Origin of the sequence: Nonomuraea turcica (assembly GCF_030718205.1) — a bacterium.
Taxonomy (GTDB): domain Bacteria; phylum Actinomycetota; class Actinomycetes; order Streptosporangiales; family Streptosporangiaceae; genus Nonomuraea.
Genome location: NZ_JAUZQF010000007.1, coordinates 228293 through 284517, shown reverse-complemented (window position 1 = coordinate 284517; position 56225 = coordinate 228293). Strand labels below are relative to the sequence as shown.

At 70.6% G+C, this 56225-nt stretch carries 51 protein-coding genes and 1 riboswitch (2 of these 52 running past the window's edge); of the genes, 19 read left to right on the top strand and 32 right to left on the bottom strand.

Going from position 1 to position 56225, the window contains the following annotated elements; genetic code table 11:
• The 4 genes in view from cydC to Q9G87_RS20345 are tightly spaced (at most 10 nt apart) and all read right to left on the bottom strand, a layout consistent with a single transcriptional unit that may run on beyond the window.
• On the bottom strand, nucleotides 1-1566 hold the 5' portion of the coding sequence (cydC, locus tag Q9G87_RS20360) for a thiol reductant ABC exporter subunit CydC (RefSeq protein WP_305917981.1). Its footprint begins 186 nt before the window's first position; 1566 of the gene's 1752 nt are visible here — the first part of the coding sequence; it begins with the start codon at nucleotides 1564-1566; its stop codon lies off the left edge, out of view.
• Nucleotides 1563-3374: a thiol reductant ABC exporter subunit CydD gene (gene cydD / locus Q9G87_RS20355; protein WP_305917980.1), complete on the bottom strand. Its 1812-nt coding sequence runs from the start codon at nucleotides 3372-3374 to the stop codon at nucleotides 1563-1565. The genes cydC and cydD overlap by 4 nt, the downstream gene beginning before the upstream one ends.
• 7 nt (nucleotides 3375-3381) lie before the next feature.
• Nucleotides 3382-4221 (bottom strand): cytochrome d ubiquinol oxidase subunit II, encoded by an 840-nt coding sequence (locus Q9G87_RS20350; RefSeq protein ID WP_305917979.1) that lies wholly within the window; start codon nucleotides 4219-4221, stop codon nucleotides 3382-3384.
• A gap of 10 nt (nucleotides 4222-4231) precedes the next feature.
• The gene (locus tag Q9G87_RS20345; RefSeq protein WP_305917978.1) at nucleotides 4232-5401 is read right to left on the bottom strand and encodes a cytochrome ubiquinol oxidase subunit I; all 1170 of its coding nucleotides are present in this window, start codon (nucleotides 5399-5401) and stop codon (nucleotides 4232-4234) included.
• An 86-nt stretch (nucleotides 5402-5487) separates the two neighbouring features.
• On the opposite strand from Q9G87_RS20345, the gene Q9G87_RS20340 reads away from it, so the two are divergent.
• The gene (locus Q9G87_RS20340; protein WP_127932579.1) at nucleotides 5488-5823 is read left to right on the top strand and encodes a helix-turn-helix transcriptional regulator; all 336 of its coding nucleotides are present in this window, start codon (nucleotides 5488-5490) and stop codon (nucleotides 5821-5823) included.
• Here Q9G87_RS20340 and Q9G87_RS20335 read toward each other — a convergent pair.
• A complete protein-coding gene (locus Q9G87_RS20335) occupies nucleotides 5815-6483 on the bottom strand; it encodes a permease prefix domain 1-containing protein (protein ID WP_305917977.1) in 669 nt (222 codons plus the stop codon). The genes Q9G87_RS20340 and Q9G87_RS20335 overlap by 9 nt on opposite strands.
• Before the next feature lie 108 nt (nucleotides 6484-6591).
• Here Q9G87_RS20335 and Q9G87_RS20330 point away from each other — a divergent pair, with 108 nt between their 5' ends.
• From Q9G87_RS20330 to Q9G87_RS20320, 3 genes are read left to right on the top strand one after another with little or no spacing between them, the layout of a single operon-like run.
• On the top strand, nucleotides 6592-6945 hold the full coding sequence (locus Q9G87_RS20330; protein WP_305917976.1) for a VOC family protein: 354 nt from the start codon (nucleotides 6592-6594) through the stop codon (nucleotides 6943-6945).
• Entirely contained in the window at nucleotides 6942-7274 is a 333-nt protein-coding gene (locus tag Q9G87_RS20325) for an ArsR/SmtB family transcription factor (protein WP_305917975.1), read from the top strand. Before Q9G87_RS20330 ends, Q9G87_RS20325 begins: the two co-directional genes overlap by 4 nt.
• The gene (locus Q9G87_RS20320; protein ID WP_305917974.1) at nucleotides 7258-7698 is read left to right on the top strand and encodes an SRPBCC family protein; all 441 of its coding nucleotides are present in this window, start codon (nucleotides 7258-7260) and stop codon (nucleotides 7696-7698) included. The genes Q9G87_RS20325 and Q9G87_RS20320 overlap by 17 nt, the downstream gene beginning before the upstream one ends.
• Here the strand turns inward: Q9G87_RS20320 and Q9G87_RS20315 are convergent.
• Nucleotides 7695-9008, bottom strand: coding sequence for a pentapeptide repeat-containing protein (locus tag Q9G87_RS20315; RefSeq protein WP_305917973.1), 1314 nt, complete (start codon nucleotides 9006-9008; stop codon nucleotides 7695-7697). The genes Q9G87_RS20320 and Q9G87_RS20315 overlap by 4 nt on opposite strands.
• Nucleotides 9009-9114: 106 nt before the next feature.
• Here Q9G87_RS20315 and Q9G87_RS20310 point away from each other — a divergent pair, with 106 nt between their 5' ends.
• Together Q9G87_RS20310 and Q9G87_RS20305 are read left to right on the top strand one after the other, a co-directional pair.
• Nucleotides 9115-10815: an ExeM/NucH family extracellular endonuclease gene (locus Q9G87_RS20310; RefSeq protein ID WP_305917972.1), complete on the top strand. Its 1701-nt coding sequence runs from the start codon at nucleotides 9115-9117 to the stop codon at nucleotides 10813-10815.
• Between the two features lie 111 nt (nucleotides 10816-10926).
• The gene (locus tag Q9G87_RS20305) at nucleotides 10927-11292 is read left to right on the top strand and encodes a thioredoxin family protein (RefSeq protein ID WP_371825802.1); all 366 of its coding nucleotides are present in this window, start codon (nucleotides 10927-10929) and stop codon (nucleotides 11290-11292) included.
• Nucleotides 11293-11480: 188 nt separating this feature from the next.
• Here Q9G87_RS20305 and Q9G87_RS20300 read toward each other — a convergent pair whose 3' ends face one another.
• The gene (locus Q9G87_RS20300) at nucleotides 11481-12263 is read right to left on the bottom strand and encodes an SAM-dependent methyltransferase (RefSeq protein WP_305917970.1); all 783 of its coding nucleotides are present in this window, start codon (nucleotides 12261-12263) and stop codon (nucleotides 11481-11483) included.
• A gap of 166 nt (nucleotides 12264-12429) precedes the next feature.
• Entirely contained in the window at nucleotides 12430-13767 is a 1338-nt protein-coding gene (locus Q9G87_RS20295) for a class II 3-deoxy-7-phosphoheptulonate synthase (protein WP_305917969.1), read from the bottom strand.
• 174 nt (nucleotides 13768-13941) lie between these two features.
• On the opposite strand from Q9G87_RS20295, the gene Q9G87_RS20290 reads away from it, so the two are divergent.
• Entirely contained in the window at nucleotides 13942-14880 is a 939-nt protein-coding gene (locus tag Q9G87_RS20290) for an anti-sigma factor (protein WP_305917968.1), read from the top strand.
• 54 nt (nucleotides 14881-14934) lie between these two features.
• Nucleotides 14935-17184 carry a M64 family metallopeptidase gene (locus Q9G87_RS20285; protein ID WP_305917967.1) on the top strand — a complete coding sequence of 750 codons (2250 nt, stop codon included), beginning with the start codon at nucleotides 14935-14937 and terminating at the stop codon, nucleotides 17182-17184.
• Here the strand turns inward: Q9G87_RS20285 and Q9G87_RS20280 are convergent.
• The 9 genes from Q9G87_RS20280 to Q9G87_RS20240 all read right to left on the bottom strand — a co-directional run bounded on the left by Q9G87_RS20280 (nucleotide 17128) and on the right by Q9G87_RS20240 (nucleotide 26951).
• A complete protein-coding gene (locus tag Q9G87_RS20280; protein ID WP_305917966.1) occupies nucleotides 17128-18135 on the bottom strand; it encodes a phosphotransferase family protein in 1008 nt (335 codons plus the stop codon). The genes Q9G87_RS20285 and Q9G87_RS20280 overlap by 57 nt on opposite strands.
• A gap of 14 nt (nucleotides 18136-18149) precedes the next feature.
• A complete protein-coding gene (locus Q9G87_RS20275) occupies nucleotides 18150-19148 on the bottom strand; it encodes a LacI family DNA-binding transcriptional regulator (protein WP_305917965.1) in 999 nt (332 codons plus the stop codon).
• Entirely contained in the window at nucleotides 19129-20538 is a 1410-nt protein-coding gene (locus Q9G87_RS20270; RefSeq protein ID WP_305917964.1) for a GH1 family beta-glucosidase, read from the bottom strand. The genes Q9G87_RS20275 and Q9G87_RS20270 overlap by 20 nt, the downstream gene beginning before the upstream one ends.
• Nucleotides 20535-21365, bottom strand: coding sequence for a carbohydrate ABC transporter permease (locus Q9G87_RS20265; RefSeq protein ID WP_305917963.1), 831 nt, complete (start codon nucleotides 21363-21365; stop codon nucleotides 20535-20537). Before Q9G87_RS20265 ends, Q9G87_RS20270 begins: the two co-directional genes overlap by 4 nt.
• Complete coding sequence (locus tag Q9G87_RS20260; RefSeq protein WP_305917962.1) at nucleotides 21362-22318, bottom strand: carbohydrate ABC transporter permease; 957 nt, start codon at nucleotides 22316-22318, stop codon at nucleotides 21362-21364. Before Q9G87_RS20260 ends, Q9G87_RS20265 begins: the two co-directional genes overlap by 4 nt.
• Before the next feature lie 69 nt (nucleotides 22319-22387).
• The gene (locus Q9G87_RS20255; RefSeq protein ID WP_305917961.1) at nucleotides 22388-23725 is read right to left on the bottom strand and encodes an ABC transporter substrate-binding protein; all 1338 of its coding nucleotides are present in this window, start codon (nucleotides 23723-23725) and stop codon (nucleotides 22388-22390) included.
• Between the two features lie 432 nt (nucleotides 23726-24157).
• Nucleotides 24158-25420, bottom strand: a complete 1263-nt coding sequence (locus Q9G87_RS20250) for an RNA polymerase sigma factor (protein ID WP_305917960.1) — start codon at nucleotides 25418-25420, stop codon at nucleotides 24158-24160.
• A gap of 113 nt (nucleotides 25421-25533) precedes the next feature.
• Nucleotides 25534-25974: a YciI family protein gene (locus Q9G87_RS20245; RefSeq protein WP_305917959.1), complete on the bottom strand. Its 441-nt coding sequence runs from the start codon at nucleotides 25972-25974 to the stop codon at nucleotides 25534-25536.
• Nucleotides 25975-26087: 113 nt separating this feature from the next.
• On the bottom strand, nucleotides 26088-26951 hold the full coding sequence (locus Q9G87_RS20240) for a LysR family transcriptional regulator (protein WP_305917958.1): 864 nt from the start codon (nucleotides 26949-26951) through the stop codon (nucleotides 26088-26090).
• A gap of 58 nt (nucleotides 26952-27009) precedes the next feature.
• Here Q9G87_RS20240 and Q9G87_RS20235 point away from each other — a divergent pair, with 58 nt between their 5' ends.
• Nucleotides 27010-27828, top strand: a complete 819-nt coding sequence (locus Q9G87_RS20235; RefSeq protein WP_305917957.1) for an alpha/beta fold hydrolase — start codon at nucleotides 27010-27012, stop codon at nucleotides 27826-27828.
• An 87-nt stretch (nucleotides 27829-27915) separates the two neighbouring features.
• On the opposite strand, the gene Q9G87_RS20230 is transcribed toward Q9G87_RS20235, so the two are convergent.
• The 3 genes from Q9G87_RS20230 to Q9G87_RS20220 form a co-directional block, all read right to left on the bottom strand.
• Nucleotides 27916-28611 (bottom strand): CHAP domain-containing protein, encoded by a 696-nt coding sequence (locus Q9G87_RS20230; RefSeq protein WP_305917956.1) that lies wholly within the window; start codon nucleotides 28609-28611, stop codon nucleotides 27916-27918.
• An 11-nt stretch (nucleotides 28612-28622) separates the two neighbouring features.
• Nucleotides 28623-28758: riboswitch (cyclic di-AMP (ydaO/yuaA leader) on the bottom strand.
• A gap of 117 nt (nucleotides 28759-28875) precedes the next feature.
• Nucleotides 28876-29829, bottom strand: a complete 954-nt coding sequence (locus Q9G87_RS20225; protein ID WP_305917955.1) for a Gfo/Idh/MocA family protein — start codon at nucleotides 29827-29829, stop codon at nucleotides 28876-28878.
• A gap of 20 nt (nucleotides 29830-29849) precedes the next feature.
• Entirely contained in the window at nucleotides 29850-30671 is an 822-nt protein-coding gene (locus Q9G87_RS20220; RefSeq protein WP_305917954.1) for an aldo/keto reductase, read from the bottom strand.
• 63 nt (nucleotides 30672-30734) lie between these two features.
• On the opposite strand from Q9G87_RS20220, the gene Q9G87_RS20215 reads away from it, so the two are divergent.
• Nucleotides 30735-31715, top strand: a complete 981-nt coding sequence (locus Q9G87_RS20215; protein WP_305917953.1) for a hypothetical protein — start codon at nucleotides 30735-30737, stop codon at nucleotides 31713-31715.
• A 2-nt stretch (nucleotides 31716-31717) separates the two neighbouring features.
• The gene (locus tag Q9G87_RS20210; protein ID WP_305918146.1) at nucleotides 31718-32878 is read left to right on the top strand and encodes a DUF6716 putative glycosyltransferase; all 1161 of its coding nucleotides are present in this window, start codon (nucleotides 31718-31720) and stop codon (nucleotides 32876-32878) included.
• Nucleotides 32879-33027: 149 nt separating this feature from the next.
• Here the strand turns inward: Q9G87_RS20210 and Q9G87_RS20205 are convergent, their stop codons facing one another.
• From Q9G87_RS20205 to Q9G87_RS20185, 5 genes are all read right to left on the bottom strand, one after another.
• Nucleotides 33028-34263 (bottom strand): polysialyltransferase family glycosyltransferase, encoded by a 1236-nt coding sequence (locus tag Q9G87_RS20205; protein WP_305917952.1) that lies wholly within the window; start codon nucleotides 34261-34263, stop codon nucleotides 33028-33030.
• Nucleotides 34260-35222, bottom strand: a complete 963-nt coding sequence (locus Q9G87_RS20200) for a glycosyltransferase family 2 protein (RefSeq protein ID WP_371825798.1) — start codon at nucleotides 35220-35222, stop codon at nucleotides 34260-34262. Before Q9G87_RS20200 ends, Q9G87_RS20205 begins: the two co-directional genes overlap by 4 nt.
• 47 nt (nucleotides 35223-35269) lie before the next feature.
• The gene (locus Q9G87_RS20195; protein ID WP_305917950.1) at nucleotides 35270-37306 is read right to left on the bottom strand and encodes an N-acetylneuraminate synthase family protein; all 2037 of its coding nucleotides are present in this window, start codon (nucleotides 37304-37306) and stop codon (nucleotides 35270-35272) included.
• A gap of 73 nt (nucleotides 37307-37379) precedes the next feature.
• Nucleotides 37380-38045 carry a response regulator gene (locus tag Q9G87_RS20190; protein ID WP_305917949.1) on the bottom strand — a complete coding sequence of 222 codons (666 nt, stop codon included), beginning with the start codon at nucleotides 38043-38045 and terminating at the stop codon, nucleotides 37380-37382.
• On the bottom strand, nucleotides 38042-39556 hold the full coding sequence (locus Q9G87_RS20185) for a sensor histidine kinase (protein WP_305917948.1): 1515 nt from the start codon (nucleotides 39554-39556) through the stop codon (nucleotides 38042-38044). The genes Q9G87_RS20190 and Q9G87_RS20185 overlap by 4 nt, the downstream gene beginning before the upstream one ends.
• Before the next feature lie 110 nt (nucleotides 39557-39666).
• Here Q9G87_RS20185 and Q9G87_RS20180 point away from each other — a divergent pair, with 110 nt between their 5' ends.
• Nucleotides 39667-40998 (top strand): cation:dicarboxylate symporter family transporter, encoded by a 1332-nt coding sequence (locus Q9G87_RS20180; protein ID WP_305917947.1) that lies wholly within the window; start codon nucleotides 39667-39669, stop codon nucleotides 40996-40998.
• 94 nt (nucleotides 40999-41092) lie between these two features.
• Here Q9G87_RS20180 and Q9G87_RS20175 read toward each other — a convergent pair whose 3' ends face one another.
• Both Q9G87_RS20175 and Q9G87_RS20170 read right to left on the bottom strand, forming a co-directional pair.
• Nucleotides 41093-42433, bottom strand: a complete 1341-nt coding sequence (locus Q9G87_RS20175) for a sensor histidine kinase (protein WP_305917946.1) — start codon at nucleotides 42431-42433, stop codon at nucleotides 41093-41095.
• 65 nt (nucleotides 42434-42498) lie between these two features.
• Nucleotides 42499-44001 carry a glycoside hydrolase family 13 protein gene (locus Q9G87_RS20170; RefSeq protein ID WP_305917945.1) on the bottom strand — a complete coding sequence of 501 codons (1503 nt, stop codon included), beginning with the start codon at nucleotides 43999-44001 and terminating at the stop codon, nucleotides 42499-42501.
• 246 nt (nucleotides 44002-44247) lie between these two features.
• On the opposite strand from Q9G87_RS20170, the gene Q9G87_RS20165 reads away from it, so the two are divergent.
• The 6 genes from Q9G87_RS20165 (at nucleotide 44248) to Q9G87_RS20140 (ending at nucleotide 51358) form a co-directional block, all read left to right on the top strand.
• Nucleotides 44248-45525, top strand: a complete 1278-nt coding sequence (locus tag Q9G87_RS20165) for a sugar ABC transporter substrate-binding protein (RefSeq protein WP_305917944.1) — start codon at nucleotides 44248-44250, stop codon at nucleotides 45523-45525.
• Between the two features lie 5 nt (nucleotides 45526-45530).
• Nucleotides 45531-47105, top strand: a complete 1575-nt coding sequence (locus tag Q9G87_RS20160) for an ABC transporter permease subunit (protein WP_305917943.1) — start codon at nucleotides 45531-45533, stop codon at nucleotides 47103-47105.
• Nucleotides 47102-47941, top strand: a complete 840-nt coding sequence (locus Q9G87_RS20155; RefSeq protein ID WP_305917942.1) for a sugar ABC transporter permease — start codon at nucleotides 47102-47104, stop codon at nucleotides 47939-47941. The genes Q9G87_RS20160 and Q9G87_RS20155 overlap by 4 nt, the downstream gene beginning before the upstream one ends.
• Nucleotides 47942-47946: 5 nt before the next feature.
• Nucleotides 47947-49719, top strand: coding sequence for a glycoside hydrolase family 13 protein (locus Q9G87_RS20150; protein ID WP_305917941.1), 1773 nt, complete (start codon nucleotides 47947-47949; stop codon nucleotides 49717-49719).
• Nucleotides 49720-49800: 81 nt separating this feature from the next.
• The gene (locus tag Q9G87_RS20145; RefSeq protein ID WP_305917940.1) at nucleotides 49801-51027 is read left to right on the top strand and encodes a right-handed parallel beta-helix repeat-containing protein; all 1227 of its coding nucleotides are present in this window, start codon (nucleotides 49801-49803) and stop codon (nucleotides 51025-51027) included.
• A gap of 31 nt (nucleotides 51028-51058) precedes the next feature.
• The gene (locus Q9G87_RS20140) at nucleotides 51059-51358 is read left to right on the top strand and encodes a hypothetical protein (protein ID WP_305917939.1); all 300 of its coding nucleotides are present in this window, start codon (nucleotides 51059-51061) and stop codon (nucleotides 51356-51358) included.
• A 218-nt stretch (nucleotides 51359-51576) separates the two neighbouring features.
• Here the strand turns inward: Q9G87_RS20140 and Q9G87_RS20135 are convergent, their stop codons facing one another.
• From Q9G87_RS20135 to Q9G87_RS20120, 4 genes are all read right to left on the bottom strand, one after another.
• The gene (locus tag Q9G87_RS20135) at nucleotides 51577-52767 is read right to left on the bottom strand and encodes a hypothetical protein (RefSeq protein WP_305917938.1); all 1191 of its coding nucleotides are present in this window, start codon (nucleotides 52765-52767) and stop codon (nucleotides 51577-51579) included.
• A gap of 425 nt (nucleotides 52768-53192) precedes the next feature.
• Nucleotides 53193-54500, bottom strand: a complete 1308-nt coding sequence (locus Q9G87_RS20130; RefSeq protein ID WP_305917937.1) for an acyltransferase family protein — start codon at nucleotides 54498-54500, stop codon at nucleotides 53193-53195.
• 111 nt (nucleotides 54501-54611) lie between these two features.
• Nucleotides 54612-55577 (bottom strand): cation diffusion facilitator family transporter, encoded by a 966-nt coding sequence (locus Q9G87_RS20125; RefSeq protein WP_305917936.1) that lies wholly within the window; start codon nucleotides 55575-55577, stop codon nucleotides 54612-54614.
• Between the two features lie 5 nt (nucleotides 55578-55582).
• The gene (locus Q9G87_RS20120; RefSeq protein ID WP_305917935.1) at nucleotides 55583-55816 is read right to left on the bottom strand and encodes a hypothetical protein; all 234 of its coding nucleotides are present in this window, start codon (nucleotides 55814-55816) and stop codon (nucleotides 55583-55585) included.
• Nucleotides 55817-55860: 44 nt separating this feature from the next.
• On the opposite strand from Q9G87_RS20120, the gene Q9G87_RS20115 reads away from it, so the two are divergent.
• Nucleotides 55861-56223 (top strand): ArsR/SmtB family transcription factor, encoded by a 363-nt coding sequence (locus tag Q9G87_RS20115; protein ID WP_305917934.1) that lies wholly within the window; start codon nucleotides 55861-55863, stop codon nucleotides 56221-56223.
• On the opposite strand, the gene Q9G87_RS20110 is transcribed toward Q9G87_RS20115, so the two are convergent.
• A protein-coding gene (locus tag Q9G87_RS20110) for an ACT domain-containing protein (protein WP_305917933.1) crosses the window boundary here: on the bottom strand, nucleotides 56220-56225 show its end. It continues 603 nt past the right edge of the window; only the last 6 of its 609 coding nucleotides appear in the window; its start codon lies beyond the right edge, outside the window — the gene reads right to left on this strand; its stop codon occupies nucleotides 56220-56222. The genes Q9G87_RS20115 and Q9G87_RS20110 overlap by 4 nt on opposite strands.

Sequence of the window (56225 nt, the reverse complement as noted above, 5' to 3'; positions counted from 1 at the left end):
CAGGTCGCTCATCAGCCGGTCGGCGGTCTCCTCGTCGAGCGCCTCGGCGGGCTCGTCGAGCAGCAGCACCGGCGGGTCGTACAGCAGGGCCCTGGCCAGGGCCAGCCGCTGCAGCTGCCCGCCGGAGACGGTCCTGCCGTCCTCGCCCAGCTCGGCGTCCCACCCGGTCCGCTCGACCCAGCCGTCGAGCCTGGCGTCCCGCACGGCGCGGCGCAGCCTCTCGTCGTCGGCCTCGGGGCCGGCCAGGCGCAGGTTGTCGCGGAGGGTGGCGCGGAAGATGTAGGGGTCCTGGGTGAGGCCGGTCATCAGGGCGCGCACGTCGTCGCCCGCCAGATCCCCGAGGTCCACGCCGTTGACTCTGACGTCCCCGGACTCCGGCTCGACCAGCCGCATCAGCGCGGCCAGCAACGTGCTCTTGCCCGCACCGCTCGGCCCGACGATCGCCACCCGCTTGCCGGGGGTGAGCCGCAACGACACCCCGTCCAGAGCGGGCCGCCCGTCGCGCGCCGCCGCCCCGTCCTCGACGAGGCGGTCACCGTGGCGGGGCGGTGTGGCGCCGCCCGTGGCAGGCGGAGCGGGGTGGCGTACCACCAGGTCGTGGACCTCGATCGTGAGCGGGGACTCGGGCTTGGGCGCGGGTGCGGCGGGGTCGGCGACGGCCGTCGCGGCCGAGCGGACCTCACGCAGCCGACGCAGCGCCGCCGTGATGCCCGCCATCCGCTCGCCCGCCGCCGCCAGCGGCAGCACCGGCTCGAACGACACCAAGGCCGTCAGCGCGAGCACGGCCGTGCCGACCGAGCCGACGCCGGCCCCCTGGGCGAGCAGAACGACGGCCGCGACCGTCAGCCCCTGCACCAGCGTGCCCCCGGCCAGAGCGGCGGCGTGGACGCGGGCCTGGCGGCGCTCGAGCGCGGCCAGCGTCTCGTCGGCCGCCTCGGCCTTGGCCAGTGCCGCGTCGTCGGCGCCGTACGCCGCCAGGTCGGCCGAGCCGTGCACCAGGTCGGCCACACGGCCCGCCAGCGCCGCCCTGGCCGGGGCGATCCTGGCCGACCAGCGGCGGGCGGCGGCGGCCGTGCCCGCGGGCAGCAGTATCCCGGCCAGCGCCAGCCCGGCCACCAGCACCAGCGCCGCCGCCGGCAGGATCGTCAGCCCGATGACGACCGCCGCGAGCCCGGCGATGGCCGCGGCGGCCGCGGGGAGCAGGCAGCGGACGAGCAGATCCTGCACGGCCTCGGTGTCGTCCACCATGCGGCTGAGCAGATCCGCGCCGCCGTGGCGGGGCTGCTGGGGCGGGATCAGGGCCCGGTAGAGGTCCTCACGGGTGCCGGCCTGGGCGCGGAGTGCCACGTCATGGCCGGTGAGGCGTTCGAGGTAACGGAAGACGCCCTTGCTCGTGGCGAACGCCCTGGTCGCCACGATCGCCACGCTCAACGCGGCCAGGGGCGGCTGCTCGGCGGCTCTCGTGATCAGCCAGGCCGCGGCGGCGATGAGACCCAGCCCGGCCAGGTCCGCCGCCGCTCCGGCCAGCACCGCCCACACCAGCCGCTTCCCCATGCGCCCTGTCATCCCTCGTCCCCTTCACGCCGCCCCGCCACTACGTGCCCGTCCGCGGCCGTCGCGCCATGCCCGTCCGCGGCCGTCGGGCCATGCCCGTCCGTAGCCGGCACCCCGTCTGCGGGTGCCGTCACGTGCCCGTCCGTCGATCGGGGGGCGGGGGAGCTCGGAGTGCGGGTGGTGTCGGAGATGACGCGGCCCTCGTGGAGCCGGATGACGCGGTCCGCGAGATCGATCATGGCAGGCCGGTGGGCGACGATGACGGCCGTGCGGTTGTGGGCCAGCTCCGCCGTCCCCGCCACCACCGCGGCCTCACTGCGCCCGTCCAGTCGCGCGGTGGGCTCGTCGAGCAGCAGGACCGACGCTCCGGGACGGCAGAAGGCCCGCGCCAGCGCGATGCGCTGCCGCTGCCCGGCGGACAGGTTGGCACCCCGTTCACCCACAACGGTGTCGAACCCCTGGGGAAGCGCGGCCACGAAGTCAGCGTGGGCGGCGCCGGCGGCCCGGCGTACGTCCTCCAGAGAAGCCGAAGGAGCCCCGAGCCGGATGTTGTCGGCCACCGACGTCGCGAACAGATGAGGCCGCTGCGCCACGAACGCCAGCCGCGAACGCCAGCTCGCCACGTCCAGATCCCGCAGCTCGACTCCGTCCACCAGAACCCGCCCCTCAGCAGGCTGTACGAAGCCGAGCAGGAGATGGAGCAGCGTGCTCTTGCCGCCGCCGCTCTCGCCCACGAGGGCGACCCGCTCCCGCGGCCCGATGGTCAGGGTGACGTTGTCCAGCGCGGCGGTGTCCCTGCCCGGGTAGCGGACGGTCACGTTCTCCAGCCGGATCTCCGGGGCGCCGCTGGAGGGCGCGGCCTTCCGCCCCTCCGAGGCCGGCGGGTCCCCGGCGGAGTCGAGCACGGCGAAGGCCGCGTCGGCCGCCGCGACCCCCTCCATGGAGGCGTGGAAGCGCGTCCCCATGGCCCGCAGCGGCAGGTACGCCTCCGGCGCCAGCAACAACACCAGCAGTGCCGTCGTCAGATCCAGCGACCCCCCGAGCAGCCGCAGCCCGATCGGCACCGCCACCAGCGCCAGCGACAGCGACGCGCACAGCTCCAGCACCAGCGACGACAGGAACGCCACCCGCAACGTCTTCATGGTCGCGCTGCGGTGCGCGTCGGCCACCTCCTGGATGACGCCGGCCTGGTAGCGCGCCCGCCCGAACGCCCGCAGCGTGGGCAGCCCCCGCACCACGTCCAGGAAGTGACCCCCGAGCCGGGACAGCGCCCGGTACTGGCGCTCGGTCACGGCCTTGGTCGTCATGCCGACCAGCGCCCCGAAGATCGGAATCAACGGCAGCGTGATCAGCACGATGACCGCCGAAGCCAGGTCGGCGGCGAACAACCGCACGAGCACGGCCACCGGCACCACCCCGGCCACCGCGATCGACGGCAGGTAACCGGTCAGGTAGGCGTCCAGCCCGTCCAGCCCGCGCCCCGTGAGCGTGACCAGCTCGCCCGAGCGGTGCGCGGCGAGCCGTCCAGGACCGAGGTCGCGCAGCCGGCCCAGCAGCCGGTGGCGCAGCGCGGACTTGACCCCGGTCGCGGTGCGCCCGGCGAAGACGCCTTGCGTCCACGCGAGCACCGCCCGCAGGCAGACCACCGCCGCCAGCCCGGTGAGGGCGGCGGCGGCGAACTGTCCGGACAACACCCCGGCGAGCAACTCGGCCTGCACGAGCACAAGCAGCCCCGCCAGCACGGCCGCGGCCATGGTGACGGCCAGGTGGCGGCGTACCGACCGCTCGGCCCGCATGAGCCGCAGGAGATCCTTGTGCACGAGTCCTCTAGAAGAACGACGGGAGACGGAAGGCATCCTTTCCTGGACGGAAAGTGTTCCACACCCATAGTTGCGCGCCCACCATGATGGGTGCGCACGGCAGGACCATGAGACTGAGCACATTCAGGGTGGCCGCCGGCGCGCTGTGCTCCAGCAGGTACGGCATCGCCCCCGCCAGCAGCCCCGCCGCGGGCAGCGCGGCGACGATCCCGGACAGCATGAGCGCCCGCCCCGACCGGGCCGCTGTGCTCGTGGTCGCGCTCCCTACGGGCCCGGCCTGGTCACGCAAGCTACCGCTGCCGAGCCCTACTCGCCGCTCCGGGAAGTCGCCGGGCGCCCGCCAGGCCAGGAACGTCCACCCATGCAGGGCGAACAGCAGAGTCACCACCACGCCCAGCATCAGCCCGACCGGATGCACCGGCGAGGAGGCGAACCCGGTGGCGGCGGCGTACAGCGCCATGCCCCACCCGAACGACAGCCCCAGCGACCCGAACGCGATCATCGCGTCCCAGAACCCGCGCCACCGCCGGCCGTCGATCCTGCGCCGGAACCACAGGCCGGCGTCCCGCAGCACCCAGCTCAGCAGCATCGCCACCACCACCGGGTACAAACCGAACAACACCTCGCCTTCGAGCAGCGGATAGACCCCGAAGAGCGTCCCGGCGACCGCCACCAGCCACACCTCGTTCGCCAGCACGTACGGCGCCACCGCGGCCACCATGCGATCGCGACCCTCCCGCGTCCGCCCCAGAACGGGAAGCAGCAGCCCCACCCCCAGGTCGAACCCCTCAAGGGCGAAATATCCCACCAGCAGCACCGCGAAGATAACGAACCAGATCACTTCCATCTCAGCACCCCTAGAAGCTCATAGCCGGCGTACGGGACTCGCGGTCGGCGGCGCCCAGGTCCGGGTCGCGCGGCCCTCGCTTGACGACCCGCGCGATGAGCACGTAGTCGACGACCGCCAGCAACCCCAGCACGGCGACGAACCCGATCAGCGAGGCCGTGACCATGCCCGAGGTCAGCCCCGGCGACATGGCGTCGGCCACGGTGAGCTTCTCCCAGATCATCCACGGCTGCCGGCCGACCTCCCTGGCCACCCAGCCCGCGATCGACAGCACGAACGGCAGCGGCGTCATCGCCATCAGCAGCAGGTGCGTCCACCGCCATCGCGGCAGAACGCGGATCATCGGCAGCATCACCAGCAGCACGATCAGCCCCAGCAGCTGCCCGATCTCCATCATGACGGCGAGCCCGATCGCCGCTCCCACGTTGCCGTCGAACTTGCCCTCGACCGGGATGACGGCGAACTGCGCGTAGCCGAACCCCATCGTGATGAAGATCCCGATCGCGGCCACGACCACGCCGGTGCGCATCGACTTGGTGAAGAACTCCACGTGCTCGCTGCGGCGGCGCAGCTGATACGCGCTCGCCCCCACCAGCACCATGGCCCCGGTGAACAGCCCGGCCCCCACCACGTGCGGAAACGCGAACACCATTGACGGGTTGGTGAGCAGCGCGCCGAAGTCGACCAGCTCCATCCGCCCGTCACGCACGACGGAGCCGACCGGGTTCTGCAGGTACGAGTTGGCGACCATGATGAAGAACGCGCTCGCGTACGCCGTCAGCGTCACGAGCCAGATGCACGCCAGGTGCAGCCACTTCGGCAGCCGCCCCCAGCCGAAGATCCACAGCCCCAGGAACGTGGATTCCAGGAAGAAGGCCACCAGGGTCTCCATGGCCAGCGGCGCGCCGAACACGTCGCCCGCGTAGTGGGACAGCCCGCTCCACGACAACCCGAACTGGAACTCCATCACCAGTCCGGTCACGATGCCCAGCGCGTAGTTGATGACGTAGATCTGCCCCCAGAACCGGGTCATCGCCTCGTTCAGCGGCCTGCCCGAGATCGCCCAGCGCGTGTGCATGATCGCCACCAGCGGCGCCAGTCCCAGCGTGAGCACGACGAACAGGAAGTGCAGCCCGCTGGTCACCGCGAACTGTGTGCGGGCCAGGTCGAGTACATCCATCACGACTCCGTTGTTGTGTCTACCTACATATAGACAGACTACATGTAGACTGCCTACATGCTGACCGGTTGCCTAAGATCTGACACATGAATCCGGACGCGCTGCGCGGGCACATGGACGCGTTGCTGCTCTCAGTGCTGGAGCGGGAGCCGCTGCACGGCTACGCCATCATCGAGGCGTTGCAGGAACGCAGCGGGGGCGCGCTGAGCGTGCCGACCGGCACCGTCTACCCGGCGCTGCGCAGGCTGGAGCGCATCGGCTATCTGTCCAGCGAGTGGGCGACCGTCGGCGGGCGCAAGCGCCGCACCTACCGGCTGACGGACGCGGGCCGGAGACAGCTCGAGGGGGAGCGGTCGGCCTGGCGGGAGTTCACCACCGTGATCGGCAGCGTGCTGCGCGCGGAGGCCAGGGCGTCAGGCTGACCGGCGGGCGGCCCGGGTGATGCGCATGCACCAGACCGCACCGTAGACCTGCAGCCCCCACAACGCCGTGGTCACGAGGTTGGCCAGCACGGAGGGCAGGGAACTCAGGTTGTCGGCGCCTTCCGTGCCGTGCGTGAGAAGCTGGGCGAGCCCGATGCTGACCGGCAGCGAGATCCACACCACCACCGCCAGCGACCTGGTGAGCAGGCGGGGCCGGCGGATCCACTTGGCGCCCCGGCCCAGCGCGAACAGCACGAGCCCGCCGTAGACGCCGACCGCCAGCTGGACGATGTCGAGCAGCCGGGAGACCGGCGAGAACCACGCGGGCTGGGTCCTCCAGACGTCGTCGTCAGCGGGATACATGCGCCACAACACCGACCACATCAGCACGGTGATCGGCACGCTGAGGAACAGCAGGAAACCCAGCCGCCGCCCCGACGTGGAGGTCAGCTCGGCCTGGTAGCCGGGGGCGATCTCGCCGATGGGCCCGAACTCCGCCACCGCGATGCGTTCGGCCTCCGCCCGGTCGAGCCCGCCGGCCTCGAGGGCGTCGGCGGCGTCGGTCAGGCTGTCGCGTGCCTCGACGACCAGGTCCCGTTTGGGGCCGTGGGGTCCGGCGAGCGCGTGATCGAGCTCGGCCATGTAGTCGTCGATGAGCATGACTCTCAGTTTACGAGGGGCACCCTCAGGGGTTCACTCGGGGAAATCCCCGATATTTCCGCGGACCCGGGTTGTCGCGTAGGAAAAAACCTACGTATAGTGGCTGACATGCCGATCTCATCCATCCTCACCATCACCGTGCCCGTGGCCGACCAGGAGCGGGCGCTGGCGTTCTACACCGGCGTGCTCGAGTTCGAGGTGCGCACCGACAACCCGTTCCCGATGGGCCGCTGGCTTACCGTGGCCCCCAAGGGCGCCGAGACCGCGCTCCTGCTGGCCTCCTGGTTCCCTGACATGGCGCCGATCGGCGGCCTGGTGGTCGGCGCGCCGGACCTGGACGCGCTGGCCGCGCGGCTGCGTGACAACGGCGTCGCCTGCGAAGGGCCGTCCGACCAGCCGTGGGGACGGCAGCTGCTCTTCCACGACCCCTTCGGCAACGGATTCGTCGTCAGCGAGCTATGACCGCCGACCACGTGTTCACCGCGCTGGCCAGCCCGGCCCGGCGCCAGCTGCTGCGCCTGCTGCTGGAAGAGGGCGGCCAGCCCGCCGGCCGGCTGGCCGAGCGGTTCGACATGAGCCGGCCCAGCGTGTCGGAGCACCTGAAGGTGCTCAAGGACGCCGGGCTCGTGTCCGAGACCCGCCAGGGCAGGGAGCGGCACTACCGGCTGGAGCCGGCGCCGCTGATGGAGATCCGCGACTGGCTCTCCCCGTACGAACGGTTCTGGCGGGAGAAGCTCGCGAACCTCACGAAGCTCCTCGACGAAATGGAAGAAAATGAACAAGGCGGCTGAAGACCTCCGAGCGATCAGGCTCGACCAGTTCATCGCGCACCCGCCGGCGAAGGTGTGGCGGGCGCTCACCGAGCCGGAGCTGGTCGCCCAGTGGCTCATGCCGAACGACTTCAAGGCGGAGGTGGGCCACCGGTTCACGTTCCGGACCCAGCCCAAGAAGCAGGTGGGCTTCGACGGGATCGTCCACTGCGAGGTGCTGGAGCTGGAGCCGGAGAAACTGCTGAAGATCAGCTGGAGCGACGGCAAGCAGGCCGACTGGACGGTCACCTGGCGGCTGGAGCCCGAGGGCAAGGGCACCCGGCTGTTCCTCGACCACGAGGGCTTCGACCCCGGCGACGAGCTGCAGCAGATGTCGCGCCGGATCATGGGCAGCGGCTGGCCGTCACACTTCCGCCGCGTCGCCGATCTGGCCGCCCAGCTCTAGCGGTGCATCGGGGCCCACAGGACGGCGGCCGCGGCCAGCGCGGCGAGCAGTGTGAACCAGGCCGCCGCCCGGCCCAGGCGCAGGCCGGACCCGGACAGCAGCCACCACACCGACAACCACCATCGGTGGCCGGCCCGGCGGCGCATCTCCATCGCCGCGAACGCGAAGTCCGCCGACGTGGCGCGGTCGCTGGGCCTCAGCCCGGCGTAGAGCGCGGCCAGCCGGTCAGCCGTGAGTCCGGGGGCCGGGCCGCCGTCCATGCCGTGCTCGTCCGCCAGGGCGCTGCGCCGGGAGAACCAGCGCAGCATCGGCCGTCGCAGGCTCACCCGCATGCCGCGCGTGGTCAGCGCGAACGTGCAGTCCTTGACGCGTACCCCGGCCGGGTGGGCGAGCCCGGCGAACCTGCACGAGGACAGGTCCAGCCCGCGCAGTGCCAGATCGGCCGCCTCCACCTGGCGCAGTGAGGTCACCGTGGAGGTGCCCCGGCCGCTCACGGTGGCCGGGCCGCGCAGCACCGCGCCCTCCAGGTCCGCCTGCGAGTCGGTGAGCCGCAGCGTGGTGGCCCCGGCCACCTCCACCCCGCGCAGGTTCACGCCGCACCGCGCCACCATCACGTCCAGGAGGCCGTCCGCGCGGGCGCGGGCGGCCGACAGCCGGCCGGTGGCCGACAGGTACGCGTCCGCGGCGAAGTGCGCGGCCTCGAACCCGGCGTGCCCGCTGACCTTGCGGAAGGACAGCGTACGGCCGAACCGCGCCCCCCGGAACCCGGCCCCGTCGCCGAGGCGGGCGCCGTCGAACGTGGCGAACCCGTCGAACCTGGCCCGCTCGCCGGACAGCCCGTGGCCGAAGACCGCCTGGCTGAACAGCGCGTCGCGGGCCATCACGGCGCGATCCAGGGAGACGTGCCCGCGCACGGTGACGCCGTGGAAGGACAGCTCGCGGGCGAACCGGGCGCCGGCCAGGGACACGTTGCCCTCGAACCGGGCGCCGAAGAACGAGGCCAGCCGGTCGAACCTGGCGTCGTCGAGCGACACGTCGCCGGCGAACGTCACGCCCGACAGCCGCACGTCGCCGGTGAACCTGACCCGGTCCAGCCGGGCCCGGCCGGGTCTGCCGCCGGTGGCCTCCAGCACCCTGGACAGCAGGTCGGTGGTGATGGTCGTGCCGCGCAGGTCCAGGAGGCGGCTCGGGGACATCTGGTCGAGCGCCTCGGGGAGTTGTTCTGGTGACAGATGGGCGAGACAGAGGCCGGACGGCCGGCCGGCGATTCCGGTACAGGCAACCGAATACGCGCAGGTGACCCAGTCCATGCAGTGGGCATACCCGCGGCGGCCCCATGTCAAGGTTCGATGTTTTAATGTTCTATCCATTTTTACGTGGAAATATGCGGTCGAGACTGGCCGTAAAGTGCCCGTCATGCGCGTTTTATCCCGAGCATCACTCGCTGCCCTCGTCGCGGTGGGCCTCTCCGCGACTCCGGCGGCGGCCGCCCCGGCCACTCCTTGCGACACCCCTGCCACCCATCGCGTCGCGCAGGTGCAGGGCGCCGGTGACGCCACCCCGCTGGCGGGCCAGACCGTGCGCGTCGAGGGGGTCGTGACCGGCGACTTCCAGCGGACCGACCAGCTCAGCGGCTTCTTCCTGCAGGACACGCGGCCCGACGCGGACCCGAAGACCTCCGAGGGGCTGTTCGCGTTCGCGCGCGAGTCGTTCAAGGACGTCAAGATCGGCGACCGGGTGCTGGTCACCGGCCGGGCGATCGAGTTCAACGGCTGGACCGAGCTGTCGCCGGTCACCGCCGTGGATGTGTGCGGCACCGGGAGCGTGGCGGCGCAGTCATCCACGCTGCCCACCGGTGAGAACTCGGGCGGGCTCGAGCCGGTCGAGAGCATGCTGCTGACGTTCCCGCAGCCGCTGACCGTCAGCGACCACTACAACCTGGGCCGCTACGGCGAGGTCACGCTGTCCTCGCAGGGCAGGCTCTACCAGCCGACGGACCGGCCCGGCGTGGACCCCGCGCTGAACGCCCGCCGCTCGCTGCTCGTCGACGACGGCTCCAACCGGGAGAACCCCGCCACCCTGCCGCCGATCGTGCGGGCCGGCGACGTGGCGACGGGGATCACCGGCGTGCTCGGGTACGGGTTCGGCAAGTACCGGCTGCAGCCCACCAAGGCGATCGACTACAAGAACCTCAACCCGCGCCTGCCCAAGCCGCTGCCGGTGATCGGCAACGTCAAGGTGGCCTCGTTCAACACGCTCAACTGGTTCACCACGCTCGGCTCGCGGGGCGCCACCACCGCCGCCGAGCAGCAGCGCCAGCTCGCCAAGCTGGTCGCCGCGCTCAAGGGACTCAACGCGGACGCGGTCGCGCTCATGGAGGTCGAGAACAACGGCCAGACCGCGCTGCAGGCGCTCGTGGACGCCGTCAACGCCGAGGTCGGGGCGGGCACGTACGCGGCGCTCGCGCACCCGTACCCCGGCACCGACGCCATCCAGGTCGGCCTGATCTACAAGCCGGGCAAGCTCACCCCGGTCGGCGAGGCCAAGGCGTCGCAAGACCCGGTGTTCAGCCGCCCGCCGCTGATCCAGACCTTCCGCAGGAAGAGCGGAAGCCAGCCGTTCACGATGGTGGTCAACCACCTCAAGTCCAAGGGCAGCTGCCCCTCCAGCAGCCCCGACACTGACCAGGGCGACGGCCAGGGCTGCTGGAACCCCACCCGCGTCGCCCAGGCCAAGGCGCTGCTCGGCATCATCGCCGGCCAGGAGCTGCCGAACCCGATCGTGCTCGGCGACCTCAACGCCTACGGCGAGGAGGACCCGATCGACACCCTCGAGGCCGGCGGCCTGGCCGGCGTGACCAAGAAGTTCGTGCCCGCGCCGCAGCGCTACAGCTACCTCTTCGACGGCCTCGCGGGCGAGCTCGACCACGCCCTGGTCGGCAAGCAGCTGCTCAAGCGGGTGACCGGCGCGACCATCTGGCACATCAACGCCGACGAGCCGCGCATCCTCGACTACAACACCGAGTACAACCCGCCTGGCCTGTACAAGCCGGACGCCTACCGTTCCTCCGACCACGACCCCCTGGTCGTCGGTCTGACCCTGCCCAGCGCCCGCTGATCCCTCCATGCGCGGCCCCGAGCGGGGCCGCGCATGGAATGCTGGGAACGGGTACGTGGTTTGACAGCGAGGACACACTCACCGACGAGCTAGGAGCCGCTTGTGGCGACCATGGAAGTAACCGAGAAGAACTTCAACGACATCGCCGACAAGGGGATCGTGCTGCTCGACTTCTGGGCGGAGTGGTGCCCGCCGTGCAAGAAGTTCGGGCCGATCTTCGAGCAGGCGTCGGACAAGCATGACGACATCACCTTCGGGAAGATCGACACCGACGCCGAGCAGGGGCTCGCGCAGGGGTTCGACATCACCTCGATCCCCACGCTCATGGCGATCCGCGACGGCATCGTGGTCTTCGCCCAGGCCGGGGCCATCCCGGCGCCGGCGCTGGAGGACCTGATCCGTCAGGTGCGGGCCCTCGACATGGACGCGATCAGGGCCGAGCTCGCCGAGGAAATGAAGAAGGCCGGGCAGAGCTGACGACCCGAACGCGAAAGCCCCGCCCATACCTGGCGGGGCTTCGGCATGTTAGGCCTTGTTATGGTCGCGCTCACTCGGCCCTTGCTGGTCACGCAAGCTGCCGCTCTCGGGCCTAAGCGTTCGCCGCTCCGTGCTTATGGTCGCGCTCACTCGGCCCTCGCTGGTCACGCAAGCTGCCGCTCTCGGGCCTAAGCGTTCGCCGCTCCGTGCTTGCGGCCGACCCCCACGTAGCCGAAGTCGATGCCGTTGCCGGGCCCGTCCGGGCCGTCCGGACGCCACGCGGCTGGATACGTCAGTCCCGGCTCGGCCAGCTCGTACCCGTCGAAGAACCGCAGGATCTCCTCGCGGGTGCGCAGGTTGAGCGAGGCCGTGGCCTTCTTGTAGATCTCGATCGCCTGCGGGGTCGTGTCCGGCGTGGAGTCCACCGCATGGCTGATCACCAGGCGGCTGCCCGGCGCGCTCACCTCGCGCAGCTTCTTCACCAGGTCGTAGGCGTTGTCGTCGGGGACGAAGTGCAGGATGGCCAGCAGCATGAACGCCACGGGCCGGTCGAAGTCGATCAGGCCGTCCAGCTTGTTCAGCAGCACGTCCGGCTCGCGCACGTCGGCCTGGATGAAGTCGACGTTCTCCCTCCTGGCCAGCAGCGCCCTGCCGTGCACGCACACCACGGAGTCGTAGTCCACGTAGACGACGCGCGCGTCGGGGGCGCTCTCGTGGGTGTTGCCCTGGGTCGGCAGGCCGGCGCCCAGATCCACGATCTGCCGGACGCCCTCGTCCACCACGTGCCGCACCGCGCGCTTCAAGAACGCGCGGTTCGCGCGGCAGCCTTCCTTGGTGTTGGGGAAGGTCTTGAGTATCTGCTCCGCCGCTGCCCGGTCGGCCGCGAAGTTGTCCTTGCCGTCGAGGTAATAGTCATACATGCGCGCGACGTTGGGGACGTTGGGGTCCACCCCCTCAGGGGCACTGTCCACGTTTTCTCCCATATTTGGCGACTTATGGGAGATCCTAATGCCGCCGCTCCCGCAGTAACCCGAAAATCGTTCTGGTCTTGTCGCCAATGAGACGCAGATCACGCTGCCGCCATGTATCAGGCACACGACGGCAGCACCGGGTCACCGGGCGGGCGCGCGGCGGCGGTCAGCCGCGGTAGAGCTCCGCCACGCGGAAGGCCAGGTCAAGGGACTGGCTGCGGTTGAGGCGCGGGTCGCAGGCCGTCTCGTAACGGGTCGCCAGGTCGCCCTCGACGATCCCGTGCCCGCCGCCGACGCACTCGGTCACGTCGTCGCCGGTGAACTCGATGTGGATGCCGCCCGGATGCGTGCCGAGCGCCCGGTGCACCTCGAAGAACCCGGCCACCTCGTCCAGCACGTCGTCGAGCCGCCGCGTCTTGTGCCCGCTCGGCGCCTCGAAGGTGTTGCCGTGCATCGGGTCGCAGATCCACGCCACCTGCGCCCCGGAGGCCGTGACCTCCTTGACCAGCGCGGGCAGGTGCTCGCGGATCTTGGAGGCGCCCATCCGGGTGATGAACGTGAGCCGTCCCGCCTCGTTGTCCGGGTTGAGCCGCTCGACGAGCGCCAGCGCCTCCTCGGATGTGGTCGTCGGGCCGAGCTTGACGCCGATCGGGTTGCGGATGCGGGCGAAGAAGTCGACGTGCGCCCCGTCGAGCTGGCGGGTGCGCTCGCCGATCCAGACCATGTGCGCCGACACGTCGTACGGCAGCCCCGTACGCGAGTCGATGCGCGTGAGCGCCCGGTCGTAGTCGAGGATCAGCGCCTCGTGCGAGGAGTAGAACTCGACCGTGTGGAACTCCTCCGGATCGGCCCCGCAGGCGTGCATGAACGCCAGCGCCTGGTCGATCTCCCTGGCCAGCTGCTCGTAGCGGCGCCCGGCCGGTGATTCGGCCACGAAGTCCTGGTTCCAGGCGTGCACCTGGCGCAGGTCGGCGTAGCCGCCCTTGGTGAACGCCCGCGCCAGGTTCAGCGTCACGGCCGAGGAGTGGTAGGCCTTGAGCAGCCGCCACGGATCCGGATTGCGCGACTCGGCGGTGAACTCGAAGCCGTTGACCATGTCGCCCCGGTAGGCGGGCAGCTCGATGCCGTCGCGGGTCTCGGTCGGCTTGGAACGCGGCTTGGCGAACTGACCGGCGACCCGGCCGATCTTCACGACCGGCACCTTGCCCGCGTACGTCAGCACGATCGCCATCTGCAGCAGCGTCTTGAGCTTGTTGCGGACGTTGTCGGCGGTGGCGCCGGAGAAGGTCTCGGCGCAGTCGCCGCCCTGCAGGACGAAGGCCTCGCCGCGGGCGACGGCGGCCAGCTGGTCCTTGAGCTGGTCGCACTCGCCGGCGAAGACCAAGGGGGGCAGGCCGCCGAGCTCGGAGACGACCTTGTCGAGCTCGCCGCGGTCAGGCCAGTCGGGCTGCTGGGCCGCGGGGAGGGCTCGCCAGGAATCAAGATCCAGAAGATTGCTGCTCACGAGATACGAGGGTATTCCACGCAGCCCGCCGCTACCGACCCCAATGTCCACGTTTTGGTATCCACCCCCGCCGCTGTGGCGCACGTCATGTGAAATGAGCAGGGCTCGGGGCCATCCGGCGTGCCCGAGCGGCCGAAGTACATGCGTGAGCCGCCTCTCACCGTGGGAGTGGAAATGAACGACGATCTCCACACCCTCTCTGGCGCCTACGCCGTGCACGCACTGCCGTACGCCGAGTGGGTGCTGTTCGAGGAGCACCTGCGTGCGTGCCGGGTCTGCGGAGCCGAGGTCCGGCGCCTGCGGGAGACGGCCGCCAGGCTGGCGGAGACGGTGGCCGAGCCGCCGCCCGCCCGGCTCCGCAGCCGCCTGCTCGCCGCCGCGCACGAGTCCCGTGGGCGGCGCCCGGCCTGGGCCGAGCAGGCGCCGCCCCTCGCGCCGGGGGAGCCGCCGACGCTCAAGCTTCCGCGCGAGGCCCTGCCGCCGGCGCCCGTGCCGGGGCCGGGGGAGGTGCAGGTGTTCCCTGCGGTGCCGGCGTCCGCGCAAGGGCCGCCCGTGGAGAGCACCGGCCAGGCCAGTGGCCAGATCAGTGGCCAGGCCGGTGGCCAGATCGGTGGTCAGGTCGGTGGCCAGGTGGTGCCGCTGCGGCGGAAGCGGCCGAAGGTGCTGGCGGGGCTGGCGGCCGTGTCCGCGGCGGCCGCGGTGGCGCTCGGCGCGGTCGCCTTCGACGCCCGCCGCGACCTGGGAGAGCTGACCGCCAGGAACGACGACCTGGTGGCCGTGCTGGCCGCCGCCGACGCCGAGACGCTGCGCCAGCCGGTCACCTCCGGCGGCACCGGCACGATCGTGATCTCGCGGTCGAAGGGCCGCATGGTGTTCACCTCGTCCGACCTGCGCAAGCTGCCGGACACGCAGGCGTACGAGCTGTGGCTGATGGGCCCCGGCGGCCCGCGCCCGGCCGGGGTGCTCAGCCCCGCCGAGGACGGCGTCACCGCGCCCATGATGCTCACCCCGCTGCGTGACGACGACAAAGTGGCGATCACGGTCGAGCCGGCGAGCGGCTCGGAGAAACCCACGACGCAGCCCATCATGCTGGCCGACCTGCCCGAGACCTGAGCCCGGGCCCGTGGCGTCTGGGCAATGATCGTCGGCTGCGAGATAGTGCGGAGCATGCGTAGATTCGCGGTCCTGATCATGGCCGCCGTCGTCCTGACCGCGCCCTCTGTCCCGTTATCCGCCGCGCACGCCGCCGCTGAGCCGGGCGCGGCCACCGTGGTGCCCGTGCAGGTCACCGGTTCTCCAGCCAAGCGGTTCAACCTGATCCTCATGGGCGACGGCTACACCGAGGCCGAACAGGCCGAGTTCCAGACCGACGCCGACCGGCACCTCAACGTGATGTGGTCGATCGAGCCGTTCAAGTCGTACCGGAACTACATCAACGTCTATCGGATCGACATCGTCTCCGGAGAGTCCGGCATCAGTTGCGACCCCGGCCTGGACGCGCCCAGGCGTACGACGCCGCTGAGCATGGGCTTCTGGGGCCGTTGTAACCCCAGCAGCGTCCAGCGCCTCATCACCATGGACAACGCCGCCGCCACCCGCTACGCGAACCTGGTGACCGGCACCGTGCCCGCCAACCGGCAGATCCTCGCGCTGGCCAACAGCGCCACCTATGGCGGCGCGGGCGGCACGTACGCCACCGCCTCCGGCAGCAACAGCATGTCCGCCCTGATCAGCCCGCACGAGCTGGGCCACTCCCTGGGCGGCCTGCAGGACGAGTACGACTACTACCAGCGCGGAGTCCCCGGCGGCGCTTACACCGGCCCCGAGCCGTCGAGCGCTCACCACACCCTGCTGACCGAGCAGCAGTTGCGCGACCAGCAGAAGAAGTGGTGGCGCTGGCTGGGCGAGCCGAGCGAGTCCGGCGGCCCGATCGGCCGCTACGAGGGCGGCCTCTATTACACGACCGGCGTGTGGCGGCCGAGCGCGCACTCGATGATGAAGACGCTCGGCTACTACTTCGACCAGGTCAGCCGCGAGATCATGACGCAGCGCATCACCGCCAAGACCACGCTGATTCAGGACGCGGCGCCCGCGGACGCGCCCGTCGGCGCCGATCGGGTGTTGTGGGTGGAGCCGATGCGTCCCGTGAGCCACTCGCTGACGACCACGTGGACCGTGGACGGCCGTGAGCTGCCGGGCGAGCGGGACACGCTCGACCTGCGCACGCTGAACCTGGCGCCGGGCACGCACACGGTCACGGCCGCCGTCTCCGACCCGACCGGGTTCGTCAGGGACCCGGCGATCAGGCAGTCCATGACCAGGTCCCGCACCTGGACGGTGGACACCGCGCTGACCACTCCGCCGGACGGCGTGGATCCCGCCGTCGTCTCCTCGACGCCGACGGACCGGCCGCTCGGCCGCGCCGACGTCGTGTACGTCGAGACCACCCACCCGGCCACCGCCGTCCCCGAGATCACCTGGACGCTCGACGGGAAACCCGTCAAGGGCGGCACCGACCTCGACCTGGGCGAGCTCGATCTCAGCCCGGGGGCGCACACGCTGACCGCGGCGCTCGGCGGACGCACGCTCACCTGGCCGGTCGACGCGGAGGCGCCGCGCACGGCGTACGAGCTGTCGCAGCCGCTGGCCAGGTCGGGCGACACCTACGTCTACAACGGCCCGTTCTCGATGCGGCTCACCGGGACCGACGACCGCGACGGGTATGTGGTCGCGGAGTCCAGGGTGGACGGCGACGGCTGGTTCAACTACTTCGGCTGGCCCACGTCCTCCGAGCTGCCGTGGACGTTCTCCGAGCAGGGCACGGTCATCGACTCGCTCATGTACGGCAAGCTGCCGCGCGGCCGCCACACGATCGAATACCGCTCGATCGACGCCGCCGGCAACCTCGGCAAGGCCAAGAGCTTCACCGTCACCACGATCGCGCCGCCGCCCGCCTGCACCCGCACGGTCACCGGCGAGCACCGGGGCGCCCTCGTCGTCGCCGGCGGCGTCACCTGCCTCGACCACGCGCAGGTGACCGGCCCCGTCACGGTCAGGCCCGGCGCCTCGATCGTGGTCACCGGCGGCCGTGTCACCGGCGCCCTGACCGCGTCGAAGCCGGCCGCCGTCCACCTGCTCGAAGCCCGCGTCGAGGGCGCACTGACCGTCAGCGGGGCGGCCGAGCTGGTCGTCGTGGGCGCTGAGCTGCGCGGCGCCGCGCTGCTGACCGGCAACACGGCGCCGATCCTGTCCGACACCACCGTCAAGGGAGCCCTCGCCTGCACCGGCAACACGCCCGCGCCCGCCGACCTGGGCGTGCCGAACAACCTGGCCGGCGCCGGCGCCGGCCAGTGCGCGAAGCTAGCCGCGGGCCCCGAGGGAGGAGCGTACGAGGCGGTCCAGCATGTCCGTCAATGACCGCGTCGCGCCGTCGCGGAGCCTGGCGTATTCCTCCTCCGGATACTGCCGGGGACCGTTTTCCACCAGCAGGATCAAGGAGAGGTAGGCCCGGTAGAGGTCGAGCCTGGTGAGCGCCGCCGGAGTCAGCTCCAGCGGCGTCACCTCGCGGTAGCCCGCCAGCAGCGGGTCGTCCTCGCGCAGCTCGCCGAAGATCGTCGGCGTGACGAACTCGGCGATCGGGTCGCCCCAGAACGCCCGCTCGTGGTCGATGATGGCCTGGATCCGCGGCGTGCCGCGCAGATCCAGGAAGACGTTGCCCACCCACACGTCGAAGTGCACCAGGTGCGGCGTCGTCACCTCGTCGAGCACGGGCGAGGCGGCCTCGAACACGGCCATGATCTCCTCGACCGGCCGGGGCAGCGGCGTCGGATAGCGCTCGGTGTCCCCAAGCAGCGCCGCCACCATCGCCAGAAACGCCTCCCGCCACGTCCGGCCCACGATCCCGGCGTGCGGGTAGCCGAACACCTCGCCGGTCACCGCGTTGAACCTGGCCAGATGGCGGCCCAGCTCACGGCGCAGCGCGGCCTCGTCGCCGGGCTTGACGTCGGGCTTGACGTCGTTCCACGACACCCCGTCCAGCGCGGCCAGCATCAGGTAGTCGCCGCCCAGCACCGGGTCGTCGTAACAGGCGTGCACCAGCGGCGCGACCGGGACCCCCGCCCCCGTGGCCAGCTCGATGGCGGCGGCCTCCATGCGCAGCAGGTTGCGCTCGTAGCTGAGCTGGTCCAGCTCGGGCGGCGGCGACAACTTCAGCACCACCTCGCGCCCGTCCTCGAGTGCGAGCCGCCAGACGGCGTTGGCGTAGCCGTCGGTCAGCTCGGTCGACGACCACACGCCCGTGCCCAGCGCCCGGTGGGCGAGTGCGTCGAGCTCGGCGGCGGTTAACTGGCGCTTGGTCCTGCTGTCCACGGAACTCCTCGCTGTCAGGCGGATTCGCGGCGTACGAGATGGGTGTCCAGGATCACGACGGGCTGGCGCAGCACCTCGCCGTTGATGCGGGCGACGAGCAGCTTGGCCATCTGCCGGCCCATGGCCTCGGTCGGCTGGTGGACGGTGGTCAGCGGCGGGTCGGCGCTCACCGCGGCCTTGGAGTCGTCGAACCCGATCACCGCCACATCCTCCGGGATCGCCCGGCCGGCGGCCTTGAGCACGCGCATCGCGCCCAGCGCCATCGGGTCGGACGCGGCGAACACCGCGTCCACCTCGGGATGGCGCTGCAGCAGCTCGGCCATCGCCGTGGCCCCGCTCTGCTCGGAGAAGTCCCCGTACACCACCAGCTCGGGCAGGCCCGAGGGCAGCAACGCGTCGCGGTAGCCGGCCAGTCGATCGACGCCCACGCCCATGTCCTGGGAGCCGGCGATCGCGGCGATCCGGCGGCGGCCGAGGCCCAGCAGGTGCTTGACCGCCTGACGGGCCCCAGCCCTGTTGTCCATGTCCACATAGCTGTAAGGGTTGAGGCCGACGGGGAGGCCGCCCAGCACGGTCGGCACGCCCATCGCCTCCAGCCGGCCCGGCAGCGGGTCGGCGCCGTGCAGCGACAGCAGCAGCACGCCGTCGACGTGCTGCCCCGTCAGGTAGGTCTCCAGACGCTCGTGCTCCTCGGGCGTGCGCGCCATCGCCAGGATGAGCTGCAGCCCGGTCTCGGCCAGCGCCGAGCCGATGCCGCGGATGGTGCCGGCGAAGTAAGGCTCGTCGAACACCCGCAGTTGCGACTCGGACACCACCAGCGCCACCGTGTCGGTGCGGCGCGTCACCAGGGCGCGCGCCGCACGGTTGGGCACGTAGCCCAGCTCGCGGATCGCCAGCTCGACGGCCTCGCGGGCCTTGGCGCTGACGTTCGGCGAGCCGTTGATGACTCTCGACACCGTGCCCCGGCCCACACCGGCCCGAGCCGCGACAGCCTCAAGAGTCGGTCGGTTCATGTTGCCTATTCTGCCGGATGATCTCCGAGTACCAGCGCGCGCTGTCCTTGAGCAGCCGCTCCTGGGTCTCGAAGTCCACATGGACCAGGCCGAACCGCTTGCCGTAGCCCCACGCCCACTCGAAGTTGTCCATCAGCGACCAGGCGAAATACCCCTCCAGAGGCACGCCCGCGTCGATGGCCTCCTTGCACGCGCCGAGGTGCGCCTCCACGTACGCCTGCCGCTCCCGGTCGTGCACCCGGCCGCCCACCAGCACGTCGTCGAAGGCGGCGCCGTTCTCGGAGACCACCATCGGGACCGCCGGGTACTCCCGCGCCACCCGCGTCAGGACCTCCACCAGGCCGCTCTCGTCGATCTCCCAGCCCATCGCCGTCACCGGTTGCCCGCCGCTGACGAACGACACGTGCTCGCTGCCCACCCACGGCGAACCCGTGTCCGTGGGAGCCGCCGACGCCGACTGCTTGCCGCCTGGTGCTCCCGAGACCGTGAAGCGGCTGTAGTAGTTGACGAGCAGCACGTCGATGGGCGCGTTAATGATCTTCATGTCGCCCGGCTGGATGAAGTCGATCTCGACAGGGAGGTCGTTCAGCACGTCTTCCGGGTAGCGGCCCAGCATCAGCGCGTCCAGGAAGAACCGGTTCTGCAGCCCGTCGATGCGCCGCGCCGCGTCCAGGTCCTCCACGCTGTCGGTCGCAGGGGTGATCGCGTACAGGTTGACGCAGCCGCCCACCCGCCGGGCGTCCATCGCCTGCACCGCCAGCCCGTGCGCCAGGTTGAGGTGGTGCGCGCCCCTGATCGCGTTCTGCGGCTCACGCCGGCCGGGGGCGTGCTCCCCCGAGGCGTAGCCGAGGAACGCGGCGCACCATGGCTCATTGACGGTGCTGAAGGTGTGCACGTGGTCCTTCAGCGCCTCGTGCACCTTCGCCGCGTAGTCGGCGAAGCGGTAGGCGACGTCGCGGTTGGGCCAGCCACCCTTGTCCTCCAGCTCCTGGGGCAGATCCCAGTGGTAGAGGGTCAGCCACGGGTCGATGCCGTGCCCGCGCAACTCGTCGGTGAGCCGCTTGTAGAAGTCCAGCCCCTTCTGGTTGACCTCGCCCGAGCCGGTCGGCTGGATGCGCGGCCAGGAGACAGAGAACCGGTAGGCCGTCAGGCCCAGCTCCGCCATGATGGCGACGTCGTCCCGGTAGCGGTGGTAGTGGTCGATGGCCACGTCCGCGTTGTGCCCGTTCAGCACCCGGCCCGGGGTCTTGGCGAAGGTGTCCCAGATGGAGACGCCCCGCCCGTCCTCCTGGACGGCGCCTTCGATCTGGTAGGCCGAGGTCGCCGCGCCAAACGCGAAGCCCGCGGGGAAGCGCAGCCCGGCACGCGTCTGTTCCTCTTGAGTCGTCACGCCTTGACCGCACCTTCCATGAGTCCGCCGACGATCTGACGGCCGAATGCGACGAATACCGCGATGAGCGGAATGATGGACAGCGCCGTGCCTGCGAAGATCAACGTGTAGTTCGTGGAGAACCGGGCGTTGAGCTGGGTGATGGCGATCTGCACGGTGGGGTTGTCCGGCGTCAGCACGATCAGCGGCCACATGAAGTCGTTCCACATGAGCATGAACGTGTTGATGCCGAGCACGGCCATGCCCGGCCGCACGGCGGGCAGCACGACGTTCCACCAGATCCGCAGCGTGGCGGCGCCATCCACCCTGGCCGCCTCGACCAGCTCCATCGGCACGGCCTGCCGGGTGTACTGGGTCATCAGGAACACGCCGAACCCGTTGAGCAGGTACGGCAGGATGACCGCCGTGAGCGTGCCCGTCCACTCCAGGCTCACCATGAGCCGGTAGAGCGGCACGACGCCCATCTGCTGCAGCGGCACTGCCATGGTCAGCAGCACGAGCACCAGCAGCAGGTTCCGGCCCTTGAAGTTCAGGTTGGCGAAGGAGAAGCCGGCCAGCGTCGAGATGATGACGACGGAGACGGTGACGACGCTCGCCACGATGAAGGAGTTCGTCAGGCCCAGCAGGAAGTGCGCGTCCGGGTTGTTGAGCACCGCGACGATGTTCTCGCCCAGGTTGCCGCCCGGCAGGAACGGCGGCGGCACCGCCACCGCGTCGGCGTTGGTCCGGGAGGCGATCACCAGCATCCAGTACAGCGGGAACGCCGACAGCAGGACGGCCACGCCCAGCATGACCCTGGTGAGGATGGTCGGAGACCAGTTGGTCATTTCGAGCCCCCGATCCTGCGCACGAACAGGAAGTTGATCGCCGCGCCGATGAGAATGAGCAGGAACAGCAGCCAGGCGGCCGCGGCGGCGTAGCCGTAGTCGAACTCGCGGAAGCCCTGCTTGACGATGAACATGGCCACCGTCTGGAACTGGCCCTGCGACCCGCCGTCGACGTTGCCGTTGTAGAACGTGGTCGGCTCGGAGAACAGCGTCAGCCCGCCGATCGTGGAGTTGAGCACCACGAAGATCATGGTCGGGCGCAGCATCGGCAGCGTGATCTGCCAGAACTGCCTGCGCCGCGATGCGCCGTCGATCGCGGCCGCCTCGTACAGGTCGCGCGGGATGGTCTGCATGCCGGCCAGGAAGATGATCGCGTTGTAGCCCGTCCAGCGCCAGTCGACCATGGTCGCGATGGCGATCCACGAAGGGATGCGCTCGGCCCGCCAGTTCAGCGCGTCCACGCCGAACCAGCTCAGGATCCAGTTGACCAGGCCCCAGTCGCGGGCGTACAGCTGCGTGAAGACCACCGCGACCGCGACCACCGAGGTCACCAGCGGCAGCAGCACGCTCATGCGGATCGCGAGGCGCAGCCTGAACCGCTTGTTGAGGGCATTGGCCAGGAACAGCGCCAGCAACATCTGCGGGACGGTGGCGATGACGAACATGCCGATCGTGTTGACGACGGCGCGCCAGAAGTCCTCGTCGGCGAGCAGCGCGGTGTAGTTGCCCAGCCCGGCCCACTCCGTGGTCCCGGCCAAGTCGTAGTCGTAGAGCGAGTAGTACAGCGTGAAGGCCAACGGGAAGAGCCCGAAGGCGGCGAACAGGATGAAGTAGGGGGACACCAGGGCGTACGGCATCGCCTTGACGTCCAGCCGGGACCGCCAGCGGCGGCCCGGCGGGCGGTCACGCCGATGCGAGTTCCGCATCGCCCGCGGAAGGGTGTCGAGGCTCATAACAGACCTTTTCGGCAGCTTGTCGGCAGCAACAGGCCCGGCCCGCTGGTGGCGGGCCGGGCGGGGAGATCAGCCCGCGGCCTTGACCGCGTCGTCGACCAGCTGCTGCCAGGCCTTGTCGTGCGGAACGGAGCCGTCGTCCATGCCCTGGATGACCGACTCGATGGCGTTCTTGACCTGGGCGTGCTTCACGCCGAGGAAGACCGGCTGCAGGCTCGACGCCGACTTGGCGAAGATCTCACCGATGGGGGCGTCGTTGAAGAACTCGTTCTTCGCGCCCTGCACGGCCGCCTCCTGCTGAGCCTTGGTGTTGCTCGGCATGTTGCCGAAGTCGGTGAAGATGCTCGCCTGGGTCTGCGCCTGCGTCAGGTAGTCGGCCACCATGGCCGCTTCCTTCGGGTTCTTGGACTGCTTGGGCACGGCCAGCCAGGAGCCGCCCCAGTTGCCGCCGCCGCCCGGCACGGACGCGACGTCCCACTTGCCCGCGCCGCCGTCGCCGGCGTTGCCGCTGACCACGCCGAGCATCCAGGACGGGCAGCCGAGCGTGGCGAACGAGCCCTTCTGGGTGCCCGCCGCCCACTCGTCGGTGAAGTTGCGCAGCTTGGCGGTCAGGCCACCCTGGCTCATCTTCGAGGCGAAGTCGAAGGCTGTCTTCACCGCCGGGTTCTTGTCGACGATGAGGTTGTTCTGCTGGTCGAAGTAGGCGACGTTGCCGTTCTTGGCCGCCTCCTGGTAGAGCACCACCTGGTACAGCGTGTTGGTGCCGTCAGCCCACTTGGTGTCCTTGACCTTGCCCTGGAACTGCTGGCCGACCTTCATGAACTCGTCCCACGTCGGCCACAGGGCGCTGACCTCCGCCCGGTCGGTCGGCAGGCCGGCCTTCTTGAACAGGTCCGTGCGGTAGCAGATGCTCATGCCGCCGATGTCGGTGCCCAGGCCGAAGACCTTGCCGTCGGTGCTGACACCGGTCTCCCACTTCCAGGCGGGGAAGTCGGCCTTGCGGGACTCCAGACCGTACTCCTTCAGGTCGGCCCACCACTCGGGGTGCGCCTTGGCCAGGCCCATGCCGCCCTCGTCGATGCCGACCACGTCGCCCGCGCCGTTGCCGGCCTGCAGCCACTGGATCATCTGCGGCCAGTACTGCTGCTCGAACTGGTCGGTGAGGTTCTCGTGCTTGATCTGGATGTCTTTGTGCTCGGCGTTCCACTTGTCGATGACGTTCTTGTAGCCGAAGTTCGTGCCGCCGCCGAAGGTCTGCACGCGGATCGTGACCGGCTGGGCCGCCGAGGAGGCCGGAGCGCCGCTGGACTGGGGGGTGCTGCCGGAGCCGCAGGACGCGACGGTCAGCGCCGCCGCGGCGACCACCGACGCCGCGACAAGGCTGCCGCGACGCTTGCTGATCATCATGGTGGACCCCTTCTCGGGTGAATGTTGGGGGGAGTGCACCGCGGCATACGCTCCGCCGCGGTGGGAGTGTTTGGGAGCGCTCCCACAAAGGGTGCCCTTGCGGCGTCTACACGTCAATCCACCGAAACGCAACCGTTACCAATGGTGCGATTTGGAAAGATGAAGTCGGACTTACAAGGATAAAGTACGCAAAGACCCGATTGGGAGCGCTCCCACCACAAGAGACATCTTTTGTGTCACATCCTGGGCATGTCGCCCGTACACCTTCGCTTGCTCACAGTCACCCCCGGCGTTGCGGGCCTCCGAGTAGGGCCCCGACGGAGTGCGCAGCGAGTCGCGCCCTCGGAGATCACCCGCGAGCAACGCACCTGAGCCCGCCAGGGGATCGGCTCTTCTGGCCGACCGCGGCCGCATGGCCGGCGTGGCCCGGACTCAGGGCGGGGTGGGCGCGGTGCCGGCGCGGCAGGCGGCGGCGCGTTCCTCCAGCAGTGTGCGCTCGCGGGCGTTGCGGGTCATGCCCGCCGCCCGCTCGAACTCGGCTTGTGCCTCCTCCCGCCGTCCCAGCTTGAACAGGAAGTCGCCGCGGACGCTCGGCAGCAGGTGATAGTCCTTCAGCGAAGGTTCCTCCATGATCTGGTCCAGGAGCTCGAGCCCGACCGCCGGGCCGTAGGCCATGGACAGGGCGACCGCCCGGTTGAGCTCGACGACGGGGGAGCGCGACAGCTTGGCCAGCTCTTCGTACAGGCCGGCGATGCGTATCCAGTCGGTGTCCTCGGGGTTGAGCGCGCGGGCGTGGCAGGCGGCGATGCCGGCCTGGAGCGCGTAGGGGCCGTGGGCGCCGCCGAGGTCTTCCATGCGCTCCAGGGCGGTCAGGCCGCGGCGGATGAGGAGCTGGTCCCAGCGGGCGCGGTTCTGCTCGAGCAGGAGGATGGGCTCTCCGGAGGGGCCCACGCGGGCCGCTGAACGGGACGCGTGGATCTCCATCAGCGCCACGAGCCCGTGGACCTCCGGTTCCTTGGGCAGCAGGCCCGCCAGGACCCGGCCCAGGCGCAGGGCGTCCTCGCACAGGGCGGGGCGCATCCAGTCGTCGCCGGCCGTGGCCGAGTAGCCCTCGTTGAAGATGAGGTAGATGACCTCCAGGACGGCGGCCAGGCGGCCGGCCAGCTCGGCGCCCTGCGGGACCTCGAAGGGGATCTGCTTGTCGGCCAGGGTGCGCTTGGCGCGGACGATGCGCTGCGCCACCGTGGACTCCGGGACCAGGAACGCGCGGGCGATCTCCTCGGTGGTCAGGCCGCCGAGGACGCGCAGCGTCAGCGCCACCCGCGCCTCCATCGACAGTGCCGGGTGGCAGGCGGTGAACACCAGGCGCAGGAGGTCGTCCTCGATCTCGTCGACCTCGGGGAGCTCTGCCTCGTGCTCCAGCCGGTGCCCGAGCTCGGCGAGGTTGCGTTCGAGGCGTTCGTTCCTGCGGATCAGGTCGATGGCGCGGCGCTTGGAGACCGTCATCAGCCAGGCGCCGGGGTTGCGCGGCACCCCGGACTCGGGCCACTGCTCCAGGGCGGCGACCAGCGCGTCCTGTGCCAGCTCCTCGGCAAGGCCGACGTCGCGCACCAGCCGGGCCAGTCCGGCGATGAGCCGGGCCGCCTCGATCCGCCAAACCGCCTCGATCGCGCGATGCGTGTCGGTAGCCGTCACGGGCCCATAAGACCAGGGCCGCACGCCGCCTCGCAACCGCTGCCGCCGCCGTGGTCACGCGGTAGGTGCTGGGCGTGGACGACGCCGCGCTGATGAGGCGGCCGGTGCCGCGGTCAGTCGCCGGGCTGGTCGGCGCGGAGGCGCTCGCGCATGGCCTCCGCACGCTCGCGCTCCTCGGCGGGCATCGAGTCGTCCGGCACGTCCGAGGCGTCGAACACCCGCCACACATCCAGCCCGATCCCCTCGTGCCCCGGCGGCACCGGGAGGCGCAGCGCCCACTCGAGGGCCTCTTCCCTGGACTTCACCTGGATCAGCCAGAACCCGGCGATGAGCTCCTTGGCCTCGGCGAACGGCCCGTCGATCACGGTGGCCTTGCCGCCGCTGTAGGCGATCTGCGCACCCTGCGAGCTCGGGTAGAGCCCTTCGGCGGCCAGCAGCACTCCGGCCTTGGCCAGCGACTCGTTGTAGGCGTGCATGTTGTCGACGAGCTCCTGGCTGGGCAGCACCCCGGCCTCGGTCTCCGCATTGGCCTTGCCGACGATCATGAACTTCATCGGTGTTTCTCCCTTCACGCGTCAGCGACGTCTCGCCAACGCGTCGAACGGCTGCGGGGCGAATCGACACTCTTTCGCGAAGTTCCGCGCCGCGCCACTCCGGACCAAAAAATCTACGTTGTAAAGGCGTCCAGCTGGTCGAGGAACGCGCGGGCGGCAGGACCGCAGTCGGCCAGCGACGGGACGGCCAGCCCGAGCGAGCGGGTCATACCCGGCTTCAGCGGCCGGGTGACCACCGCGCCGAGGTCCGCGGGCAGGCCCAGGGTGGGAACGATGCTGACCCCGAGCCCCGCGGCCACCATCTCGAGGATGGCAGCCGGGCCGCTCGCCTCGAAGGCGACGTCGAGCCGTACGTCCGACGCCCGCGCCGCGGTCATGATCAGCGGGCGGCAGCCGGCGGTGGTCAGGATGAACGGCCGGCCGGCGAAGTCGGCGAGATGCACCACTGCCTGATCGGCGAGCGGGTGGCCGGCGGGCAGCACGGCCACCATGTCGTGGGTGCTCAGCGGGACGGTGTCCAGTCCGGGGGCGGGCAAGGTCACGACGCCGACCTCGGCGGCGCCCCGGTGCAGCCAGGTCCGGATGTCGTCGTCCACCCCCTCGAACAGCCGTACGCGCACCTGCGGGTAGCGGTCTGTGAACGCGCGCAGCAACCGGGCGATGAGCGTTCCCGTGGCGCTGGGGAGGCTGGCCAGGCGCAACTCGCCGGTGATCTGGCCGGCGGCGGCCGCCACGTCGGCGCGGACGAGGTCGAAGTGGCGCAGCGCCTCGCGGGCCCGGTCGACCGCGCGGCGGCCGGCCTCGGTGAGGGCGATGCCGTCGCGGTGGCGTACGAACAGGGCCGCGCCGAGCTCGCGTTCGAGCGCGGCGATGGCGCGGCTGACGGCGGGCTGGGACATGCCGGTGTGGTCGGCGGCGGCGGTGAAGCCGCCGTGCTCGGCGACCGCGATCAACGCCCGGAGCTGCGCTAACGTCATAGCGGCATACCCTAATTGGTATTTGACCGGCGGTTGGTCAGAACCCGATGGTTATGCCATGTCTGAGCGAATGACGATCGAAGTCGACGGGCGGCAGGCCAGCTATCTGACCGCGGGCGAGCGGGGTCCCGTGGTGTTGCTGCTGCACGGGACGTACTGGAGCCGGGTCTGGCAGCCGGTGCTGGACGAGCTGGCGGCGGCGGGGCTGCGTCCCGTCGCGGTGGATCTGCCGGGGCTGGGGCGCTCCGAAGGGGAGCTCACGATGGCGACGGCGGCGGTCCCGGCGCTGGCCGGGTGGGTGGCCAGGTTCGCGGCGGCGGTGGGCGCCGGTGAGCCGCTGGCGGTGGCGGGGCACGACATCGGGGGCGCGGTGGCGCAGCACCTGCTGGCTGCGGGTGAGGTGAAGGTGGGGCGGCTGGCGCTGGTCAACTCGGTCACGTACGACTCGTGGCCGGTGCCGGGCGTGGCCCGTTTCCGCGATCCGGCGGTGGTGGCGGCGGTGACCGCGGAGGAGCTGCTGGCCGCCCGCCGCACGGCCGTCGCCACGGCGCTGCACCGCCCCGCGACGGAGGCCGAGCTGGCCGACTACCTGGACCCGTGGAACGACGTCCGGGTGCGACGGTCGTGGATGGCGCTGGCGGGCGCCGCCGACAGCCGCTACACGCTGGACCTGGTGCCCGCGCTGCAGGCCGACGGGACGCCGAAGCTGCTGGTGTGGGGGGAGGACGACACCTTCCAGGAGGTCGGGTACGCCGAGCGTTTCGCCGCCGAGATGCCGAACACCTCCCTGGTCCGCGTCCCGAACGCCGGTCACATTCCGATGGAGAACGATCCGGCCGCGGTCGCCGCCGCTCTGGGGCGGTTCTTCGCGGAGTGATGGATGGGCGATCACGGGAAGAAGCCCCTGAACGCCGCGAGCGCGCGTCCCGCGGAGGGACGCGCGCTCGTTCGGATGTGCGGAGGGTCAGGCGGCGTACTCGGGGTAGCCGTAGCCGACGATCTGCGACTTCGGCCGCACCCGCTCTTCGACCTTGCCGTTGCCGGTGTTGCCCTCGACGGTGGAGACGGTGCCGTCCTGGTTGTCCTTCACGACGAAACCGACGTGGTTGATGTCGCTGATGTCCTTGCTGCCGCTCCAGGAGAAGTACACGACGGCGCCGGGCTTGGCGACGGTGCCGAAGCGGTTGTTGGCCTTGAACCACTTGGCGTGGGCGACGGTCCAGGCGTCCCAGCCGATCTGCGGGCGGGCGCCGGTCTGCTCGCCGACCCAGGAGATGAACATCGCGCACCAGGGAGCGTTCAGGTACTCGGCGCGGCTGCCGCCGTCGCGGGCGATGGTCTCGGCGGCGCGCTGGGAGTTGGCGTACCACTGCTGGTACTTGGTGCCGCCGCCGGCGGCGTTCTCGCTGGTGCCGACCTGGGATTTGGCCAGGGCCAGGACCTGGGCAGCGGTGACGTTGATCTTGTTCTCGTCGGTCGTGGCGGTCTTGATGCCGGCGTGCTCGGCCTTGGAGGCGACCGGCTGCTTGTCCGCATTGGCCGTCGCGGCGATGGCGGTGCCCGTGACGTGAGCGGTGGCTGCGGAGGCGAGGATGGTGGCGCCGAGGGCGAGGCGCGCGACGTTGATCTTGTGGGCAGCGAAAATGGGGTGCTTGGCCATCGGGGGATTACTCCTTGCTTCCATGCCGCTTACCGGGTTAGCTGACGGGCTCGGGCGTGGAAGCTGCCCTACGGCACCGAAGTGCCGATTCGCCCCAAAGGACTGGGTCCCCGGTTCCGCACAAGGCGGATTCAGCGGTCACAGGACGGTCCTGTGATGTTTCGTGCGATGGTCGGACATGTCCGGACAAACCGGACGCATGCCGCAAGATGCCCCATAAGGTAATACATGAGGCAAGGGGATTACAACTACATAAAAGCCCAGCTAGGCGAGTTGCCTGCGAGCGTCGGCCAGAAGCCCCATCATGGCAAGGGATTCGTCAAGCGGCATGATCGAGCTTTCGGTCCTGCCCTCGGCCGTGGCGGCACGGACTTCGCGGAGCTCTCCGGCGTAACCGTTGTCGGCCGGATCGAGCACGTGCTCTTCCGGCTCGATTGATGGGCCGGTGAGGACGATCCGCTGCGGCGCCCAGAACGGAGCCTGGATGTCCGCCCGCATCAGAGTCCCTACAACGCTGGCATTGTTCGGGTAATTCCCGAGCAACGAGGTCGACACGAGAGCGTGCCTGCCACCGGGATAGAGCAAAACGCCGGCGGTCTCCGCGTCCACCCCGTTCGGGGCCACGGAGCCGGTGACCCGCAGGCCGGAGGGCATGCCGAGGAGCAGCTGGGCCAGCCCGAACGGGTAGATCCCCAGGTCGAGCAGCGCGCCGCCGCCCAGCTCGGGCGCCCAGAGCCGGTGGGCGGGGTCGTAGGGCAGGGAGAAGCCGAAGGAGGCCTGCACGGAGCGGATCTCGCCGAAGCGCTCATCGGAGGCGATCTTCTGGATGAGGGGGTTGAACCTCATCCACATGGCCTCCATCAAGAAGACGCCCGCCTCGCGTGCCAGGCGCACCATCTTCTCGGCGTCGTCCACGGTGGCCGCCAGCGGCTTCTCGCACAGCACGGCCTTGCCAGCGGCGATGGCGGCCTCGGCGACCTGAAGGTGCTGGGCATGCGGAGTGGCCACGTAGATCGCGTCCACGGCCGGGTCGGCGCACAGCCGCTCATAGGAGTCGTAGGCCGACTCCGCGCCCAGCGTCGCGGCCAGGGCCTGCGCCCGGCCGAGGTTCCTGGAGCCGACGGCGGCCACCCGCATGCCCGGTTCGGCCACGATGGCCGCTCCCACCGTGCGCGCTATGCCGCCTGTCGCCGCTATTCCCCATGCAAAATCCCGCACAAGGGGAGATCGTAGACGTATCAGGTCATGTTGAAGGTGTCGGGGTCGGGTCCGATGCGCTTGTTCCTGTTCATGGCGCCGATCGCGGCCATGTCCTCGGCGTCGAGGATGAAGTCGAACACGTCGATGTTCTCGCGGATCCGCGACGGGGTGGCGGACTTGGGGATGACGACGTTGCCGAGCTGCAGGTGCCAGCGCAGCACGATCTGGGCGGGCGTCTTGCCGTACTTGCCGGACAGCACGCTCAGCGCCGGGTCGTCGAGCAGGCCCTGGCCCTGGCCCAGCGGGCTCCACGCCTCGGTCAGGATGCCGTTGGCCTCGTGGAAGGCGCGCATCTCGCGCTGCTGCAGGTAGGGGTGAAGCTCGATCTGGTTGATGGACGGCGTGATCTCGGTCTCGTCCATGAGCCGGGTCAGGGTCTGGACGGTGAAGTTGGAGGTGCCGATGGCCTTGGCCCGCCCGTCACGGTAGATCTTTTCGAGGGCCTTCCACGCCTGCACGTACTTGTCCTGCTTCGGGACCGGCCAGTGGATGAGGAAAAGATCGACGTAGTCGAGGCCCAGCCTGGCCAGGCTCTCATCGAAGGCCTGCTCGGCGCGGCCGTGGTCGGCGTTCCACAGCTTGGTGGTGACGAACAGCTTATGGCGGGGGCGCTTGGCGCTGCGCACGGCCCGGCCCACGCCCTCCTCATTGCCGTACGCGGAGGCGGTGTCGATGTGCCGGTAGCCGGCCTCCAGAGCGATCCGCACGGTTTGCTCGGCCTCGCCGCCGGGAATCTGCCAGACGCCGAACCCGAGCTGCGGGATCTGCACGCCGTCGGTATTGAGCATGAGCGAGTTCATACCCTCCATTGTTCACGTTCCGTTCCGGGCGGCTTAAGGCGACAAGGCTAACTTGGAGCGGTCATGAACGGGCCATCACCCGGCGGGGAGGGCGAACGAGTGGTCGAACAGGCGTCGGCCTGGGTGGAGTCCCCGCTCCAGATGCTGTGCGCCGTCGAGGCCCACCACGCCGGGCTCCTCGGGCCCACGACGGCCGTCGTGCCGCGAGCGGGCCTGCGGCCACTGAAGGCCACGCGCAAGGAGCTGCGCAGGCTCGGGTTGCCCGAGGGCCTGGAGCTGGCCGAGCCGCGCGACCAGATGCCGCGGCGCGTGCAGGCCGTGGGTGACGCCTTCTCCGGCAAGGTGCAGCTGCGCTGGCTGATCTCCAACCCGGGCCGCATCGTCATCGTCGACGACGGGCTGGCCACGATCCGGCTGCTGGAGCTGCTGGCCGCGGGGCCCCGCCGGCCGCTGCTGCGGGCCCGCGCGCAGCCCACCAAGCTGCGCACCGTGCTCGGCCTGGCGGCCGCGCTGCGGCTGCGGCTGAGCAAGGTCTCCGTCTTCACCGCGCTCGACGTGGACAAGGATCTGGAGGACGGCGTACGCCGCGCCGGCGTCGACCTGGTGCGCCACGACTTCGCCTGGCTGCGTGCCCAGCCGCCCAGCGCCGAGGGCCCCGCCGAGCGCACCGTCGTCCTCGGCACCTCGCTCGTCAGGAACGGCCTGGTCCACCGCGACCGCTACATGCGCTGGCTGACGGACCTGGCCTCGCAGGAGCCGGTCGCCTACTACCCGCACCGCCGCGAGGACCCCGTGGACGTGGCGCTGATCCGGGAGCGCCCCGGGATCACCGTCCACGACGCCGGCGCGCCCGCCGAGCTGACCCTGCGCGGCCTGGACTCCGGCCAACGCGTGCTCAGCCTTCCGTCGACCGCGATCACCTCGCTGCGGGTGCTGCTGAGCCCGCGCGGCGTCGCCGTCGAGCCCGTGGACGTTCCCGAAGACTGGTGGACCAGCAGGGCGGCTCCCGCCCTTCGCTCGCATCTGACTGGAGTGTCCGGTTGAAAGTGTTGGCGGTCGCCGACTCCGACTCGTACCTGAAGTGGGCGGCCTGCCTGCTCGCCGATCTGCCCGAGGGCTGCGTGACGGACCTGGTGGTGGTCCGCACGCCGATCGCGCCCTCGCCCGAGCAGATCGCCGCGGCCGTGGGCGAGCGGGAGGCGCCCGCGGTGATGTCGGCCCGGTCAGTGCGCCGGGCGGCCGAGCGCATCCAGCCCGACGTGATCCTCGTGGCCTGCACGGGACCGGTCGTGGACGTGCTGGTGGCCGAGGTGCTCGCGGACCTGAGGCCGCGGCCGGTGTTCGTCAGCGGGCTGCCGGGCATCTCGGTGCCGGCGACCGACAAGGCGTGGCAGTACCGCAGCGGGTGTGACCTGTTCGTGGTGCACAGTGAGCGGGAGGTGGCCGAGTTCGGCGAGATCGCCCGCAGGCTCGGCGGGGGAGGGGCGGTGGGCCTGGCCCGGCTGCCGTTCCTGCGGTCCAAGGTGGCCGCCCAGGGGGGCAACCGGGTGGTGTTCGCCACTCAGGCCAAGGTGCCGCGCGAGCGCGAGGAGCGTGAGCGGATCCTGGTGGCGCTGGCCGAGCTGGCGCGGCTGCGGCCCGACCTGGACGTGGTGGTCAAGCTGCGGGCGCTGGAGGACGAGCGGCAGACGCACAACGAGCGCCACCACTACCAGCGGCTGTGGCGGGAGATGGGCGAGCCGGGGCGGCTGGTGTTCGAGGCCGGGTCGATGCACGATCAGCTGATGCGGGCCGCCGGATTCGTCACGGTCAGCTCGACGGCGGCGCTGGAGGCCATCGCGCTGGACGTGCCGTTGCTGGTGCTGCGCGACTTCGGCGTCAGCGCCGAGATGATCAACCTGGTGTTCGAGGGCAGCGACCTGCTGGGGACCCTCGACGAGCTGGCGGCGGGCGACTTCCGCACGGCGTCGGCGGCCTGGTGCGCGGCCAACTACTTCCATCCGGTGGAGCGCAACGACTGGGCGGGGCTGCTGACCGGGCTGGTCATCTCCCGGCCGCGGGTGCCCGCCAAGTCGCTGCTCGACGGGCCTGAGTTCGCGGCGGCGCGGCGGCGGGCCAGGCTGCGGGTGGAGGTGCCGCCCACGATGCTGCGGGCCGGCTACAAGGCCAAGCGGCGCATGCGCCGCTACCTGCGCGCCCTCACCTGACCCCCGGCCCCTTGCCGCCGCTCCTTCGCCGCCGCGCGGGGCGGTGAGCGCGACGATGCCGCGGATCACGCGCCTATGGCCGGGCGCTGAAAAGCCGACGCATACGTCGAGGCCCCTGGCAGAGAGCCAGGGGCCTCGACGCCGGGCGATCAGATCGCGGATCGGATCTTCCGCCGCAGCCGGGTGAGCGTGCTGGGCTTGGCCACGAAGCCCAGCGTCTCCAGACGCTTGCGCTTGAAGTAGCGGGCGTCGAACTCGATGCCGGCAGGCCGCAGGTCGGGGTAGGCCTCGGCCTGCATGCAGTAGCCGACCGCGCGCACCAGCGCCGGCAGGTCCACGGCCGGGGGCTGGTCGATGTGGCCTTCGGCCGACAGCCGCGGCAGCAGCGCGTCCACGATCGTGACCGGGATCCGGTTGCTGTTCTCGTACGGCGCCAGCCGGTCCAGCACGAGCTCCGTGCCGTAGGAGGCCACGGACAGTCCGAAGTAACGTTGCGCCGTCACCAGCCCGGTGGAGAAGCAGCCGACGACCAGCTCGGGCCGGAGTGCGGCGAAGCACACCTCGGCCGGAACGCTCTCCCCGGGCACCGACAGCCGCACCCCCAAGGGCTCGGCCGCGGCCCGCATCAGCTGGGCGTGCCGGCGCCCGGCGGCCGGGTGCGGCTTGAACACGATGTTGGTGTAGCCGCGGGCGGCCAGCGCCTTGAGCATCGTCTCGTGCAGCGCCGCCTCCTCCTCCGGCGTGACGATCTCCAGGGCCGACAGGTATTGGCCGAGGATGACGGCCTGCCCGGCCATCATGTCGGGGGCGGTGGAGGTGACCTCCCGCACGATCGCCAGGAAGCGTTCGGCGGGCAGGATCTCGGGCGCGACGCCGTACTCGCTGAGCAGCAGCGGCGTCAGCCCCGGCACCAGGTCCAGGTGGAGCAGCCGTTCGATGCGGCGGAAGATCTCGGCGGGCAGCGGGTCGCGGGTCGGGCCGTAGCTCATCAGCCCGTCGGAGTAGACCGTGATCGGGCAGTCGCGCACCAGCCCGGCGATCGTCCGCGCGGGCGGCACCGCGATCGACTCGACCACCAGCTCCTCGACCCCGTCCAGCCCCCAGTGGGAGCGGATGAGGCGCTCCATCATCGGCACCTCGATGACGCGTGCCTTCCAGTCCGACGGGTGCAGCGGCGCGATGAGGTCGTTCCAGGAGTGCACCTCGTCGAAGCGCGAGCGCAGCACCGCGAAGCCGGGCGTCTTGTCCAGCGGCGTCGACACCTCGGGGATGGAGGCGTTGTTGGACACGACGAGGACGCGCCGCCCGTCGCCGAACCGGCCGTCGTCGATCGCGGCGGCCAGCGACATCGCCCCGAACAACGTCGAGGCGTAGAAGACCTTCACGATGTCTCCTCCCGGTCGCGGCGGACCCGGACGTGCGGACTGGGTGGCAGGTCGGGCGCCAGGGCCCGCAGTGTGGCCTCGCGCTCGATGGACATGCGCGACACCGCCTCGGACACGATCTCCGCCGGCAGCGAGCGCACCATCTGCGCGCCCCGCTCCTCGAAGCGGGCGCGCAGCGTGGGCGTGAACCGATCGGCGATCTCCAGATGGTGGGCAAGCAGCGCGCAGAAGTTCCGTGCCGCCTTGGGCATGAACTCCGGCTCCAGATCCTTGAACACCAGCTCGAAGGCGTCGAAGAAATGCAGTTGGCGCTCGTCGCCGACCTGGGTCAGCGACCCCGACACCATGCGCCGGTAGAACACCCCGGCCAGCGACACCACGGCGAACGAGGCGGCCTCCCGGTGCAGCCGCCAGATCCACGGCCGGTCCTCGGCGGTGTGCAGGGAGCCGGGGAAGTGCAGCAGGTCACCCAGCGAGCGCCGGTAGACCCCGGCCCAGGCGTAGGGGTAGTCGACCATCGTCCGCACATTCGCGGGCAGGATCGCCTCGCGAGGGTTGAGCACCGTGCCCCTCCGCGCCAGAGGGGCACGGTGCACGACCCGCTTTCGGCCCTCGACCTGCACGTGGTCGGCGCGCACGAAGTCGCAGCCGAGCCCGTCGATGGCATCGACGAGCCGTGCGAGGTAGCCGGGGGCGAGCCAGTCGTCGCCGTCCATGTACGTCACGTACCGGCCGGAGGCCGCCGACAGGCCCGTGTTGCGGGCGTCGGCGAGCCCTACCGGCGCGGGATTGCGCAGTACGGTCAGCCCGGGGAGATCGGCGCGGAAGTCGTCGATGATGTCCCCGGTGGCGTCTACGGACCCGTCGTTGACGACGATGAACTCGAAGTCGTGCCGAGCGTTACGGCAGAGCGAGGTGAGCGCGTCGGCGATGAAACGCTCGCCGTCTCGAATCGGCACGACGACCGAGAGCGTGATCAATGGTTTGTTCTTCCTGGTGGTGACGGTCAGACGGTCACCCGGCGAAGGCGGGCCTTCGGGGCCTCCTCGCCGGGGAAGACGCGCTTGACGCCGTCGCCCATGGCCTGCTCGATGATCCGGATGTCACGCACGAGGTGCTCGAGCCCGGACGGCTCCAGCGAGGCCGCGTGGTCGGAGCCCCACATCGTCCGGTCGAGCGTGATGTGCCGCTCCACGCACACGGCGCCGAGCGTGACGGCGGCCAGCGAGATCTGCAGGCCGCGCTCGTGACCGGAGTAGCCGACGGGGACGCCGTAGCGCTCCTTGAGCGTGGTGATCGTGCGCAGGTTGGCTTCCTCCGGCGGCAGGGGGTAGGTGGACGTCGCGTGCATCATGATCAGCCTATCGGTCCCGAGGATCTCCACGGCCGCGTCGATCTCCGACAGCGTGGACATTCCGGTTGACAGGATGATCGGCTTGCCGGTGGCCGCCAGGGCCCGCAGCAGCTCGTGGTCGGCCACGCTGGCCGAGGCCACCTTGTGCGTCAGGACGTCCATGTCCTCCAGGAACTCGATGGACGGCACGTCCCACGGCGAGGCGAACCAGTGCACGCCACGCTCGTCGCAGTATTTCGCGATCTGCCGGTATTCGTCGCGGCCGAACTCGGTCCGCTCCTTGTACTCCAGGTACGTCATCTCGCCCCACGGCGTTTGCCTGATCTGGCCCTTCTGCTCCTCGGGCACGCAGATCGCGGGGGTGCGCTTCTGGAACTTGACCGCCTGGCAGCCGGCATCGGCGGCCACGTCGATGAGCCGGCGGGCGATGTCGAGGTCGCCGTTGTGGTTGATGCCGATCTCGCCGATGACGTAGACGGGCTCCCCGTCGCCGACCAGCACGTCACCGATCGCCACCGGGCCGAGCTGAGGCCGTTCCTTGACCTCGACCACAGGCACCTCGGGGCGGGCGGCCACGACGCGGTCGCACAGCTCGCGCACCGCGCCGGAGCCGCCGGCCGTGGTCAGCACCACCCGGGCGGCGGCGCGCACCCGCGGGTGGGCGTCGGGCGTGGCGACGGGCCAGCCGACCTCGCCCATCGGGCCCAGGTCGTTGACGTCGTTGCCGACGTAGGCCACGCGGGCCGGGTCGAGGCCCTCGATGCGCAGCCAGTCGCGCAGCACGGTCCTCTTGTCGGCCAGCCCCTGCAGCACGGGGACGCCGAGCTTGCGGGCGCGGGCGGCCACGACCGGGTTGTGCTCGGTGGACATGATGAGGACCTTGACGCCGGAGCGGCGCAGCAGCGACACGCCCATCCCGTCCGAGCGGCTGACGAGCACCATCTCGCGGCCGTCGGAGTCGACGTAGGCGCGGTCGTCGGTGTGCACGCCGTCGAAGTCGGTGATGACGGCGTCGACGTCGATGGGCTCGGGCTTGTCGACGAACGGCGCGAGCGCGCGGACCAGCTCCAGGTCCTCGGGGTTGTCGACCTCGATGGCGTGCTGCGGCGGCACCGGCTGCACGGCGATGGCGCCGAAGAAGCGGTGGCCGTGCTCGCGCAGCCCGGAGGTGCGCATGACGTAGAAGGCGCCGTTCTCGCGGAACTCGGGGTCGCGGTCCTGCCGGCGCTGGCGGACGGCGGGGTCGTGGTTGACGCCGCCGCCGGTGGCGGTCCAGAGGAACTCGTGCGTCGGCAGGCCCGACACGACCGAGTCGGCCTCGCCGTCGAGCACCTTGCGCACGGCGGCCGACAGGTCGTCGGGGTCGATGAACGCGCTCGTGCACTGTACGAGCACGACCACCTCGGGGTCCTCGCCGAGAGCGTCGAGCGCGTGCAGCACGGCGGACTCGCTGGAGGCGGTCGCGCCGCTGAGCTCCTCGGGACGCTCGACGACGAGGGCGCCGGCCTCGCGGGCGGTCTCGGCGATCTGGGCGTGGTCGGTGCTGACCACGACCTGGTCCACGAGCTCGGCGCGCACGCAGGCCCGCACCGCGCGGGTGACCAGCGGGACGCCCCCGACCAGGGCGAGGTTCTTCAGGGGTACGCCCGCCGAACCTCCGCGGGCGGGAACAACGGCCAAGACTCGCAAGGTGTGTCTCCTCAAAGCATCGGATTGCACCCAGAAGCTAGAGGGCCGGATTGAACGGCCAGCGTCACCGTCATTAACTTTCTATGGGGATCCGGTAGAGAAGCTCTGGCCGGCCCACTGCGCCGTACTGCGGCATGCGGGCCGCCACACCCAGCTCTACCAGGTGTTCCAGGTAGCGGCGGGCCGTCACACGGGACACTCCTATCGCGTCGGCCACGGCTTGCGCCGGCATGCCCTCGGGCCGCTCGCGCAGCTTGGCGGCCACGGCGTCGAGGGTGTCCTTCGACATGCCTTTCGGCAGCTCCGAGCTGCCTCTGAGGGTGCCGAGCACGCGGTCCACGTCCCCCTGGCCGACGGCGACCCCGGCCTCGTCCTTGAACCGGGCGTAACGGGTGAGCTTTTCGAGCAATGTCGCGAACGTGAACGGCTTGAGAAGGTATTGGGAGATGCCGAGCGACACCGCCGAGCGGACCACGGCCAGGTCGCGGGCGGAGGTGACGGCGATGATGTCGCACATGAGGCCGCCCGCGCGCACGGCCCGGCACACCTCCAGGCCGTGCATGTCCGGCAGGTGCAGGTCGAGCAGGATGAGGTCCACGGGCCTCTTGCGCAGGAAACGCAGCGCCTCGCCGCCGGAGCGGGCCACCCCGGCCACCTCGAAGCCGGGCACCCGCTCGACGTAGATGCGGTTGGCCTCGGCGGTGATCTCCTCGTCCTCGACCACCAGCACCGAGATCATCGTGCTCCCTCCCGGTCCAGGCGCGGCCGCTCCGGGATGGGCAGCCTGATGGTGAACACCGAGCCTCGTACGTCGATGGTGCCACCCAACCGGCGCACCGCCTGCCCCACGAGGGCGAGGCCGAGCCCGCGGCCGTCGCCCTTGGTCGTCCAGCCCTTGGTGAACGCCGCCGGGTCGGGCGGCCCGGGCCCGTTGTCGGCGACCCTGATGAGGACCTCCTTGCCGTCCGCGCTCAGGTGCACCTCCACGCGGGTGGCCGCGTCGATGGCGTTGTCGATGAGGTTGCCCACGATCGTGACCAGCTCCCGCGGGTCCAGGCCCAGGTCGTCCAGCTCGCTGTCCTGGCTGATGACCAGCTCGCTGCCGCGCTCGGCGGCCTCGGCGCTCTTGCCCAGCAGCAGCGCCGCCAGCACCGGCTCGCGTACCGAGCCCACCACCCGGTCGGTGAGCTCCTGTGCGGCGCGCAGCTCGGCGGTGCCGAGTGCCACGGCCTGCTCGGTGCGGCCCAGCTCCACCAGCGTGATGACGGTGTGCAGCCGGTTGGCGGCCTCGTGCGCGGCGGCGCGCAGCGTGTCGGCGAAGCCGCGCTCGGCGTCGAGCTGGCCGCTCAGCGCCTGCAGCTCGGTGTGGTCGCGTACGGTCACGACCGTGCCGAGCCGGCTGGCGGCGCTGTTGACGGCCAGGACGCGGTCGCCCACCAGGTGAACGCGTTCCTCGTCCCCGGTCAGCACGTCCGCGAGCCCGAGCTCGGCCACGTGCCGCCCTTCGGCGTCGCCGGGCAGGCCGAGCAGGTGCCGGGCGGCGTCGTTGCACAGCGTCAGCGTGCCGTCCTTGCCGATCAGCAGCAGCCCCTCTCTGACGGCGTGCAGGATCGCGTCGTGGTGGGCGTGGATGCGGCCCAGCTCCACGGGGTCGAGCCCGTGGGTCTGGCGGCGCAGCCGCGCTGTCACCAGCCACGTGCCGGCGCCGCCCAGGCCGAGCGCGAGCGCCACGATCAACCCGCCCCAGGCCAGCCGGTCACGCAGCCAGCCGCTGATCCTTTCGACCGTGATGCCCGCGCTGACCAGCGCGACCACCCGGCCGTCCGAGACGACGGGGGTGACCGCCCGCTCGGACGGGCCGAGCGTGCCGGTGTAGGTCTCGGTGAACGTCCTGCCCGCCAGCGCCGGCCCGATGTTGCCGCGGAATTTCCTGCCGATCTCGGCCGGGTTGGGGTGGGTATAGCGGGTGCCGTCCGGCTTCATGATGGTGATGAAGTCGACGCCGGTGCTCTTGCGTATGCCCTCCGCCAGCGGCTGCAGCCGCGCGCTCGGGTCGGGGCCGTCCAGGGCCTCCCGCACCTCGGGCGTCGTGGCCACGGCCACCGCCACCGCCTCGGCCGTGCTCCGGGCTTCATGGGTGAGCAGATCGTGCGCCTGCACCAAGGCCAGCACGGCACCGCCGGTGGCCGTGACCAGGACCACCAGCAGCTGCAGGACCAGCATCTGCCCCGCCAGGCTCCAGCGCCGCATGTTAACGACTTCTTTCGTGAACGTAACTTACGCAATCGTGACCTGGGTCACTTGTGCAGCGCATAGTCGCACAACCGGAACTTCCCCCCAAATGGCTGGAGAACCGCCCTATGCGTGATCGCACTCGCTACCTCTACGTGGCCGTCATCGTGGCGGTCCTGCTCGGCATCCTGGTCGGGTTTCTCTGGCCGGACGTGGGCAAGGAGCTCAAGCCGCTCGGCACCGGCTTCGTCTCGCTCATCAAGATGGTGATCGGGCCGATCATCTTCTGCACCATCGTGCTCGGCGTCGGCTCGGTCCGGCAGGCGGCCAAGGTCGGCAAGGTCGGCGGTCTGGCGCTCGGCTACTTCATCGTCATGTCCACGGTCGCCCTGCTCATCGGCCTGGTCGTGGGCAATATCATCCACCCGGGCGAGGGGCTCCAGCTCACCGACGCCGCCCGGCAGGCGGCCGAGGCGGAGGCGGCCAAGGGCGCCGAGAGCGGCAGCACGGTCGACTTCCTGCTCGGCGTCATCCCCGACACGCTGGTGTCGTCGCTGACCTCGGGATCGGTGCTGCAGGCGCTGCTGGTGGCCCTGCTGACCGGGTTCGCGCTGCAGGCCATGGGCGCCAAGGGCGCGCCGATCCTGCGCGGCGTGGAGCACCTGCAGCGGCTCGTGTTCCGCATCCTCGCCATGATCATGTGGGCGACGCCGGTGGGCGCCTTCGGAGCGATCGCCGCCGTCGTGGGGGCCACCGGCATCGAGGCGCTCAAGAGTCTGGCGATCATCATGGCCGCCTTCTACATCACCTGCCTGCTGTTCGTCGGCGTCGTGCTCGGCCCGATGCTGTGGCTGGTCGCCCGCGTCAACCTGTGGTCGCTCTTGCGGTACCTCGGCCGCGAGTTCCTGCTGATCCTGTCCACCTCCTCGTCGGAGACGGCGCTGCCCAGGCTCATCGCCAAGATGGAGCACCTGGGCGTGAGCCGGACCGTGGCCGGCATCACCGTGCCGACCGGCTACTCCTTCAACCTCGATGGCACCGCGATCTACCTGACCATGGCCACGCTGTTCATCGCCACGGCGACCGGGTCGCCGCTGGAGCTCGGCGAGCAGGTGGCACTGCTGCTGTTCATGATGGTCGCGTCCAAGGGCGCGGCGGGCGTGACCGGCGCTGGTCTGGCCACGCTGGCCGGCGGCCTGCAGGCGCATCGGCCCGAGCTCGTCGAGGGCGTGGGCTTCATCGTCGGCATCGACCGGTTCATGTCGGAGGCCAGGGCGCTGACGAACTTCGCCGGCAACGCCGTCGCCACCGTGCTCGTCGGCACCTGGACGGGCGAGTTCGACCGGGAGCGCGCCGAGCAGGTGCTGACCGGGCACGCCCCGTTCGACGAGGCCACGCTGCTCGATGACGAGGAGCGGACCGAGCCGGAGGCCGGCGAGAAGGAGCTGACGAAGGTCTAGGGCTTGCGGCCCGGCGGGATGAGCTCGAAGTCGCCGAAGAAGGCGCCGATCTCCCTGCCGGGCCGCGGCGTGAACGAAAGCTGTGAAACAGTGACTAAACAGCGGGTAGGCGCAGGACGAACCTGGCGCCGCCCCTGCAGTCCTCCACGGTGATCTGGCCGCGGTGCGCCATCGCCACGTCCCGCGCGATGGCCAGGCCCAGCCCCGTGCCGCCCGCGTCGCGGCTGCGGGCCGCGTCCAGGCGGGTGAAGCGCTCGAAGATGCGCTCACGGTCCTGCTGGGGGATCTCCACGCCGTCGTTCTCGACCGACAGCACGGCCATGCAGTCCTCCCTGGAGACGGTGACCTTGACGTAGTGCTCGGCATGCCGCTGGGCGTTGTCCAGCAGGTTCGTCAGCACCCTGGCGAGCTGGAGCCGTACGCCGTCCACCCGCACCCCTTCGGCCAGGTGGGCGCGCACGGGGATCTTGTCGCTGCGGATGGACAGCTCCTGGCGGACCAGCTCGGCCAGGTCCACCCGCTCCTTGGCCGCGTCCACCCGGGAGCCGATCCTGGCCAGCAGGAGCAGGTCCGTGATGATGGCCTCCAGGCGGTCGGTGTCACGCAGTGCGCTGCGCACGAGCAGATCGATGTCGGTGTCGTCCGGGTAGAGCTGGGCGCTCTCGAGCTGGGCGCGCAGCCCGGCGATGGGGGTGCGCAGCTCGTGCGAGGCGTCGGATGCGAACTGGCGCTGCTGCTCGGCGGAGCGTTCCAGCCGGGCCAGCGTGCTGTTGACGGATTTGGCGAGCTCGACCACCTCGTCCGCGCCGTGCGGCTCGGTGACGCGGCTGCTCAGGTCGCCGGCGTGCACGGCGTCCAGTTCCGCGCGCATGGTCGCCACCGGCCGCAGCGCCCGGCCCGTGACCAGCCAGGTGGCCCACCCGGCCAGCCCGACCAGCACGGCGATCTCGGTGAACACGATCGCCTCGAGGGTGTTGGTGGCCAGCAGGTCGGGGGTGCTGCGCCCGGCGTAGATGACGGGGGAGTCGGCGAACTTGCTCACCCGGACCGCCGACAGGTGTACGCACTCGGTCGGCAGGCAGTGGGTGGTGCTGATGGCCCGGTCCTCGTCCGAGGGGCGCACGTCGCTGAGCGGCGGCAGGTTCCTGGCCGCGTCGCTGGTGGCCAGGAACCGCCCGTCCGCCCCGACGATCTGGATCAGGTCCACCGCCGGGTCGGACACGGGGATGGCGGCGCCCAGGGGCAGGGCGCCGCTGCGCATCTCGTACGCGATGCGCTCGGCGGTGTCGCGGGTGCTCTCGTACACGCTGGCCTCGACCAGCGACCGTGTGACGAGGACCGTCGCGACGCCCACGGGGATGAGCACGAGGGCGGCTACGGCCGTCGCGATGAGGGTGACGCGTCCCCGTAGGGACTTCGCCCACAGGGCAGACACCCACCGACACTACCGAGCGTAATTTCCGTCAAATGCCGCTTTTAGGGAAAGATTCCCCCAACTGGTCAGCGTTGGAACCAGACCGCGGTGTCCGGCGGAAGCGACCCGTCGGCCGCCAGCGGGCCGCTGGACAGCAGCACCTTGCCCGCCAGGTCGAGGCGCACCGGCTCCTCGCCGGTGTTGAGCACCACGACCAGGCCGGGGTCGCGCTCGATGATCAGCACGTCCTTGGGGGAGTCGAGCCACGTGAGCGTGCCGGAGCTCGCGCCGCCGAGCGCCGGGTGCTCCTTGCGCAGGCGCAGCGCGGCCCGGTAGAGGTTCAGCGTGGAGTCCGGGTCGTCCTCCTGGGCCTCGGCCGACAGCGCGGTCCACTCCTCCGGGATCGGCAGCCACGGGTCCCGCCAGCCGCAGCCCGGGGCCGCGGTCCACGGGATCGGCACCCGGCAGCCGTCGCGGCTCTCGCCCCGGCGCAGGAAGGCCGGGTCCTGGCGCAGCTCGTCGGGGAGGTCGAGCACCTCCGGCAGGCCCAGCTCCTCGCCGTTGTAGAGGTAGGCCGAGCCGGGCAGGGCCAGCATGAGCAGCGTGGCCGCGCGGGCGCGGTCCAGTCCGCCGTGGCGGGTGACGTGGCGGGGCTTGTCGTGGTTGGACAACACCCAGGTGGTCGGCGCGCCCACCAGCTCGGCCTCCTGGAGCGACTTCTCGATGACCGTGCGGAACGACTTGGCGTGGAAGTCGGCCATCATGAAGTCGAAGTTGAAGGCCTGGTGCAGCTCGTCGGGGCCGACGTAGCGGGCCAGCCGCTCGGGCGAGGACACCCACGCCTCGGCCACGGCCATCCGCCCGCCGGGGTAGGAGTCGAGGATCGGCCGCCACTCGCGGTAGATGTCGTGCACGCCGTCCTGGTCGAAGTACGGCAGCTGCTCGTCGCCCAGCATCTGGGCCTGCGGGCCGTCCTTCGGGCCCACGTCGGGCAGGCCGTCGGCCTTGATCATGCCGTGCGCCACGTCGACGCGGAAACCGTCCACGCCCCGGTCCAGCCAGAAGCGCAGGATGTCACGGAACTCGGCGCGTACGTCAGGGTTGTCCCAGTTGAGGTCCGGCTGCTCCGGCGCGAACAGGTGCAGATACCACTGCCCGTCCTCGACCTGTGTCCAGGCCAGGCCGCCGAAGATGGACTCCCAGTCGTTCGGCTGGTCGCGGAAGATGTAGCGGTCGCGCAGGTCCGCCTGGAACCACGGGTGCTGGTCGGAGGAGTGGTTCGGGACCAGGTCCACGATGACCCTGATGCCCTTGGCGTGGGCGTCGGCGACCAGCGCGTCGAAGTCGGTCAGCGTGCCGAACATGGGGTCCACGTCGCGGTAGTCGGCCACGTCGTAGCCGCCGTCGGCCATGGGGGAGGTGTAGAAGGGGCTCAGCCAGATGGCGTCCACGCCCAGGCCGGCGAGATAGTCCAGGCGGCCGCGCACGCCTTCGAGGTCTCCCATGCCATCGCCGTCGGCGTCGGCGAAGCTGCGTGGATAGACCTGGTACACGACGGCGTCCCGCCACCAGTCGTCGTTGCCGAGCATGGCTGTCCTTCCCCCGGATGCCCGAGATGTCGGGTGATGTTCTGGTGAAGAATGTCCTGATCGCTTCCGCCCGGTCAAGTGCAACTTTCGGAAAGTTGCAGATCTCACGTGGAGCTTCTGTAACGCTTTTCGCAAGTTCTTCCAATTCTTGCAAAGAGACAGTAACGTCCCGGAAAACTGGCTTTCCTTCGTGCGGCGGTGCGTGTCCTTGCGTGCCGCCGTTCCTGCGTGACCTCAGGAGGTCCCATGCGCATGAGGGCTCTCGGCACGGCCGCCCTCGCGACCCTCGCGTTCGCCGCGACGGCGTGCGGCAACTCCCAGTCGGCCTCTCCGGCGGCGCCCAGCGCGTCCGCCTCCGCCCCGGCGGCCACCACCGGAGCGAGCTCCGGCACGCTCGTGATCTGGGCCGACCCCAGCCGCGTCAAGCCGCTCAAGCCCTTCGCCGACCAGTTCGGCACCGAGAACGGTGTGACGGTGGAGGTGAAGGAGATCAGCAAGGACAACCAGCAGACCTTCCTCACCGCCTCCCAGCAGGGCAGCGGCCCGGACATCATGATCGGCGCGCACGACTGGATCGGCAACCTCGTGCAGAACGGCGCCATCGACCCGGTCACGCTGACCGAGGAGCAGAAGGCCGCCTTCTCCGAGAAGGCCATCCAGGCGGTGACCTTCAACGGCCAGATCTACGGCGCGCCGTACGCGGTGGAGAACATCGCGCTGATCCGCAACACCAAGCTCGCCCCCGAGGCGCCCGTCACGATCGAGGACATGATCGATGAGGGCAAGAAGCTCAAGGCGGACGGCAAGGTGAAGGAAGTGCTCTGCCTCCCCGTCGGCCAGAAGGGCGACGCCTTCCACGTCTACCCGATCTTCGCCTCCGGTGGCGGCGCCCTGTTCGGCACGACCTCCACCGGCGACCCCGACCCCAAGAAGGTGCTGCTCGGCGCGCCGGACTCGGTCAAGGCGTTCGACAAGCTCAAGGCCCTGGGCGAGAAGGGCGACGGCGCGCTGCGCACGTCGATCACCAACGAGAACTACATCGTCAACTTCGCCTCCGGCAAGTGCGCCTACCTCGTCTCCGGCCCGTGGGCCATCAGCGAGGTCAAGAAGGGCGGCATCACGTACGACATCACGGCCGTCCCGGCGTTCAAGGACGGCAAGCCCGCCACGCCGTTCGTCGGCGTCCAGTCCTTCTTCGTCGCGTCCAAGGGCAAGAGCAAGGCCCTCGCGCAGGAGTTCGTCGCCAACTACGTGACCAACAAGGACGTCGCCAAGGCCCTGTACGAGGCCGACCCGCGGCCCCCGGCGCTGACCGCCGCACTGCAGGAGGTCCAGGCCACCGACCCTGACGCGGTCAAGTTCATGGACGCCGGCAAGGAGGGCATGCCGATGCCCGCCATCCCCGAGATGGCGGCGATCTGGGAGCCGTTCGGCATCGCCGAGAACGCCGTCGTCAAGGGTGGCGATGCCGCCAAGGCGGCCGCGGCCGCGCAGAAGGCCATCGACGGCGCGCTCAAGAACTGACGGTCATGTCATCGTCTGTGGACGAACGCGAGGCCGCCCGGGTGAGCGCGCCCGAGCGGCCCCGCAGGGAGATCACCACGGCGTTCCTGGTGACCAGGATCGCGGTGCTGGCCGTGGCCGCCGCGATCCTGGTCTACGCCGTGCCGCCGCTGATCGCGGCCGAGTCGTGGGTGTCGCTCGGGCTGCTGTGCGCGGCCACCGCGGGCATCGCCTCCCTCTACCTGACCCGCCGCTTCATTCCGGCCAAATACCTCATCCCGGGCACCGTCTTCCTCGTCGCGTTCCAGGTGTTCCCCGTCGTCTACACGGTCACCACCGCGTTCACGAACTTCGGCGACGGGCACCGTGGCGACAAGGCCGCCGCCATCACCGCCATCGAGACCGGCTCTGTGCGGCAGGCCCCGGGCTCGCCCGAGTACGGCCTGACGGTCGCGCTGCGCGGCGAGGAGCTGGTGTTCCTGCTGGTGGACCCGTCGACCAAGCAGGTCTCCCTCGGCACCCCCAAGGGGCTGACGCCGCTGCCGGGCGCCGAGGTCGGCGTCACCGGCAAGGTGCTGAGTGCGCCGGGCCTGACCGTGCTCAAGGCGCCCGAGGCGGCCGCCCGCGCCCAGCAGATCTCCGCGCTGGCCGTGCCGACCGCCGGTGGCGTGATCAAGGCCAACGGGCTGAGCAGGGCCGTCGAAGGCCGGGCGGCGCTGGTGTACGACGCCGCCTGCGACTGCGTGCGCGGCAACGGCGACACCTGGACGGCCGACGAGGACCAGGGCTACTTCGTCAACGCCAAGGGCGAGCACCTGGCGCAGGGCTGGCAGGTCGGTGTCGGGTTCGACAACTTCGCCCGCGTGCTGACCGATCCCACTATTTCTGGATATTTCGTGGGAGTGCTCGGCTGGAACGTCGTCTTCGCCCTGGGCTCCGTGCTCGGGACGTTCGCGCTGGGCATGTCGGTGGCGCTGGCGCTGCACCACCCGCGGATGCGCGGCACCCGCGTCTACCGGATCGTGCTGATCCTGCCGTACGCGATGCCCTCCTTCGCCATGCTCCTGGTGTGGCGCGACCTGTTCAACCGCGACTTCGGGCTGATCAACCAGCTGCTCGGGGCCAACGTGGACTGGCTGGGCGAGCCGATGACCGCCAGGTTCGGGGTGATCCTGGTCAACCTGTGGCTCGGCTTCCCCTACATGTTCCTCGTCACCACCGGCGCGCTGCAGGCCATCCCGCGCGAGCTGACCGAGGCGGCCTCCATCGACGGGGCGACGCCGTGGAAGGCGTTTCGCCGGGTCACGCTGCCGCTGCTGCTGGTCGCGCTCACGCCGCTGCTCATCTCGTCGTTCGCGTACAACTTCAACAACTTCAACGCGATCGCGCTCACCACCGAGGGCGGGCCGTTCCCGGCCGAGAGCCCGCAGGTGGGCGGCACCGACCTGCTGATCACCTACACGTTCCGGCTGGCGTTCGGGGCGGGCGGGGCGCAGTTCGGGTTCGCGGCGGCGATCTCGGTGTTCATCTTCACGATCGTGGCGGTCGTCTCGGCCGTGGCGTTCCGGCGCACGCGCAAGCAGGAGGAGGTCTACGCGTGAAAATCGCCCTCAGGCACGTGTTCGTGCTCGTCGTGTGCGCGTTCGCGGTGTTCCCGATCCTGTTCGTGGTCTCCGCGGCGATCAACCCGCTGGGCACGCTGGCCTCCACCGACCTGCTGCCGAACGGGGCGAGCCCGGCGAACTTCGCCAATCTGCTCGCCTCCGACACCTACCCGTTCGCGCGGTGGTTCTTCAACTCGGTGTTCATCGCGCTGGTGGCGTCGTTCGCGAGCCTGCTGCTGTCGATGTTCGCCGCCTACGCCTTCAGCCGCATGCGCTTCGCCGGCCGCCGGGTCGGACTGCTGGCGCTGCTGCTCATCCAGATGTTCCCGCAGTTCCTGGCCATCGTCACGATCTTCATGATCTTCACCAGGGTGACGGAGCTGTACCCGGCGTTCGGGTTCAACACCGTCTGGGGGCTCATGCTGCTCTACCTGGGCGGGGCGCTCGGCGTGAACACCTGGCTGATGAAAGGTTTCCTGGACACCGTGCCCAAGGAGCTCGACGAGGCCGCCACCGTGGACGGCGCCACCCACGCGCAGATCTTCTGGCGCGTCATCATGCCGCTGGTGACGCCGATCCTCGCGGTCACCGCGCTGCTGGCGTTCATCGGCACCATGAGCGAGTTCCTCATGGCCAACGTGTTCCTGCGCGACCCCGAGAGCAAGACCCTCGCCGTCGGCATGTACGGCATGATCGCCGGGGACCATCGCAACGCGAACTTCGGCATGTTCGCCGCGGCGACGCTGCTGACCGCCGTTCCCACGGTAGGTGTGTTCCTCTGGTTGCAGAAGTACATCGTCTCCGGGCTGACCGCCGGAGCTGTCAAGGGATAGGTGCATTGCGCTACATCGGGGAGCCGCATCACGACGGCTCGGCTCTGTACGTCTCCGAGCAGGCGCCCGAGCTCGGCTCGCGGGTGACGCTCTGGCTGCGGGCGCCGCTCGCGGCCGGCGTCACCGGCGTTCACGCACGCACGGTTCATGACGGCGAGCCGCGGTATGTCGCGGCGGCGCGCACGTCGCGTGACATCCGGGGATTCGGCGGGACCGACGTCTGGTGGCGGGCCGAGGTCACCGCGGTCAACCCCGTCACCCCCTACCGGTTCCTGCTCACCACCGGCCGCGGCCAGGCGTGGCTGACCGCGGCCGGGCTCGTCACGCACGACCTGACCGACGCGAGCGACTTCCGCCTGGTGTGCCACCAGCCGCCGCCGGGGTGGATGGCGGACGCGATCGTCTACCAGATCTTCCCCGACCGCTTCGAGCGCTCCCGGCCCCTGGGTAAGCTGCCGGACTGGGCGCTGCCGCGCGACTGGGACCGCGACCCGGTCATCCCCAGCGGCCCCGGCACCGCCGAGCAGTTCTACGGCGGCGACCTCGACGGCATCGCCCAGCGGCTCGACCACATCGAGAGCCTCGGCGCCGACACCGTCTACCTGACGCCGATCTGGCCCGCCCGCTCCAACCACCGCTACGACGCCGCGAGCTTCGACGCCGTCGACCCGCTCCTCGGCGGCGACGCGGCGCTGCACCGCCTGTCCGACGCGCTGCACGCGCGCGGGATGCGGCTGCTCGGCGACATCACCACCAACCACTGCGGCGACACCCACGAATGGTTCACCGCCGCCGTCTCCGACGTGAACGCCCCCGAGCGGGACATGTTCTTCTTCGACCCCGAGACCGGCGACTACGAGAGCTGGTGGGGCGTCAAGTCGCTGCCCAAGCTCAACTGGGCCAGCGAGCGGGTGCGCGCCGCCATGCGGGACGTGCTCACGAAGTGGCTTGGACCGCTGGACGGCTGGCGCGTGGACGTGGCCAACATGACCGGCAGGCTCGGCGCCGCCGACCACAACCACGAGGTCGCGCGCATGCTGCGGCGCACGCTCGGCCCGCAGGCCGCCTTCATCGCCGAGCACAACCACGACGCCACGCCTGACCTGGACCGCGACGGCTGGCACGGCACCATGAACTACGGCGGCTTCACCCGCCCCGTCTGGACCTGGCTGCGCGGCCCCGAGCTGGACCTGGAGCATTTCCTGGGGGTGCCGGGCGGTGTGCCCGCACGGGACGGGCAGGCCACGCTGGCCACGTTCCGCTCGTTCGCCTCGCACATGTCCTGGCGGTCGTACCGGCACTCCTGGCAACTGCTGGACTCGCACGACTCGCCGCGCATCCGCACCGTCACGGGCTCACGCGAGCGGCACCTGCTTGCCCTCGGCCTACAGGCCACGCTGCCCGGCACGCCGATGGTGTTCGCCGGCAGCGAGTTCGGCCTGACCGGCGTGAACGGCGAGCACTCCCGCACCCCCATGCCCTGGAACCGGCCCGCCGACCAGGACCGCCGGACCCTCGCCGGATACCAGGACCTGCTCGGGCTGCGCCGCGCCGAGCCCGCGCTGCGCCACGGCGGCCTACGCTGGCTGCACGCCGACCCCGACTGCCTGGTGTTCGCACGCGAGACGTACCAGGAGACGCTGCTTATCTGCGCGCGCCGCGCCCCCGGCGAACCGCTGCACATCGGGATGCGCGCGGAAGGCGTGTACGACGCCGACGACGGCGACGTCATCCCGGGTGACGGACCTTCGCTGCGTGTCTGGCGCCTCACGCATTGATCACGCTACGGTGTCCTCTGCCTATTCCGCGCTTTAACTAGATAGTGGTGTGCACGTATGAGGGTGTTGTCCGTAGCCGTCATGGCTTCGCTCCTGTCTGCCGTACCGGTCACGGCGTCAGCCCAGGCGGGCACGACGTACTACGTGGACTCCAGGGCGGGTGACGACGCCGCCGCGGGCACCAGCGCGACCGCGCCGTGGAAGTCGCTGGACAAGGTCAACGCGGCCGACCTCAAGCCCGGCGACACCGTAGCCGTCAAGCGCGGCAGCGCCTTCACGGGCACGCTCACCCTGGCGGCCAAGGGCACCGCGGCCCGGCCGATCTCCATCAAGCCGTACGGCAAGGGCACGCTCGCCAAGATCAGCGGCGATGAGGCGGACTGCGTCGTGATCTCGGGAGATCACTGGCGGGTCAGCGGCTTGCGGGCCTCCGGCTGCCGCTGGGCCGGCTTCCAGATCGACGGCGACCACAACGAGCTGACCGGTGTGCAGGCCGACCGCAACATCGCCGGCGTGTTCGTCACGGCCGCCGGCTCGCGCAACACCATCCGCGACAGCGTGCTGACCGACAACAACCGGATGAGCGTCAACGACGAGGGCGGCGACAACGACTCCGGCGCCTTCGGCGTGCTGCTCAACGGTGACGACAACGTCGTCACCGGCAACACCATCACCGGCAGCTTCGCCAAGAGCCAGGACTACGGCACCGACGGGGCCGCCGTCGAGATCTTCAACGGCGACCGCAACCGCGTCACCCACAACATCGCCAGGGACAACGAGACCTTCACCGAGCTGGGAGCCCAGAAGGGCAAGACCGCCACCGGCAACGTCTACGCCTTCAATGTCGTGACCTCCTCGCGCAGCCGTGGCTCCTTCCTCATCACCCGCGGCGCCCGCCACATCGTCGGACCCGTCAAGGGCACGCTCGCCGTGCACAACTCGGTCTACCTGCCGGCCAAGGACACTATCGGCTGGTCCTGCCACGACGGCTGCTCCCCGTCGATACTCAAGCTCCGCAACAACGTCGTCGTCGTGGGCGGGGAAGCCGGCTGGGAGGACGGCCGGGGCGCGGACGAGGCCGGCAGCGTTTACCAGGGCCGCACGGCCAAGTTCAAGCTCGGCCCCAAGTCGGTGATGGCGAACCCGCAGTTCGTCTCCCGCACGGACCTGCGCCTGCGGCCCGGCTCCCCGGCGCTCGACCGAGGCCTCGCGCTCACCGCCAAGTGGTACGGGGGCAAGGCCGTCGCCAAGGACGCGGCGGGCAAGCCCGTGGCCGGCTCACCGGACGCCGGGGCGTACCAGCGCTAGTTTTGACGGCGCCGATCTCTAAAGTGGGCCCATGCACCACGATCTCCGGCAACCACTGGTCAGGCAGCTCGCCGAGTCCGACACCCCCCGCCACTACTGGCACATGGCCGACGAGGACGGCCGCGCCTGGCTCTTCGAAAGCGTCGAGGGCGACGGCGAACACTGGGCGGTCCGGCAGGTCGAGGTCGGCGCCGATCGCCTCGCCCGCCGCTACTGGTGGGGCCATCTGCAGGACGAGCGGGGGTTTCTCACGGATCAGCCGCTGGAGATCTGGGAGCTGACGGAGATCCCCGAGTCCTCCTTCGAAGCCGTCTGGGAGGCGTCGGCCTGAGCGGCGGCGGGCCGTCCTAGCGCGCGCGTTCGGCGCGGTGCCCGGCTTCTTCGTCCACCTGTGACACGGACCGCCTCATCGCCTTCCTCGTGACTTGGTGCAGCGCCACGAGCACAGCAAGCGATGGCGCCACGTTACCGTGCTTTCGCCGGAGCCGTCAGCGGGTTCCATGATCCGCGCCTGACCAATCCCTTCCGCCGCTCCGGATGGGCAGCGCCTCACAGCGCAGTAGTCCATCGGGGGCCGTCCGGGGTGTCCTCCACGACGACGCCGCCCGCGTGCATCGCCGCCCTCAGCGCGTCCGCCACGTCGTAGCGTCCCGCCTCCCGCAACTCCGCGCGCAGTGAGACCAGCGGCTCCACCAGGGACCGGAGACCCGCCGCACGCTGATCGGTCCTCGAGGCGAGCTCGCCGAGCCGGCCGATGAGCAGCCGCATCAGCTCTCTGGCCTGATCCACCCCGCCCGCGTCCTCTTCGGTGTCGGCCGCCCACTTGACGAGCTCGGCCTCGAGATCGAGCACGGTCTGCGCGGCCGCGACCATGTCCGGCTCGGCCGCGGCCGCCTTGAACCGCTCCTCGCAGGACCGGATCGTCTCCTCCAGCGTGATCTCGGCAGGTGTGACCTCCTCGTCAACCGGCGGCGGCGCGGAGGCCGTCCCCGCGCCCCCCTCGGCCAGGCGGCGGATCTCGGCGAGGTCGGTACGGGTCCCCGCCGGCAACACCACCACCGAGCCCGGCCGCCGGACGGTCAGCCCGCCGCGGCCGGCCACCTGGACCGTCTCGCCGTCCAGGTCGATGACGACCGCCGTGTGCTCGTCGAGCCCCAGGACCGCGGTGCCGGCCGGCAACTCGCGCTCCAGGCGGGACAGCCGGCGCTCGCCCAGGTAGCAGTAGCGGGTGTCATGAGTGCCGCCCTCGGCGTTGTCGAAGTGGGGGATCAGCACGGCCTGCAGCCCCAGCGGCTCCAGCAGGCCGATACCCTCGCGCCAATGAGGCTCCGCCCCCACCTTGTAGATCTCGTAGACCGGCACGGTGGCCAGCCCCGCCGTGCACGCCGCCGCCGAGGCCAGCACGGTCACGCCCTGACGTGCGCGCACGCGGGCCCGCAGGTCGCCGGCGACCCCGGAGTCGGCCCACCGGTCCAGCGCGTAGGTGGGGCTGCCCGGGCCGGAGAACACCCAGTCGGCGCCGGTGATCCCGGAGGCCACCTCGACCTCCAGGCCGACGCTGCGGGCGAAGTATCGGCAGGCGCGGGCGGAGATGTCGGCACGGTTTTCCTGGAAGGCGTAAGGAGTGTCGAGCAGCACGGCCCGCGCTCCGGCGCGCAGGGTCCGCGCCGCGGCGCGGTGGATCTCGACCATGGTCGGGCTCGTCTCGCCCGACCCCATCAGCACCAGCAGACCCGGCATGACTGTCGGCCTCTCTCTCGCACGCCATCGACTACAGCGGGGCTCTCCGCGCTGTTCAAGACCAGGAGACACATGCGTTACAGACGCAGTTGCATAGGCATTGCAGTAAGTTGTTGGCAGTGACGGGGAGACACGTGGTCTCGGTTGAGACGCTCATGCTACGGGCGGGCACCGACAATCGCTGGTCGTACCGGCGTGCCATGACCAGACCAGGACGCGGCGAGAGCCCGGACGAGGCTGCGCGGCGGCTCAGCGGCGTGACGGCCGCCGATCCGGGCATCGTGCTGCATTCCACCAGCTGGCGGTACGAGCCGGGCGGCCAGATCGTGCTCACCTACGCCGTCTGCCCCGATCCGTCGCCCTGGTTGCCCGCGATCGAGGTGCCCGTGCTGGAGATCGCCCGCGGCCAGGCGCCCGCCACGCCGTCACCTCACCACGTCGCCCTGGCCAATGTGGTCGCGCACGCCGTCAGGCACCTCGCCTTCCTCATGGCCGAGGACCCCGTCGTGGCCCGGGTCCTGTCCCGCCACCCCGAGATCGGCGCGGCGCTCGAGCCCGCGGGCGTCCCGGCCTGACAGGCGCCGGCCCAGCGCCTGCCCTGGCCGCTCGACGAAGCGGTAGGCCAGCGCGCTCACGCCCAGCACCACCGCCAGGGCCAGCGCCGCCATGCTCAGCTGGTACGGCGGATCCGCCTGCCGCAGGTCGCCGGTGATCTCCACGAAGTACTTCAGCAGCGGATGGTGCACCAGGTAGAGCGAGTAGCTGACCAGGCCGAGCCAGACGAGCATCCTGGGCGGCCGCCGCCCGCGCAGCGCCATCATGCCCGCGAACGTTGCCCCGGCCAGCGCGATCGTGGTGAGCCACACGTCCGCCTGGACCCACCACCAGCCGCTCTCGATGGCCCACAAGGGCGCGATCGCCACCAGCGCCGTCGTGACCGCCACCGGCCACAGCCCGCCCGTGCCGCGTTCCCAGCGGTGGATGGCCGTGCCCGCGAACATGACCGCCAGCACCGCCGTCCCCAGCCACGGCACCCGGCTGCTCAGCAGCAGCGCCGCCAGCGCCATCAGGCCCAGCACGCAGGCGGCGACCGTACGCGCCCGGCCCCACATCACACAGGCCAGCCCGGCCGCGAACACCCCTGCCGACACGTACGCGGGCCAGCCGCCCACGAGCACCGCACCCGACGCCACCAACCCCACGACCACGGCCCCGGCCGCGAACGCCATGGACAGCTGCCCGCTGCGGTGATGCGCGCCCGCCAGGAACAGCGCGGTGACCAGCAGATAGAACACCATCTCGTATGAGAGCGTCCACATCGTGTCGGCCACGCCGCCCACGCTCACGACGTCGAGCAGCATGGTCGCGTGCGCCGCCACCGCGCTCCCGTCGCGCGGCACCTCCCCGCGCACCGGCACCCACCAGGCCAGGGCCAGCACCAGCGCGATCACGCTCAGATAGAGCGGGTAGAGGCGGAAGATCCGGCTGATCCAGAAGGCGCGTACGTCGCCGTGCCGCTCCAGCGATGTGGGGATGATGTAGCCGCTGACCAGGAAGAACACCAGGATGCCGTAAACGCCCAGGTTGAACCAGTACGGCCTGAGGGCCGGGAGGAACCACGGGAGCAGATGCTCGGCCACGACGGCGAGCGCGCCGATGCCACGCAAGGCGTCAAGCCAGGCCAGCCTGGTGCTGGACGACGATGAGGAGCGCTGGGCGGGGGTGGCGGACACCCGCCTCAACATACCGGCACCGACCCCGGTGATGCTGCGCTCCGGCGACAACCATGTCGTCTGCGCATCTGGGCGCCGCACGTCGCCGCCCACGTCGGCACCACGCCGGGATCAGGTGGTGCGGTGGGTGGAGAGGGTGGCGTGGTGGTCGGTGCCGGCCGGGCCGTAGGGGTCGGTGTGGACGGTGGCGGCTCGCAGGCGGGGCAGCTCGTGGATCAGGTGGTGCTCGGCCTCGACCGCCACCGCGTGGGCGTCTACAACCGACATGTCGTGATCCACGAGGATCTCCACCTCGGCGTGGAGCGCGTGCCCGATCCAGCGCAGCCTGATCGAGCCGACCCGCTGGACGCCCTTCACCCCGGCGATGATGCGTTCGGCGGCGTCCACGAGCGCGGGGTCCACGGCGTCCATGAGCCGGTGGTAGATCTCGCGGGCGGCGTCGCGCAGGACGAAGCAGATGGCGCCGGTGATCAGCAGGCCCACGATCGGGTCGGCGATGGGGAACCCGAGCCCGGCGCCGCCCGCCCCCAGGAGGACCGCGAGCGAGGTGAAGCCGTCGGTCCTGGCGTGCAGACCGTCGGCGACCAGCGCGGCCGAGCCGATCTCCCGCCCCACCTTGATGCGGTATCTGGCCACCCACTCGTTGCCGAGGAACCCCACCACGCCCGCGCCGGCCACCCACCAGAGCGCCTGGATGTCCTGGGGATCGAGCAGCCGCTTGATCGCCTCGTACCCGGCCAAGCCCGCCGAGGCGGCGATGAGCATGACGATGACGATGCCCGCGAGATCCTCCGCGCGGCCGTACCCGTAGGTGAAGCGGCGGGTGGCCGCGCGGCGGCCCACCGAGAACGCGATGGCCAGCGGCACGGCCGTGAGCGCGTCGGCGAAATTGTGCAGGGTGTCGCCGAGGAGCGCGACCGAGCCGGACGCCAGGACGATCACGGCTTGGACGGCGGCGGTGGCCATCAACACCGCGAACGAGATGGCGAGCACGCGCATGCCGCGGCTGCTGGACTCCAGCGCGGCGTCCGTCTTGTCGGCGCTGTCATGGCTGTGCGGCGCGATGGCGTGCGCCATCCAGCTCAGCGCCGCCTTCGGCCCACGCCGCCCGAACGTCTCCCCGCTCGCGTGCCCGTGCCCATGGCCGCCTTCGCGCCCATCCCCGTGCCCGTGCGCTTGAGCCTGCCCACCACCGTGCCCATGCCCATGCTCATGGCCATGCCCGTGTCCATGGCCGTGTCCATGGCCATGCGCCTGCCCGTCCGGATGAGCGTCCTGCGGTGTCGAGCCGGAATCCCGCTGATCAGCCATGGCATCCCTCACTTGCGCACTTCATCCCTTTTGACCAGGATATGTAGTCATGTACGCACGCGACAACACCTCAGGTGCCAACCAGTCGCAGGAGCAAGAACAACCCACCCTCGCCCAGGTGAACGCGGCCGTTGACGCCTTCCGCATGCTCAGCGACGCGACACGGCTCAGGCTGATGTGGCTGTTGTCATCCGGCGAGCAGGATGTGAACTCACTTGCCCAATCCATCGGCGCGCCCCGCCCATCGGTGTCCCAGCACCTGGCCAAGCTCCGACTGGCCGGCCTGGTGGACACCCGGCGAGACGGCCGCCGGGTGCTCTACCGGGCCCGGGACTCCCACGTGCGAGCCCTCATCGCGGAGGCCCTGTTCCACGCCGACCACGAGGTCTCGGGACTCCCCCGCCATGATTAAGC

Bases quoted from the DNA above. Each gene is read 5' to 3' on its own strand.
- Q9G87_RS20305 (WP_371825802.1), top strand. From the start codon at position 10,927: ATGGAAGTAACCGAGAAGAACTTCAACGACATCGCCGACAAGGGGATC.
- Q9G87_RS20135 (WP_305917938.1), bottom strand. From the start codon at position 52,767: ATGCCGGGTCTGCTGGTGCTGATGGGGTCGGGCGAGACGAGCCCGACC.
- Q9G87_RS20230 (WP_305917956.1), bottom strand. From the start codon at position 28,611: ATGGCCAAGCACCCCATTTTCGCTGCCCACAAGATCAACGTCGCGCGC.
- Q9G87_RS20165 (WP_305917944.1), top strand. From the start codon at position 44,248: ATGCGCATGAGGGCTCTCGGCACGGCCGCCCTCGCGACCCTCGCGTTC.
- Q9G87_RS20335 (WP_305917977.1), bottom strand. From the start codon at position 6,483: ATGCTCATCGACGACTACATGGCCGAGCTCGATCACGCGCTCGCCGGA.
- Q9G87_RS20185 (WP_305917948.1), bottom strand. From the start codon at position 39,556: ATGCGGCGCTGGAGCCTGGCGGGGCAGATGCTGGTCCTGCAGCTGCTG.
- Q9G87_RS20345 (WP_305917978.1), bottom strand. From the start codon at position 5,401: ATGGATGTACTCGACCTGGCCCGCACACAGTTCGCGGTGACCAGCGGG.
- Q9G87_RS20140 (WP_305917939.1), top strand. From the start codon at position 51,059: ATGCACCACGATCTCCGGCAACCACTGGTCAGGCAGCTCGCCGAGTCC.
- Q9G87_RS20145 (WP_305917940.1), top strand. From the start codon at position 49,801: ATGGCTTCGCTCCTGTCTGCCGTACCGGTCACGGCGTCAGCCCAGGCG.
- Q9G87_RS20125 (WP_305917936.1), bottom strand. From the start codon at position 55,577: ATGGCGCACGCCATCGCGCCGCACAGCCATGACAGCGCCGACAAGACG.
- Q9G87_RS20115 (WP_305917934.1), top strand. From the start codon at position 55,861: ATGTACGCACGCGACAACACCTCAGGTGCCAACCAGTCGCAGGAGCAA.
- Q9G87_RS20240 (WP_305917958.1), bottom strand. From the start codon at position 26,951: ATGACGTTAGCGCAGCTCCGGGCGTTGATCGCGGTCGCCGAGCACGGC.
- Q9G87_RS20330 (WP_305917976.1), top strand. From the start codon at position 6,592: ATGCCGATCTCATCCATCCTCACCATCACCGTGCCCGTGGCCGACCAG.
- Q9G87_RS20260 (WP_305917962.1), bottom strand. From the start codon at position 22,318: ATGAGCCTCGACACCCTTCCGCGGGCGATGCGGAACTCGCATCGGCGT.
- Q9G87_RS20285 (WP_305917967.1), top strand. From the start codon at position 14,935: ATGCGTAGATTCGCGGTCCTGATCATGGCCGCCGTCGTCCTGACCGCG.
- Q9G87_RS20310 (WP_305917972.1), top strand. From the start codon at position 9,115: ATGCGCGTTTTATCCCGAGCATCACTCGCTGCCCTCGTCGCGGTGGGC.
- Q9G87_RS20275 (WP_305917965.1), bottom strand. From the start codon at position 19,148: ATGAACCGACCGACTCTTGAGGCTGTCGCGGCTCGGGCCGGTGTGGGC.
- Q9G87_RS20160 (WP_305917943.1), top strand. From the start codon at position 45,531: ATGTCATCGTCTGTGGACGAACGCGAGGCCGCCCGGGTGAGCGCGCCC.
- Q9G87_RS20190 (WP_305917949.1), bottom strand. From the start codon at position 38,045: ATGATCTCGGTGCTGGTGGTCGAGGACGAGGAGATCACCGCCGAGGCC.
- Q9G87_RS20340 (WP_127932579.1), top strand. From the start codon at position 5,488: ATGAATCCGGACGCGCTGCGCGGGCACATGGACGCGTTGCTGCTCTCA.
- Q9G87_RS20170 (WP_305917945.1), bottom strand. From the start codon at position 44,001: ATGCTCGGCAACGACGACTGGTGGCGGGACGCCGTCGTGTACCAGGTC.
- Q9G87_RS20255 (WP_305917961.1), bottom strand. From the start codon at position 23,725: ATGATGATCAGCAAGCGTCGCGGCAGCCTTGTCGCGGCGTCGGTGGTC.
- Q9G87_RS20215 (WP_305917953.1), top strand. From the start codon at position 30,735: ATGAACGGGCCATCACCCGGCGGGGAGGGCGAACGAGTGGTCGAACAG.
- Q9G87_RS20290 (WP_305917968.1), top strand. From the start codon at position 13,942: ATGAACGACGATCTCCACACCCTCTCTGGCGCCTACGCCGTGCACGCA.
- Q9G87_RS20245 (WP_305917959.1), bottom strand. From the start codon at position 25,974: ATGAAGTTCATGATCGTCGGCAAGGCCAATGCGGAGACCGAGGCCGGG.
- Q9G87_RS20350 (WP_305917979.1), bottom strand. From the start codon at position 4,221: ATGGAAGTGATCTGGTTCGTTATCTTCGCGGTGCTGCTGGTGGGATAT.
- Q9G87_RS20320 (WP_305917974.1), top strand. From the start codon at position 7,258: ATGAACAAGGCGGCTGAAGACCTCCGAGCGATCAGGCTCGACCAGTTC.
- Q9G87_RS20220 (WP_305917954.1), bottom strand. From the start codon at position 30,671: ATGAACTCGCTCATGCTCAATACCGACGGCGTGCAGATCCCGCAGCTC.
- Q9G87_RS20235 (WP_305917957.1), top strand. From the start codon at position 27,010: ATGTCTGAGCGAATGACGATCGAAGTCGACGGGCGGCAGGCCAGCTAT.
- Q9G87_RS20325 (WP_305917975.1), top strand. From the start codon at position 6,942: ATGACCGCCGACCACGTGTTCACCGCGCTGGCCAGCCCGGCCCGGCGC.
- Q9G87_RS20180 (WP_305917947.1), top strand. From the start codon at position 39,667: ATGCGTGATCGCACTCGCTACCTCTACGTGGCCGTCATCGTGGCGGTC.
- Q9G87_RS20120 (WP_305917935.1), bottom strand. From the start codon at position 55,816: ATGCCATGGCTGATCAGCGGGATTCCGGCTCGACACCGCAGGACGCTC.
- Q9G87_RS20315 (WP_305917973.1), bottom strand. From the start codon at position 9,008: ATGGACTGGGTCACCTGCGCGTATTCGGTTGCCTGTACCGGAATCGCC.
- Q9G87_RS20265 (WP_305917963.1), bottom strand. From the start codon at position 21,365: ATGACCAACTGGTCTCCGACCATCCTCACCAGGGTCATGCTGGGCGTG.